This is a genomic window from Streptomyces brasiliensis (assembly GCF_014647875.1).
Lineage (GTDB): Bacteria > Actinomycetota > Actinomycetes > Streptomycetales > Streptomycetaceae > Streptomyces > Streptomyces brasiliensis.
Window position 1 is genome coordinate 1 of sequence record NZ_BMQA01000047.1, and the last position, 51288, is coordinate 51288.

General features: G+C 71.3%; 40 protein-coding genes and 3 pseudogenes. 34 read left to right on the top strand and 9 right to left on the bottom strand.

The genetic code is table 11. The annotated features are described in order from the left end of the window. Window positions 1-350: 350 nt before the first annotated feature. From IEZ19_RS53190 to IEZ19_RS38015, 3 genes and pseudogenes are all read left to right on the top strand, one after another. Window positions 351-481: pseudogene (locus IEZ19_RS53190) on the top strand (dihydrofolate reductase family protein); the annotation flags it as partial. Window positions 482-917: 436 nt separating this feature from the next. Next, window positions 918-1922: a permease gene (locus IEZ19_RS38010; RefSeq protein ID WP_189315988.1), complete on the top strand. Its 1005-nt coding sequence runs from the start codon at window positions 918-920 to the stop codon at window positions 1920-1922. Next, window positions 1919-2647 (top strand): TIGR03943 family putative permease subunit, encoded by a 729-nt coding sequence (locus tag IEZ19_RS38015; protein ID WP_189315952.1) that lies wholly within the window; start codon window positions 1919-1921, stop codon window positions 2645-2647. The genes IEZ19_RS38010 and IEZ19_RS38015 overlap by 4 nt, the downstream gene beginning before the upstream one ends. Window positions 2648-2753: 106 nt before the next feature. On the opposite strand, the gene IEZ19_RS38020 is transcribed toward IEZ19_RS38015, so the two are convergent. Then, on the bottom strand, window positions 2754-3776 hold the full coding sequence (locus IEZ19_RS38020) for a Gfo/Idh/MocA family protein (RefSeq protein ID WP_189315953.1): 1023 nt from the start codon (window positions 3774-3776) through the stop codon (window positions 2754-2756). 129 nt (window positions 3777-3905) lie between these two features. Between IEZ19_RS38020 and IEZ19_RS38025 the strand changes: the two genes are divergently transcribed. The 14 genes and pseudogenes from IEZ19_RS38025 to IEZ19_RS38090 all read left to right on the top strand — a co-directional run. Next, complete coding sequence (locus IEZ19_RS38025; RefSeq protein WP_189315989.1) at window positions 3906-4643, top strand: GntR family transcriptional regulator; 738 nt, start codon at window positions 3906-3908, stop codon at window positions 4641-4643. Between the two features lie 186 nt (window positions 4644-4829). Next, window positions 4830-5834, top strand: a complete 1005-nt coding sequence (locus IEZ19_RS38030) for a sugar ABC transporter substrate-binding protein (protein ID WP_189315954.1) — start codon at window positions 4830-4832, stop codon at window positions 5832-5834. Beyond that, window positions 5831-6856, top strand: a complete 1026-nt coding sequence (locus tag IEZ19_RS38035) for an ABC transporter permease (RefSeq protein ID WP_189315955.1) — start codon at window positions 5831-5833, stop codon at window positions 6854-6856. Before IEZ19_RS38030 ends, IEZ19_RS38035 begins: the two co-directional genes overlap by 4 nt. Beyond that, window positions 6853-7644: an ATP-binding cassette domain-containing protein gene (locus tag IEZ19_RS38040; RefSeq protein ID WP_189315956.1), complete on the top strand. Its 792-nt coding sequence runs from the start codon at window positions 6853-6855 to the stop codon at window positions 7642-7644. Before IEZ19_RS38035 ends, IEZ19_RS38040 begins: the two co-directional genes overlap by 4 nt. A 194-nt stretch (window positions 7645-7838) precedes the next feature. Further along, entirely contained in the window at window positions 7839-8984 is a 1146-nt protein-coding gene (locus IEZ19_RS38045) for an ROK family glucokinase (RefSeq protein ID WP_189315957.1), read from the top strand. Next, a complete protein-coding gene (locus IEZ19_RS38050) occupies window positions 8981-9565 on the top strand; it encodes a sugar kinase (RefSeq protein WP_189315958.1) in 585 nt (194 codons plus the stop codon). Before IEZ19_RS38045 ends, IEZ19_RS38050 begins: the two co-directional genes overlap by 4 nt. Before the next feature lie 76 nt (window positions 9566-9641). Further along, window positions 9642-12464 carry an SCO1167/SCO6262 family helicase gene (locus tag IEZ19_RS38055; protein ID WP_189315959.1) on the top strand — a complete coding sequence of 941 codons (2823 nt, stop codon included), beginning with the start codon at window positions 9642-9644 and terminating at the stop codon, window positions 12462-12464. After that, complete coding sequence (locus tag IEZ19_RS38060; protein ID WP_189315960.1) at window positions 12461-14572, top strand: SWIM zinc finger family protein; 2112 nt, start codon at window positions 12461-12463, stop codon at window positions 14570-14572. Before IEZ19_RS38055 ends, IEZ19_RS38060 begins: the two co-directional genes overlap by 4 nt. A gap of 510 nt (window positions 14573-15082) precedes the next feature. Next, a complete protein-coding gene (gene pcaDC / locus IEZ19_RS38065) occupies window positions 15083-16393 on the top strand; it encodes a bifunctional 3-oxoadipate enol-lactonase/4-carboxymuconolactone decarboxylase PcaDC (RefSeq protein WP_189315961.1) in 1311 nt (436 codons plus the stop codon). A 165-nt stretch (window positions 16394-16558) separates the two neighbouring features. Then, a complete protein-coding gene (locus IEZ19_RS38070) occupies window positions 16559-17194 on the top strand; it encodes an MBL fold metallo-hydrolase (RefSeq protein ID WP_189315962.1) in 636 nt (211 codons plus the stop codon). A 42-nt stretch (window positions 17195-17236) separates the two neighbouring features. Further along, a complete protein-coding gene (locus IEZ19_RS38075) occupies window positions 17237-18019 on the top strand; it encodes an exodeoxyribonuclease III (protein ID WP_189315963.1) in 783 nt (260 codons plus the stop codon). Between the two features lie 79 nt (window positions 18020-18098). After that, window positions 18099-18518, top strand: a complete 420-nt coding sequence (locus IEZ19_RS38080) for a DUF6278 family protein (protein ID WP_189315964.1) — start codon at window positions 18099-18101, stop codon at window positions 18516-18518. Window positions 18519-18642: 124 nt separating this feature from the next. Then, window positions 18643-19155: pseudogene (locus IEZ19_RS38085) on the top strand (amino acid ABC transporter ATP-binding protein); the annotation flags it as partial. Continuing rightward, window positions 19155-19604, top strand: a pseudogene (locus IEZ19_RS38090) (ABC transporter permease subunit); the annotation flags it as partial. The pseudogenes IEZ19_RS38085 and IEZ19_RS38090, both read left to right, overlap by 1 nt. A 51-nt stretch (window positions 19605-19655) precedes the next feature. On the opposite strand, the gene IEZ19_RS38095 reads toward IEZ19_RS38090, so the two are convergent. Further along, window positions 19656-21224 (bottom strand): CocE/NonD family hydrolase, encoded by a 1569-nt coding sequence (locus tag IEZ19_RS38095; RefSeq protein ID WP_189315965.1) that lies wholly within the window; start codon window positions 21222-21224, stop codon window positions 19656-19658. Between the two features lie 117 nt (window positions 21225-21341). Further along, window positions 21342-22100, bottom strand: a complete 759-nt coding sequence (locus tag IEZ19_RS38100; protein WP_189315966.1) for a hypothetical protein — start codon at window positions 22098-22100, stop codon at window positions 21342-21344. A 105-nt stretch (window positions 22101-22205) separates the two neighbouring features. Between IEZ19_RS38100 and ggt the strand changes: the two genes are divergently transcribed. Further along, the gene (gene ggt, locus IEZ19_RS38105) at window positions 22206-24005 is read left to right on the top strand and encodes a gamma-glutamyltransferase (protein ID WP_189315967.1); all 1800 of its coding nucleotides are present in this window, start codon (window positions 22206-22208) and stop codon (window positions 24003-24005) included. Between the two features lie 46 nt (window positions 24006-24051). On the opposite strand, the gene IEZ19_RS38110 is transcribed toward ggt, so the two are convergent. After that, window positions 24052-26664 (bottom strand): ATP-dependent Clp protease ATP-binding subunit, encoded by a 2613-nt coding sequence (locus IEZ19_RS38110; protein ID WP_189315968.1) that lies wholly within the window; start codon window positions 26662-26664, stop codon window positions 24052-24054. 169 nt (window positions 26665-26833) lie between these two features. Next, a complete protein-coding gene (map, locus tag IEZ19_RS38115) occupies window positions 26834-27574 on the bottom strand; it encodes a type I methionyl aminopeptidase (protein WP_189315990.1) in 741 nt (246 codons plus the stop codon). 64 nt (window positions 27575-27638) lie between these two features. Between map and IEZ19_RS38120 the strand changes: the two genes are divergently transcribed. The 8 genes from IEZ19_RS38120 to IEZ19_RS38155 all read left to right on the top strand — a co-directional run bounded on the left by IEZ19_RS38120 (window position 27639) and on the right by IEZ19_RS38155 (window position 37007). After that, complete coding sequence (locus IEZ19_RS38120; RefSeq protein ID WP_308429056.1) at window positions 27639-27887, top strand: hypothetical protein; 249 nt, start codon at window positions 27639-27641, stop codon at window positions 27885-27887. A 120-nt stretch (window positions 27888-28007) separates the two neighbouring features. Continuing rightward, window positions 28008-28850, top strand: a complete 843-nt coding sequence (locus tag IEZ19_RS38125) for a nitrilase-related carbon-nitrogen hydrolase (protein ID WP_189315969.1) — start codon at window positions 28008-28010, stop codon at window positions 28848-28850. Next, the gene (locus tag IEZ19_RS38130; protein ID WP_189315970.1) at window positions 28847-30130 is read left to right on the top strand and encodes an aspartate aminotransferase family protein; all 1284 of its coding nucleotides are present in this window, start codon (window positions 28847-28849) and stop codon (window positions 30128-30130) included. The genes IEZ19_RS38125 and IEZ19_RS38130 overlap by 4 nt, the downstream gene beginning before the upstream one ends. Window positions 30131-30150: 20 nt before the next feature. Beyond that, entirely contained in the window at window positions 30151-31725 is a 1575-nt protein-coding gene (locus IEZ19_RS38135) for a PucR family transcriptional regulator (protein ID WP_189315971.1), read from the top strand. A 155-nt stretch (window positions 31726-31880) separates the two neighbouring features. Continuing rightward, a complete protein-coding gene (locus IEZ19_RS38140; protein ID WP_189315972.1) occupies window positions 31881-32723 on the top strand; it encodes a nitrilase-related carbon-nitrogen hydrolase in 843 nt (280 codons plus the stop codon). Window positions 32724-32866: 143 nt separating this feature from the next. Next, window positions 32867-34270 (top strand): dihydropyrimidinase, encoded by a 1404-nt coding sequence (gene hydA, locus IEZ19_RS38145; RefSeq protein ID WP_189315973.1) that lies wholly within the window; start codon window positions 32867-32869, stop codon window positions 34268-34270. An 11-nt stretch (window positions 34271-34281) separates the two neighbouring features. After that, window positions 34282-35301, top strand: a complete 1020-nt coding sequence (locus IEZ19_RS38150; RefSeq protein ID WP_189315974.1) for a TIGR03842 family LLM class F420-dependent oxidoreductase — start codon at window positions 34282-34284, stop codon at window positions 35299-35301. Window positions 35302-35477: 176 nt separating this feature from the next. Beyond that, entirely contained in the window at window positions 35478-37007 is a 1530-nt protein-coding gene (locus tag IEZ19_RS38155; RefSeq protein ID WP_189315975.1) for an NCS1 family nucleobase:cation symporter-1, read from the top strand. 28 nt (window positions 37008-37035) lie between these two features. On the opposite strand, the gene IEZ19_RS38160 is transcribed toward IEZ19_RS38155, so the two are convergent. The 3 genes from IEZ19_RS38160 to IEZ19_RS38170 form a co-directional block, all read right to left on the bottom strand. Continuing rightward, window positions 37036-37704, bottom strand: coding sequence for a hypothetical protein (locus IEZ19_RS38160; RefSeq protein WP_189315976.1), 669 nt, complete (start codon window positions 37702-37704; stop codon window positions 37036-37038). A 167-nt stretch (window positions 37705-37871) separates the two neighbouring features. After that, entirely contained in the window at window positions 37872-38702 is an 831-nt protein-coding gene (locus tag IEZ19_RS38165) for a class I SAM-dependent methyltransferase (RefSeq protein WP_189315977.1), read from the bottom strand. Then, on the bottom strand, window positions 38699-39700 hold the full coding sequence (locus IEZ19_RS38170) for a carboxymuconolactone decarboxylase family protein (RefSeq protein WP_189315978.1): 1002 nt from the start codon (window positions 39698-39700) through the stop codon (window positions 38699-38701). Before IEZ19_RS38170 ends, IEZ19_RS38165 begins: the two co-directional genes overlap by 4 nt. Window positions 39701-39867: 167 nt before the next feature. Here IEZ19_RS38170 and IEZ19_RS38175 point away from each other — a divergent pair, with 167 nt between their 5' ends. The 7 genes from IEZ19_RS38175 (at window position 39868) to IEZ19_RS38205 (ending at window position 48158) form a co-directional block, all read left to right on the top strand. Next, entirely contained in the window at window positions 39868-40971 is a 1104-nt protein-coding gene (locus tag IEZ19_RS38175) for a sensor histidine kinase (protein ID WP_189315979.1), read from the top strand. Next, on the top strand, window positions 40968-41639 hold the full coding sequence (locus tag IEZ19_RS38180) for a response regulator (RefSeq protein ID WP_189315980.1): 672 nt from the start codon (window positions 40968-40970) through the stop codon (window positions 41637-41639). Before IEZ19_RS38175 ends, IEZ19_RS38180 begins: the two co-directional genes overlap by 4 nt. Before the next feature lie 53 nt (window positions 41640-41692). After that, window positions 41693-43504, top strand: a complete 1812-nt coding sequence (locus IEZ19_RS38185; RefSeq protein WP_189315981.1) for a gamma-glutamyltransferase family protein — start codon at window positions 41693-41695, stop codon at window positions 43502-43504. An 87-nt stretch (window positions 43505-43591) separates the two neighbouring features. After that, entirely contained in the window at window positions 43592-44443 is an 852-nt protein-coding gene (locus tag IEZ19_RS38190; protein ID WP_189315982.1) for an inositol monophosphatase family protein, read from the top strand. 242 nt (window positions 44444-44685) lie between these two features. Then, on the top strand, window positions 44686-46095 hold the full coding sequence (locus IEZ19_RS38195) for a phytoene desaturase family protein (RefSeq protein WP_189315983.1): 1410 nt from the start codon (window positions 44686-44688) through the stop codon (window positions 46093-46095). Beyond that, a complete protein-coding gene (locus IEZ19_RS38200; protein WP_189315984.1) occupies window positions 46092-46601 on the top strand; it encodes an O-acetyl-ADP-ribose deacetylase in 510 nt (169 codons plus the stop codon). The genes IEZ19_RS38195 and IEZ19_RS38200 overlap by 4 nt, the downstream gene beginning before the upstream one ends. A gap of 543 nt (window positions 46602-47144) precedes the next feature. Beyond that, window positions 47145-48158: a LacI family DNA-binding transcriptional regulator gene (locus tag IEZ19_RS38205; protein WP_189315985.1), complete on the top strand. Its 1014-nt coding sequence runs from the start codon at window positions 47145-47147 to the stop codon at window positions 48156-48158. Between the two features lie 106 nt (window positions 48159-48264). Here IEZ19_RS38205 and yicI read toward each other — a convergent pair whose 3' ends face one another. Beyond that, window positions 48265-50535, bottom strand: coding sequence for an alpha-xylosidase (yicI, locus tag IEZ19_RS38210; protein WP_189315986.1), 2271 nt, complete (start codon window positions 50533-50535; stop codon window positions 48265-48267). 282 nt (window positions 50536-50817) lie between these two features. On the opposite strand from yicI, the gene IEZ19_RS38215 reads away from it, so the two are divergent. Continuing rightward, a partial coding sequence (locus IEZ19_RS38215) for a TIM barrel protein (protein WP_189315987.1) occupies window positions 50818-51288 on the top strand: 471 nt, incomplete at its 3' end.

Consider the following 51288-nt stretch of genomic DNA (forward strand, 5'->3'; position numbering starts at 1 on the left):
CCCAACACCCCCAACACGACCACTGATTGATCGGCTACACCACAAGAAGGGACATGACCTGCAGGGGCAGGCCCGCCTGTCCCCGTGACGGGTCTGTCCCTGCATGTGAGCCGGCCCGGGTGCCTACGCCGATGGGTGCCCGGGCCTATCCGTCGGGCGAGGGTGACAGGGGCCGCTCTTCAGGCTTCCGGCAACCACGCGGGCCGACGCCGCCGGTCCGATCCCCCTCCCGTCGCGGCTCTCACGGGCAATTCCCAGTCGAAGGGTCCAGTTGTACGCGTCGATCCGCCGGGATCACATGCTTCATGTGTGAGTGATGAGTTCGGGCGGTGGATCGGGTCTGCCCTGGTATGACTCGAATCATCGCGGACATCTCGGTCTCCCTCGACGGCTTCGTCACCCCGGCCCGGACAACGGTCTGGGAATCGGAGGCGAGGCTCTGCACACCTGGGCGTTTTCCGGCGACCCCGACGACCGCCGGGCCCCTTCGACGACCCTGTCGCTGAACTCCCGCCCAGGCCGCCTGCTATGTCGAAGAACGTGCGCCTCAGGCTCAGCGACGCCGCGGAGGTGGGCCACGGGGACGAGGTCTCGCTCGGCGTCACTCGCCGGTGGACGCCACGGTTGGTGCTTGCGGCGAAGGGGCGGGTGCGGCAGGGGCTTGCCGCATGCGGCTCACGGCGCGTGCGTTTTCAGCTGCCTTCCGCAGGTCCATCGCGGACAGATGTGCCGCGCACTGCGCGCCTTGGGAGCCGGTTGCTGAGGCCGTCGCACCTTGCTCCCGGTCGGAAGGGTGACTCGTCCGGAATTGCGTCCCCTGACGGCGTGTGGACGCGGCCATCGCCGGGTCTTCGCTTATCTTCAACCAGATGCCAACATCCGGAGTGAAAATGCAAGAAACGGATGAACTGGTTGATATGGCGGAAGGGGTGGCGGTCGTAACCGCCCGGTCGCCCTTGCGGCGCGTCGGCTCGTGGCCGCTCGTCACCACGATCGCGACCGCAGCCGGTGGGGCGACCGTGCTCCTCCTCGCGGGCACCGAGTGGCTCGCCCACCCGGCCCTCCAAGCCTGGCGCACCGTTTGCCTGGCCATCACTGTTCAGGCGTTCCCTTTCCTCCTGTTGGGCACGCTCCTGTCCGGCGCGATCAATGCCTTCGTGCCGGCCGACCTGCTCACCAGAGCGCTGCCGAAACGGCCCGCCCTCGCCGTACCTGTGGCCGGAGCGGCCGGAGCGATCCTGCCCGGATGCGAGTGCGCGTCCGTGCCGGTCGCGAACAGCCTGATCCGCCGGGGCGTCACCCCGGCCGCAGCCTTCGCCTTCCTGCTCTCGGCGCCCGCCGTCAATCCGATCGTCCTGACCGCCACCGCGGTTGCCTTCCCGGGAAACCCCGCAATGGTGGCCGCCCGACTGCTCGCCTCGCTCGCCACCGCCGCGGTGATGGGCTGGCTGTGGCTCTGGAGGGGCAGGGAGGAGTGGTTGCGCCCTGCCGTCCGGCACACCGGTCACCGGCACGGCCACGGCCGCTGGACCGAATTCCGCCTCGGTTTCCAGCACGACTTCCTGCACGCCGGCGGGTTTCTGGTGCTGGGAGCGATGGCCGCGGCCACCTTCAACGTGGCTATGCCGCGCTCCGTCCTGGACACCTTCTCCAACTCGTCATGGCTGTCTGTTCTCTTCCTCGCCGCCCTCGCCGTCCTGCTGGCGGTCTGTTCCGAAGCCGACGCCTTCGTCGCGGCCTCGCTCACGGGCTTCTCGGCCACCGCCCGGCTCGCGTTCATGGTGGTCGGCCCGATGGTGGATCTCAAGCTGATCGCCCTTCAAGCGGGCACATTCGGGCGGGCCTTCGCCTGGCGTTTCTCCACGGCGACCGTCGCCTTGGCGGTCGCCTCGAGCGTCGTGATCGGAGGTGCGCTGCTGTGAAACGCCCCGTACAGGTCCTGCTCCTGGCCATCACCGGCATCGGCCTGCTGCACGCCGCCCTCTTCACGGACCTCTACCTGCGCTACGTCAAGGAAGGTCTGCGCCCGCTGTTGATCGTCTCCGGGGTGCTGCTGGTACTGCTCGGCTTGACGGGGGCGGCTCGGGACCGGGGTCGTACGGAGGAGTCTGGCAGCGCGCAACACCACGACCACTCGACGGCACCCCGCATCGCTTGGCTGCTCTTCCTTCCCGCGCTGAGTCTGCTCTGCTACGCCCCGCCTGCCCTGGGCGCGTACACCGCAGCGCGCTCGAACGACAAGGCGGTCAAGGAGCGGAAGGCTTTCGACCCACTGCCTGCGACCTCGCCGTTGCCGATAACGCTCACGGACTTCACCACCCGCGTCCAGCGGGACCGCGGGCTGGCCGTCAAGGGCCGCACCGTCCAGATGACCGGCTTCGCCACCCCGGCCGGACAGGGCGGCGGCTGGTACCTGACCCGAATCATCTTCACGTGCTGCGCGGCGGACTCCCAGTCCGTCAAGGTCCGCATGTACGGCGGCGAGCCACCACCCGCCAACACATGGCTGACGGTGACCGGTACCTGGCACCCCAAGGGCACTCTCGGCACACCGACGGCGGAAGCCGCCCTCGACGTCGGCAGCACCAAGCGCATCTCTCCACCGGTCAACGCCTACACCGACGACCTGCCCCTCCTCCCCTCCTGACCCCCCACTCCACTCACCGGACCGCGGCCAACCCGATGATGGCTGCGCTGCGTCCACTGCGAGTCCGTCCTCGCCACGGACGGAACCACCCCGGCGATACGGCTGCTCACCTGAACGCCGGCTCGCCCCGGCCCGGGATCTCCACCAGGCGCACCGGCCTTCGCTCCCGTCTCGACACCTCGCACGCCTCGGCGACCCTCAGCGCCTGCAACGCCTCGAACCCGTCGCAGGGGTTGGCCCGCTCGCCGTTCAACACCTCGACGAACGCGCGCAGTTCGGCCTCGTACGCCGGTCCGAACCGCTCCAGGAAGCCGGCCCACGGCTTGTCCGCCGGGGGCGGTCCCGTCGGCTCCGTGGACGCGATCGGCGTACGGTCGTCCAGGCCCACCACGACCGTGTCCAGCTCTCCGGCGAGTTCCATCCGGACGTCGTAGCCCGCCCCGTTGAGCCGCGTCGCCGTCGCCGTGGCCAGCGTGCCGTCGTCCAGGGTGAGCAGGGCCGCGCCGGTGTCGACGTCACCGGCCTCCCGGAACATGGCGGGCCCGGCGTCCGACCCGGTCGCGTACACGTCGACGACCTCACGTCCCGTCACCCAGCGCAGCACGTCGAAGTCGTGGATCAGCGTGTCCCGGAACAGCCCGCCCGACAGCGCCAGCCACTCCGGCGGGGGCGGGGACTGGTCGGCCGTCATCGCCCGCACCGTGTGCAGCCGCCCGAGCCGCCGTGAGCGCACGGCCTCGCGCGCCCCGGCGTACCCCGCGTCGAAGCGCCGCTGGAAGCCCATCTGCAGCACCGTCCCCGCCGCCTCGACCTCGGCGAGTGCCTGCAGCGTGCCCGGCAGGTCGAGTGCGACCGGCTTCTCGCAGAAGACCGGCAGGCCCGAGCGCGCCGCCCGGCCGATCAGATCGGCGTGGGCCGAGGTGGTCGCGGTGATCACCACCGCGTCCACGCCCCACTTGAAGATCTCGTCCACCCCCGGTGCCGCCGTCTCGCCCAGCCGGTGCGCCAGCTCCTGCGCCCGTGCCGGATTCACGTCCGTGAGGATCAGGGATCCGACCTCACGATGACGGCTGAGCGTGTTCGCATGGATGGTGCCGATGCGGCCCGTACCAATGACCCCGATGCGCATGGAAACAAAGTGGAGGCCGACCCCACGCGCTGTCAATGCGTATGTCCGGACAATCGGACTACACGACTTCCCGTCATCCGGCCACGGAGCTACGCTCGCCCCGTGCCGAAACCAGAAGTGGACCCGACCGTGTCACTCGACCTCAGCGTGGACCGGAGTTCGCCGGTGCCCTTGTATTTCCAGCTCTCCCAGCAGCTGGAGGCCGCGATCGAGCACGGCGCGCTCACCCCGGGCAGCCTCCTGGGCAACGAGATCGAACTGGCCGCGCGTCTCGGTCTGTCCCGGCCCACCGTCCGCCAGGCCATCCAGTCCCTCGTCGACAAGGGACTGCTCGTGCGCCGCCGGGGCGTCGGCACCCAGGTCGTGCACAGCCAGGTCAAGCGCCCGCTGGAGCTGAGCAGCCTCTACGACGACCTGGAGGCGGCCGGCCAGCGCCCCGCCACCACCGTCCTGGTCAACACGGTCGTCCCGGCGTCCACCGAGGTCGCGGCCGCGCTCGGCCTCCCCGAGGGCAGCGACGTGCACCGTGTCGAGCGGCTGCGGCTGGCTCACGGCGAGCCGATGGCGTACCTGACGAACTTCCTGCCGCCGGGCCTGCTCGACCTGGACACCGCGCAGCTCGAGGCGACCGGCCTGTACCGGCTGATGCGCTCCGCCGGGATCACGCTGCACAGCGCCCGCCAGTCCATCGGCGCCCGAGGAGCCACGGCCGCCGAGGCCGAGCGCCTCGCCGAGACCGAGGGCGCCCCGCTGCTCACGATGCAGCGCACCACGTTCGACGACACCGGCCGCGCGGTCGAGTTCGGCGACCACATCTACCGCCCGACCCGCTACTCCTTCGAGTTCCAGCTGCTCGTACGGCCCTGAGCACCGTCGCAGTGCGTACCCGGGCGCCCCGGATTCGTAGCATTGTCCGGACAATGTGACCGAAACCTCGTCCCCGGTCGCGTCATGCGCGTTCCCCGTGTTCGATACTGAGTCGTTTGAGGCCGGTGAGGTCACCGACCGACGGGTCTCGCGTACGACAGAACACAGCAAGAAGGGCACGGCCTCGTGGCACGGTTTCGGACCTGGGTAGGCATCGCACTGGCAGGAGCACTCTCCGTGTCCCTGGCCGGCTGCAGCAGCACCGGCGGCAAACGGGCCGAGGACGCCCGCAAGGCCGCGGCGGCCCAGGGGAGGGCGGCGGTGAACACACCCCGCTGGACCTTCGCGATGATCACCCACTCGGGAGACGGCGACACCTTCTGGGACATCGTGCAGAGCGGCGCCGAGCAGGCCGCCGTCAAGGACAACATCAACTTCTTCTACTCGCACGACGACGAGGCCCAGCAGCAGGCGCAGCTCGTGGACGCGGCCGTGGACAAGAAGGTGGACGGCATCATCGTCAGCCTCGCCAAGCCCGACGCCCTGAAGGCGGCCGTGGCCCGCGCCGAGAAGGCCGGCATCCCGGTGATCACGGTGAACTCCGGCTCCGAGGAGTCCAAGGCCTTCGGCGCCCTCGCGCACATCGGCCAGGACGAGACCATCGCCGGCGAGGCAGTCGGTGACGAGCTGAACAAGCGCGGCAAGAAGAAGGCCCTGTGCGTTCTGCACGAGCAGGGCAACGTCGGCCACGAGCAGCGCTGCGCGGGCGTGGCCAAGACCTTCCACGGCACGGTCGAGAACCTCTACGTCAACGGCACCAACATGCCCGACGTCCAGTCCGCGATCGGAGCCAAGCTCCAGGCCGACAAGTCCGTCGACACCGTCGTCACGCTGGGCGCCCCCTACGCCGACACCGCCGTCAAGGCCAAGGCGGACGCGGGCAGCAACGCCGAGGTCGACACCTTCGACCTCAACGCCAAGGTCGCCGCCGAGCTGACCGACGGCACGCTCGGCTTCGCCGTCGACCAGCAGCCGTACCTCCAGGGCTACCAGGCGGTCGACCTGCTGTGGCTGTACAGGTACAACGGCGACGTCCTCGGCGGCGGCCGGCCCGTGCTGACCGGACCGCAGATCATCACCAAGGACCAGGCGTCCGCGCTGGCCGGGTACACGCAGCGGGGCACCCGATGAGCGCGGTCGACGAGAGGCTGCTGCCGGCGTCCCCGCTGCGCAGGCTGCTGTCCCGCCCGGAACTGGGCTCGGTCGTCGGCGCGATCGCCGTCTTCCTCTTCTTCGCGATCGCCGCCGACAGCTTCCTGCGGGCCGCCAGCCTCAGCACCGTCCTGTACGCGTCCTCGACCATCGGCATCATGGCGGTCCCGGTCGCGCTGCTGATGATCGGCGGCGAGTTCGACCTGTCGGCAGGCGTCATGGTCACGTCGTCCGCGCTGATCTCGTCGATGTTCAGCTACCAGATGACGGCGAACGTCTGGGTGGGAGTAGGCGTCTCGCTCCTGGCCACCCTGGCGATCGGCGCGTTCAACGGTTTCATGCTCACCCGCACCAAGCTGCCCAGCTTCATCATCACGCTGGGCACCTTCCTGATGCTGACCGGTCTGAACCTCGGCTTCACCAAGCTGATCGACAGCACCGTGTCCACGAAGACGATCGCCGACATGGAGGGCTTCCCGACGGCCCACGACGTCTTCGCCTCCACCCTCACCATCGGCGGAGTCGACTTCAAGATCACGATCCTGTGGTGGTTCGCCCTGGTCGCCCTCGCCTCCTGGATCCTGCTGCGCACCCGCGCCGGCAACTGGATCTTCGCCGTCGGCGGCAACCAGGACGCGGCCCGCGCGGTCGGCGTCCCCGTCGCGAAGACCAAGATCGGCCTCTACATGGGCGTGGCGCTCGGCGCCTGGATCTCCGGCCAGCACCTGCTCTTCTCGTACGACGTCGTCCAGTCCGGCGAGGGCGTCGGCAACGAGCTGATCTACATCATCGCGGCCGTCATCGGCGGCTGTCTGATCACCGGCGGCTACGGCAGCGCCATCGGCTCGGCGGTCGGCGCGTTCATCTTCGGCATGACCAGCAAGGGCATCGTCTTCGCCGAGTGGAACCCCGACTGGTTCAAGTTCTTCCTCGGAGCGATGCTGCTCCTCGCGACCCTGCTGAACGCCTGGGTCCGCAAGCGCGCGGAGGCGACGAAGTGAATCGGACCACGGAGCGTACGGCGCTCGTCGACCTGTCGGACGTCAGCAAGCGCTACGGCAACGTCCGTGCCCTGGAAGGGGTCTCACTGGAGGTCCGCTCCGGCGAGATCACCTGCGTCCTGGGCGACAACGGCGCGGGCAAGTCCACCCTGATCAAGATCATCTCCGGCCTCCACCAGCACGACGGCGGCACCCTGCGCATCGAGGGCGAGGAGACCCGCCTCACCTCCCCGCGCGAGGCGCTCGACCGCGGCATCGCCACCGTCTACCAGGACCTGGCCGTCGTACCGCTCATGCCGGTGTGGCGGAACTTCTTCCTCGGCTCCGAACCCCGCAAGGGCGCGGGCCCCTTCAAGCGCATGGACGTCGACTTCATGCGCCGCACCACCCACGCCGAACTCCTGCGCATGGGCATCGACCTCCGCGACGTCGACCAGCCGATCGGCACGTTGTCGGGCGGCGAACGCCAGTGCGTGGCGATCGCCCGCGCCGTGTACTTCGGCGCGAAGGTCCTCGTCCTGGACGAGCCGACGGCGGCGCTGGGGGTGAAGCAGTCGGGGGTCGTGCTGAAGTACGTGGCGGCGGCGCGGGACGAGGGCCTGGGTGTCGTTCTCATCACGCACAACCCGCATCACGCGTACCTGGTGGGGAACAGGTTCGTCCTGCTGCGGAGGGGGACGATGGTGGGGAATCACACACGGGACGAGATCACCCTGGACGAGCTGACCAAGCAGATGGCAGGCGGCTCCGACCTGGACGCTCTGGTCCACGAACTGCAAGACAGCTAGTGCTGTGACCGGAAGGGTTCACCGGCTCGCGACCGGCAAACCTTCCCGGCCACAGCACCAGGGGCGCGAGGCGGTGTCGATGTGCGGCTCCGCCGCGAGCAACCACAGCGCACCCGCACGCGGCAACGCTCGCGCACTCCCCTTGTCCCACCCGCACAGCACCCACCCCCCGTGGTGAGGCAGAATCGGCCGTGATGAGCACCTACCGCGACCTGACCGCCCCCATCGGCTCCCGCAGAGCAACCGTCCTGCGAACTGTCGGTACAAGGGAGCGCCGTTCACACCTCACGGCGCCCCGCGTACCGACCGTCGGCATCGACATCGGCGGCACCAAGGTGATGGCGGGCGTCGTGGACGCCGACGGCAACATCCTGGAGAAGGTCCGCACGGAGACCCCGGACAAGTCCAAGAGTCCGAAGGTCGTCGAGGACACCATCGTCGAGCTGGTCCTGGACCTGTCCGACCGGCACGACGTGCACGCCGTCGGCATCGGCGCAGCCGGCTGGGTCGACGCCGAGCGCAACCGCGTCCTGTTCGCCCCGCACCTGTCCTGGCGCAACGAACCGCTGCGCGACCGCCTGAGCGGCCGTCTCTCCGTGCCCGTCCTCGTCGACAACGACGCCAACACCGCCGCGTGGGCCGAGTGGCGCTTCGGCGCCGGCCGCGGCGAGGACCACCTCGTCATGATCACGCTGGGCACCGGCATCGGCGGCGCGATCCTTGAGGACGGCCAGGTCAAGCGCGGCAAGTACGGCGTCGCGGGCGAGTTCGGCCATATGCAGGTCGTGCCCGGCGGCCACCGCTGCCCGTGCGGCAACCGCGGCTGCTGGGAGCAGTACAGCTCCGGCAACGCCCTGGTCCGCGAGGCCAGGGAGCTGGCCGCCGCCGACTCCCCGGTGGCGTACGGGATCATCGAGCACGTCAAGGGCAACATCGGCGACATCAGCGGCCCGATGATCACCGAGCTGGCCCGCGAGGGCGACGCGATGTGCATCGAGCTGCTGCAGGACATCGGACAGTGGCTCGGCGTCGGCATCGCCAACCTCGCCGCGGCCCTCGACCCCTCCTGCTTCGTGATCGGCGGAGGCGTCAGCGCCGCCGACGACCTGCTGATCGGCCCCGCGCGGGACGCCTTCAAACGCCACCTCACCGGCCGCGGCTACCGCCCCGAGGCCCGTATCACCCGCGCCCAGCTCGGCCCCGAGGCCGGCATGGTCGGCGCGGCCGATCTCGCCCGGCTGGTCGCCCGGCGCTTCCGGCGCGCCAAGCGGCGCCGTGTGGAGCGGTGGGAGCGCTACGAGAGGTACGCCGAGGCCCGTCGCACCCGGGACACCGCATGACCGCGGCGCTGCCCCGCCAGGCCCTGTCCCCGGACGAGCACCCGGACCGGCCGGTCGAGAACCCGCGCCACAAGGCACGCCGCCGCGCGCTGACCCTGCTGATCATCGTGCTGCTCATCGGCGTCCCGGCCGGCTATCTGATGATCTCCGCGAACCAGAGCCGTGACAGCGGCAAGGACAAGGAGGCGAAGTACTCGTCGAGGGGCCTGGCCCCGGGCTGGCCGTCGAAGGTGCAGCGCCGTCTCTACCAGGTGAACGTCCCGCATCCGGCCGACTACATCGCCTACTACGAGACCAACAACTGGAAGACCAGCCGCCTCTACGTCGAGTTCCGCACCAACAGCGCGGGCCTGGACAGCTTCCTGGAGGCCATGGGCGTCCGGCGCGACGACCTGAAGAAGAACCACATCACGGTCGGCGCCCGCGACCGGAAGGTCAGCGGCTGGGACTTCACGGGTCCAGGCGCCTGGTCCGGTCTGGCGCACCCGCAGAAGAACCCGGCTCCCACCCAGGACGTCGTCGTGAACATGGCCGACCCGAACTATCCGATGGTGTACGTCGTCTCGCGCACGGTTCCCTGACGCGGCCGGTTGTCAGACCCCGCCCGTACAGTCGAAGACGTCTGATCCGAGGCACGGGCGGGAGGTGGCAGGACGTATGAGCGGCACGGCTGCGGCGGTCGAGAGCACGGGAGCACTCGGGGACTCCGTCCCGGCGCGCCTGGCCGCCGTGTACCTGCCCGCGCCTCTCCCGCGCGACGGGCGGATCGTCTTCTGGGACCCCGAGGGGGGAGCGCCGCCGGGAGAAGGCGAAGAGCTGACGGTCGTAGGGCGGCACGGCGCGGGTGTGCGCCGCAGGACCGTACCCGCGCTGTCCCTGCCGGTCGGTGCGGCCCTCCCGTTGCTCGTCCGGGCCCGGCACGACCCGGCCGCCCACCCGGCCACCGCCTGCTGGGGTGCCGCCGCGCTGCACGCGCTGCGGCTCACCGCCCGCGGCCGTCTGCTGCCCGGGCTGACCCCGACCGGACACGACGCCTGGCGCGCCGGGCCCCTGGAGCCGGACGACATCGCCCATCTGCGCGCGATCGCGGCGGCCCTGCCCGCCGAGGGCCACGCCGTGCCCCTGCCGGGCCCCGGTCCGCTGCGGCTGCCCGAGCCGGAGGCGCTGGTGCGCTCCTTCCTGGACGCGGTCGCGGACACCCTGCCCCGCACCCCGGCCGCGGCGTACACCGCCGGGAAGCCCTTCGCCGCCCGCGAGCCCCAGCGTCTGCCCGCCGCCCACGACTGGGCGGCCGAGGTCGCCGCGGGCATGGACGCGGGCGTACGGATCTCGCTCCGGCTCGATCTGTCGGCGTACGACCTGTTCGACGGCGGCGGCGTGCAGACGGTCGGCGCGGCGATCGTCCAGGTGCACAGCCTCGCCGACCCCACCCTGGTCGCCGATGCGGCCGCGCTCTGGGCGGGAGAGGCCGACGCGGCGTTCGGGCCACGCGCGCGTGTGGACGCGGCGCTCGCCGTGCGGCGGGCCGCCCGTGTGTGGCCGCCCCTGGACCGGCTCTCCGAGCAGGACGTGCCCGACGTCCTAGCCCTGTCCGAGGACGAGCTGGGCGAACTGCTGGGCGTGGCGGCGACCCGGCTCGCGACGGCCGGAGTCGCCGTGCACTGGCCCCGGGACCTGGCGCAGGACCTGAGCGCGGCCGCGGTCGTACGGCCGGCACCGGGCTCCGCGACCGACGGCACGGGCTTCTTCGAGAGCGAGGAACTGCTGCAGTTCCGCTGGCAGTTGGCCCTCGGCGGCGACCCGTTGTCCGAGGCCGAGATGGACGCGCTGGCCGAGGCGCACCGCCCGGTCGTGCGGCTGCGGGACCGCTGGGTGCTGGTCGATCCGGCGCTCGTACGAAAGGCCCGCAAGCGCGAACTGGGGCTGCTCGACCCGGTCGACGCGTTGTCCGTGGCGCTCACCGGTACCGCGGAGGTCGACGGCGAGAGCGTCGAGGCCGTACCGGTCGGAGCTCTGGCCGCCCTGCGCGACCGCCTCACCACGGGCCTGCGCCCCGCCGCGCCGCCCGCCGGTCTGCAGGCCACCCTCCGGGACTACCAACTCCGGGGTCTGGCCTGGCTCGACCTCATGACCTCCCTCGGCCTCGGCGGCTGCCTCGCCGACGACATGGGCCTCGGCAAGACGATCACCGTCATCGCCCTGCATCTGAAGCGGGCGCGCACCGAACCGACCCTGGTGGTCTGCCCGGCGTCGCTGCTCGGCAACTGGCAGCGGGAGATCGTCCGGTTCGCGCCCGGCGTCCCCGTCCGGCGCTTCCACGGCCCCGACCGCACGCTGGAAGGACTGACCGGCGGATTCGTCCTCACGACGTACGGCACCATGCGCTCCACGGCGGCCGCGCTGGCCGAGCAGCCTTGGGGCATGGTCGTCGCGGACGAGGCCCAGCACGTCAAGAACCCCTACTCGGCGACGGCCAAGGCGCTGCGCACGATCCCGTCCCCCGCACGCGTGGCACTGACGGGTACGCCCGTGGAGAACAACCTCTCCGAACTGTGGGCCCTGCTCGACTGGACGACGCCCGGGCTGCTCGGCCCGCTGAAGTCCTTCCGCGCCCGGCACGCGCGCGCGGTGGAGAACGGCGAGGACGAGGAGGCGGTGGCGCGCCTGGGCCGCCTGGTACGCCCCTTCCTCCTGCGCCGCAAGAAGTCCGACCCCGGCATCGTCCCCGAGCTGCCGCCCAAGACCGAGACCGACCACCCGGTCCCGCTCACCCGCGAACAGGCCGCGCTGTACGAGGCGGTGGTGCGGGAGTCGATGCTGGCCATCGAGACGGCGGACGGCATCGCGCGGCGCGGTCTCGTGCTGAAGCTGCTGGGCGCGCTCAAGCAGATCTGCGACCACCCCGCGCTGTACCTCAAGGAGGCGGCCGCCGCGGGCGACGGTCTCGCCGCCCGCTCCGGCAAACTGGCGCTTCTGGACGAGCTGTTGGACACGCTGCTGTCCGAGGACGGCTCGGCGCTGGTCTTCACGCAGTACGTGGGGATGGCCCGCCTCATCACGTCCCACCTCACCGCCCGCGCGATCCCGGTGGATCTGCTGCACGGAGGCACGCCGGTGCCGGAGCGGGAGCGCATGGTGGACCGCTTCCAGAGCGGCCGCACCCCGGTCCTGGTCCTGTCCCTGAAGGCGGCGGGCACCGGCCTCAACCTCACCCGCGCGGGCCATGTCGTCCACTTCGACCGCTGGTGGAACCCGGCGGTCGAGGAACAGGCCACCGACCGCGCGTACCGCATCGGCCAGACCCAGCCGGTCCAGGTCCACCGCCTGGTCACCGAGGGCACGGTAGAGGACCGCATCGCCGAGATGCTCGAAGCCAAGCGCGCCCTGGCCGACGCGATCCTCGGCTCGGGCGAGTCGGCCCTCACGGAACTCACGGACCGCGAACTGTCCGATCTGGTGACCCTGAGGAGGCAGCCGTGACCGCCCACGACCAACGCGCCGGCGACGCCGCGCGCCGGGCACTTCGGGCTGCGCGGGAGGCGGCGGAGGAAAAGGGGCCCGGGTCCGAGCCGGAGCCGAAGGAGGCTGCCGCCGACTCGCCGCGGCCGGGTGACGCCGCGCGCGCGGCGTTGCGGTCGGCTGTCTCCGCCCGGCGGGGCTCGGCAGCGGGAGAGGAGCGGGGTGGTGACGACACCGGTTCGGTGAAACCGGGTGAACACGCCGGGTCGGTGCAAGGGAAACCGGTCCACGAGACCGGTGGCCGAGAAGCGCCGGATGCCTCACGGGTGCGCGGCGCCGGCGGGGGGCCGGGGCGCCCGGGTGACGTGGCCCGCGAAGCGCTGCGAGCCGCCCGCCGTGAGGCCCGGGCGGTGGCGGAGGCGGAGACACCGGGACGGGAGCCGCGAGGCGGACAACAGAGCCCGGCACCTCCTGCTCAGCCCTCGTCCGACGTCACGCCGCCCAACCGTGCACGGCGCGGCGCCGCCACCTCCGGGCTCCGACCGGCCCTCGTCCACGCACGACGGGGTGGCGACCCTGCCGCTTCGACTGCCGGTGCCGGGGCTGCCGGATCGACAGCCGGGGCCGCCGTCCCTGCTTCCACCACCGCTGCCGCGGCAGCACAGGCTCCCCATGGCCAGTCGGCCCGTGGCATACGGGCGTTGCCGGCAGACGCGTTTCGGATGCCGGTCGCCATGGACGGACCGGCGGAAGCCGACGGCGTCAACCCTCCAGCGGATCAGTCCACTTCAGGTGCCCGACCCGGTGAAGCACAGGGGGATGACACCGTGCCCGCCACCGCCCCTCCCCACCTCCCCCGCACCATGGCCAGCCCCCACCGCGACAGCGAACTCCGCCGTACCTTCCAGCCCTTCCCGCCCCGTACGGCGGCGGAGGAGACCGGGTTCGCCGAGACCTGGTGGGGGAACGCCTGGGTCGACGCGCTGGAGCAGGGCGCGTTGGACGTCAAGCGGCTGGCGCGGGGACGGGGTTACGCCGAGCGGGGGCATGTCGACGCGATCACCGTGACGCCGGGGCTCGTGCTGGCCTATGTGCAGGGGAGCCGCCCGCGGCCCTACCGGGTGCAGGTCCGGCTGCGCACGTTGGGCGAGGACGACTGGGCGCGATTCCTGGACGCCGCCGCCGAGCGCACCGGACACATCGCCGCGCTGCTCGACAAGGAACTGCCGCAGTCCCTCGCCGTCTGCGGAGTGCCTCTCCTGCCCGGCCCCGGTGATCTCGAACCCCGGTGCAGCTGCCCCGACTCCGGTCACCCCTGCAAGCACGCCGCGGCCCTCTGCTACCAGACCGCCCGCCTTCTCGACGCCGACCCCTTCGTCCTGCTCCTGCTGCGCGGCCGCGGCGAACGCGAGCTGCTCGACGCCCTGTCCCGCCGCAACGCGACGGCAGCGGCCCGCGCGGCCCAGGAACGGCAGCCGGCCCCGCTCGCCGGCGTACGCGCCACCGAGGCCCTCGCCGACCGCCGACTCCCGCCCCTCCCCTCACCGTTGCCCCACCCCCCGCACCCCGAGCAGCCCCCCGTGTACCCGGCGGCGCCCGGCGGCCCGGATCCCTTCGCGCTGGACCAGCTCGCCACGGACGCCGCCGTCCGCGCCCACGCCCTGCTCGCCACCGGGCGCGACCCGGTCGGCGGCCTGACCCTGTGGCAGGACGCCGTACGTCTCGCCGCTGCCAGACCCGGTTCCGGACTCACCGCCGGGACCCGCGCGCTCTACTCCTCGCTCGCCTCCGCCGCCGACCGCACCCCGGCCGACCTGGCCCGCGCGGTCGCCGCCTGGCGGCAGGGCGGGCTGGAGGGGCTCGCCGTCCTGGAAGAGCCCTGGGACCCGCCGGCAGGCCGATTCGACCGCGCCCGCCCGCTGCTCCTCGCCGCCGACCTCCCGGCGTTCCGCCCCTGGCGCAACCGACTCACCCACCCCCAGGGTCATGTCCAACTCCGCCTGGGCCAGGACGGGTTGTGGTACGCATATGAGTCGGAACCGGGCCGCGACGACTGGTGGCCGCGCGGCACCCCGGACCTGGACCCGGTCGGCGCCCTGACGGGCCTCGGCACACTGGACGAACCGTGAGGCCCGGGGACGAGCGTCGCCGCCAGCCCCGCCCCCACCCCGTGAGACTCCCTGCCGACGGGGCCCGTCCCCTCGTCCGATGTCACCAGTGATCCGCAGCCCACGCCGCCCCGCGGTCCCGCGCGCTCGCGTCCCGCTGCTGCCGTTGTTGATCGTCACCCCCTGACGGCGGCTTCACGTCGGCCGGTTCAGCGCCGTGCGCGCGCTCACCGCACATGCCCGCATACCGCCGTACGTCTCCGGCCGCGGCCGGCCCTCCTCCAGTCCACGGCCCCCGTGCCACGCTCGCCTCCTACGCCACGGGTCTGCCCGGCTGTTCCTGTGCGCGGCCGTCACCCCACCCGGCCCGCCGCCCACGCACTGTGCGGCGCCGGAGCGGCGGCCTCCGCACTTCGCCACCCCGGCATCACACCACCGGAATCTTCGCGGATTCATCACAACGTGGGACGGCTTGCACGGGGCTGCGACCCGATCACGTGAGAATCTGCGAGATGTGAGAGCGTGCAGGGCGTGAGTGAGACACCGATGAACACCCTGCAATACCGCTTTGACGGGCCAGAAGACGCACCTGTCCTGATCCTGGGTCCCTCACTCGGTACCACCTGGCACATGTGGGACCGGCAGGTGCCGGAGCTGGCCAAGCAGTGGCGCGTCTTCCGCTTCGACCTGCCGGGGCACGGCGGCGCGCCCGCACACCCGGCCGGTTCCGTCACCGAGCTGGCCGCCCGGCTGCTGGCCACGCTCGACGGACTCGGCGTACAGCGCTTCGGATACGCGGGCTGTGCGCTCGGCGGCGCGATCGGCGTCGAACTGGCACTGCGCCGCCCCGACCGGGTCGCCTCGCTGGCACTGGTCGCCACCTCGCCGCGGTTCGGCACAGCCGACGAGTTCCGCCAGCGCGGCGTGATCGTGCGCACGAACGGCCTCGACCCGATCGCCCGGACCTCGCCGGAACGCTGGTTCACCGCAGGATTCGCGGCCGCGCAGCCCGCGATCACCAAGTGGGCCGTGCAGATGGTCCGCACCACCGACCCCGGCTGCTACATCGCCGCGTGCGAGGCGCTCGCCGGCTTCGACGTGCGGCCCGAACTGGGCCGCATCGGCGTGCCCACCCTGGTCCTGGTCGGCTCGGACGACCAGGTCACCGGCCCGGCCGAGGCCCGCACTCTGGTCGCCGGGATACCGGACGCCCGGCTCGCGGTCGTCCCCGGCGCCTCCCATCTGGTGCCGGTCGAGCAGCCCGCGGCCGTCAGTGACCTGCTGGTGCGGCACTTCTCCACGGCCTGGCAGCCCGCCTACGACTCGACCACCGGCCAGATGGCGATCCCGGCGCCCCCCGTCAAGCCGGTCCTGGCCGCCGCGCCGCATATCGCTCCGCAGGCCTCGCCCATCGCCGAGATCGCCCCGGCCGTCGTCGTACCGCCGCAGGCATTCGGCCGGCCCGACCCCTACGACGCGGGGCTCAAGGTCCGCCGGGAGGTGCTCGGCGACGCGCACGTGGACCGGGCGCTGGCGCAGGCCGACGGCTTCTCGGGGGACTTCCAGGAGTTCATCACCCGGTACGCGTGGGGCGAGATCTGGGACCGGCCCGGCCTCGACCGGCGCTCACGCAGCTGCGTCACGCTCACTGCGCTGGTCGCCGGCGGTCATCTGGAGGAGCTGGCTTTCCACACGCGGGCGGCCCTGCGCAACGGTCTGACCCCGGTGGAGATCAAGGAAGTGCTGCTGCAGGCGGCCGTGTACTGCGGGGTGCCGGCGGCGAACAGCGCGTTCAGGGTGGCCCAGCAGGTCATCCGCGAGGAGACCACACCGGAGGACTGAGCGCGGCGAGGGCGGGGACCACGGTCCGGCCGGCGCGGGTCCTGCGCCGCGATGCCGGGGCAAGGGTGATGGCTGCGCGCGGCCGGGTGCGGATCTTGGTCCGGGTAGGACGAGCACCTGTCTGCGCCGTGCCGACGCCCGGCCGGCGGGGGCAGGATGGTGACCATGAAGCTCACGAAGATGTCCCACGCCTGCGTCCGTCTCGAGAAGGACGGGCGGACCCTTGTTCTCGACCCCGGCGGCTTCAGCGAGCAGGACGCCGCGGTCGGCGCCGACGCGATCCTGGTCACGCACGAGCACCCGGACCACTTCGACGAAGGCCGGCTGCGGGCCGCGATGGAGGCCGACCGGGCGGCCGAGATCTGGACCCTGAAGTCGGTCGCCGACAAGATCGCGGCGGCCTTCCCGGGCCGCGTGCACACCGTCGGCCACGGCGACACCTTCACCGCCGCGGGTTTCGACGTGCAGGTCCACGGCGAACTGCACGCCGTGATCCACCCGGACATCCCCCGGGTCACCAACGTCGGCTACCTGATCGACGGCGGCCGCGTCTTCCACCCCGGCGACGCCCTGACCGTCCCTGACCGGGCGGTCGAGACGCTGATGCTCCCGGTGATGGCCCCCTGGAACAAGATCGCCGAGGTCATCGAGTACGTACGTGAGGTCAAGCCGCAGCGCGCCTACGACGTGCACGACGCCCTGCTCACCGACCTCGCCCGCCCCATCTACGACCGCCAGATCGGCGCGCTCGGCGGCGCGGAACACCTGCGGCTCGCGCCGGGCACATCGGCCGACGTCTGACGCGGGACGGCGTTGTCAGTGCGGCCGGGTAGGTTGTGAGGCATGCGCATCGCGACCTGGAACGTGAACTCGATCACCGCCCGCCTGCCGAGGCTGCTTGCCTGGCTGGAGAGCAGCCGCACGGACGTGCTGTGCCTCCAGGAGGCCAAGATCGCCGAGGACCAGTTCCCGTTCGCCGAACTGCGCGAGCTGGGGTACGAGGCGGCGGTGCACGCGACCGGCCGGTGGAACGGGGTGGCGGTGCTCTCCCGCGTCGGCCTGGAGGACGTGGTCAAGGGCCTGCCCGGCGACCCCGGCTACGAGGGCGTCCAGGAGCCCAGAGCGATCTCGGCGACCTGCGGCCCGGTCCGCGTCTGGTCGGTGTACGTGCCGAACGGCCGCGAGGTGGACCACCCCCACTACGCGTACAAGCTCCAGTGGTTCGAGGCGCTCAAGGCGGCCGTCGCCGGTGACGCGGGAGGCAGCCGCCCCTTCGCGGTCCTCGGCGACTACAACGTGGCACCGACGGACGACGACGTCTACGACCGGGCCGCCTTCGAGGGCCTGACCCACGTCACCCCCGCCGAGCGGGCCGCCCTGACCGCCCTGCGCGAGACGGGCCTGTCGGACGTCGTGCCGCGGCCCCTCAAGTACGACCACCCGTTCACGTACTGGGACTACCGCCAGCTCGGCTTCCCCAAGAACCGCGGCATGCGCATCGACCTGGTGTACGGCAACGCGCCGTTCGCCAAGGCGGTCAAGGACGCGTACGTCGACCGTGAGGAGCGCAAGGGCAAGGGCGCCTCGGACCACGCGCCGGTGGTGGTCGACCTGGAGGTCCAGTAGGCGAACGCCGCAAGTACGGCCCGCGACACCCCTGTGCGGGCTGTGGTGCGTATGGCGGTGTGAATGACACGCTGGGCGTATGAACATCCCCTTCCTGGGCAACCGGCACAAGAAGAGCGATGAAGCGGCGTTCACGACCGACCCGGACGGCGTCGCCGAGCTGCTGTCCGAGTGCGAGCTGCTGCGCTCCCAGGCGTCCCGGGAGGGCGTCCTCCTCGACGACTCGGTGGCCTCGTTGGAGGCGATCGACCAGCTGCTGCCGCGCTGGCGCGACGACGAGGAGGTCCTGCCCTGGCTGGGCAGCGACGCGGGACTCTATCTGGGCACGGTGATCGTGCGGACGGTGCCCGGCGCGTGCTGGCACATCTGGCCCGGTGAGCGTCCCGTCGTACGCCTGGAGTCCGGGCGTGAGTTCGACGTCGTCTCGTCCGGCCAGGAGTGGGCCGTGAGCGGCGTTCCCGAGCTCTCCCAGCTGTACGCGGAGGTCGCCGAGTTCTGAGACGCGACGGAGACGCAAGGTGAATACGGCTGATACCCGAAAAGTTTGCGTCGTGCATCAACTCCACGCTTGTCTGGATAGTTTGCGGCAACCACGACACAGCTGAGACCGGGTAGGGCTGCGTATGGCCGTCGATCCTCTGGTCGAGCTGGGGGACGTCAACAAGTACTTCGGCGAGCTGCATGTCCTGCGGGACGTCAACCTCACCGTCGGCAAGGGGGAGGTGGTCGTGGTCATCGGCCCGTCGGAGTCGGGGAAGTCGACGCTGTGCAGGACGATCAACCGGCTCGAGACCATCCAGTCGGGGACGATCGAACTCGACGGCCGGCCGCTGTCCCAGGAGGGCAGGGCGCTCGCGAAACTCCGCACCGAGGTCCGCATGGTCCTCCAGTCGTTCAACCTCTTCGCCCACAAGACGGTCCTGCAGAACATCTCGCTGGCCCGGGTCGAGGTCCGGAGGCGCAAGAAGGACGAGGCCGACCGGCGCTCCCGCCAACTCCTCGACCGCGTGGGCCTGTCGAGCCAGGCCGACAGGTATCCGGCCCAGCTCTCCGGCGGTCGGCAGCAGCGGGTGGCCATCGCCCGCGCCCTCGCCATGGAACCCAAGGCCCTGCTGTTCGACGAGCCGACCTCCGCGGCTCGGTGCTCGCCGAGGTGTTCCGCTCCGGTGTGAACGCCGTCGAACGCGGCCGGAAGGAGGCCGCGTTCGCGCTCGGCATGCACAAGACCCAGGTCATGGCGCACGTCCTGGTGCCCCAGGCGGTCCGGGCCATGCTGCCCGCCATCGTCAGCCAGTCGGTGGTCGCGCTGAAGGACACCTCGCTCGGCTACCTCATCACCTACGAGGAGTTCCTCCACGCCGGCAAACTCATCGCCTCGAATCTCGACTACGATTTGCCCTTCATCTCAGTGGTGATGGTGATCTCACCGATCTGCATCGGGATGTGCATGCTGCTCTCCTGGTTCGCAGGATGGGTGTCCCGGTGGGAGCGGCGCAGTCCCAAGACCGAGGCCGTGGACGTCGCCGCGGCCGATCCAGGGACGCTGCTGCCGGGCGGAGGTACCCCCACCGTCCCCAAGCCCTAGGAGGCGGGGCAGCGGCTCACGGGGCCAGGCCCGGCCGGCGGCAGCCGGAGATCACTGCTCGCGCAGCGGAACGGACACGTACGACGGGTCGTCCGCCGGCGAGGAGAAGGTCAGCTGCGCGCCGGACGGGTTGTGCTCGATGTACAAGGGGTCGACCGTGTCGACCACCAGCGCGAGCCGGTGCCCGGCCGGGACGTCGTAGGCCGTGGAGAACAGGTCCAGGTCCACGGCGAACGGCCGGCCGGGCGTCCGGCCGTGCCAGGTGTACGGAGCGTTGCTGACCAGCTTGCCGAGGCCGAGCGGGCCCACGTCGTAGAGGTACGCGACGAGGGTGCCGCTCTCGTTGGTCGGGGTGAGCGTCGTGTGCAGCGTCGCGGTGCCGCGCACCTGCTGGGCGCTGCCGTACCGCTCCGACTGCCAGACCGCGGCCCGGCGCCGGGGGAGCAGCGGGATCGAGGCGACCGGCGGGAGCTGGGCGATCTGGTCCAGGATGCTGGAGAGGAAGACGATGCCGCCGTCCGCGCCCGAGTCGACGTTCGCTTGGATGGTGGCCCGGTCGGCCAGGGCGATCTTCTTCCGGGTGGCCGCGATCGACTTCCAGTCCGGATAGCCCTCGTAGCCACCTCCCGTGCGGGACTCGATCTGGACCGGCCGCTCCCGGTCGATGCCGTTGTCGACGCCCCGGAGGCAGTGGTCGAACCAGCGCCGGGTGTCCGTCCACACGTCGTTGGGCAGCCCGAACAGGCCGGTCGCCTCGGCCGTCGCGTGGTCGCCCGGGCGCAGTTCTAGCCGCTTGGGCACGGTCAGCTTCTGGTAGAAGTCGGCGTACTGGTTCGCCGGGAAGATCGTGTCGCCCCAGGCGTTGGCGAGCAGGACGGCGGCGCCGTTCTTGTTCAGCTGGTCGAGGTAGGTCGCAGCGGAACGTTTCTTTCCCCAGGCGATCATCTCCTGTTCCTTCGACAGGTCGGAGGCGTAGAACTCGTCGAAGATCCGCCGGAGTTCGTCGCTCTCCCGGCCGGTGACGGTGCCCGCGACGTCCAGCAGGGCAGCCGCCTGGACGTGCTGGGTGCGGCCGGAGTAGATGGAGTCGATCAGGTCGGCCCAGCCGCTGAGGGAGGCGACCGCCTTGATCCGCTTGTCGTGCGCGGCGGCGAGCAGGCTGATCCCGGCGCCGTACGAGACGCCCGCCATGCCGATGTGGTCCGGGTCGGCCGGGGTGTGCGCGAGCGCCCAGTCGACGACCTTGGAGGCGTCGGCCACGTCGGGCGGGCCCGCCACTTCTATCCGGCCCTCCGACTGGTAGAAGCCGCGCACGTTGTACGTGAGCACGATGTAGCCGGCGTCGGCGAGCTGCTGGGCCTGGGCGAGGTACTCGGCCTGCGGCAGGCCCCAGCTCGTGGGCAGCACGATGAGCGGGTGGGTGTGCGAACCGTCGGCGCCCGCGGGGGTGACGACGTTCGCCCTGAGCACCGTGCCGCCGTCGCCGGTGATGTCGACGAAGCGGACGGACGGTGTGGCGGCCTCGGCGGCGGGAGCCAGGCCGACGACCGTACCGGCGATCAGGGCCGCCGACACGATACCTACGGCCGATGTGCGCAAGGTGGTGCGAACGGTCCCCATGGGGTCACTCCTGACTCGTGTCCGTGCAAAGTGACCCGACGGTAACCGTGACCTCTTACCCGAAGTAACCCGTCGGTAAGTTACGTGCCGGTAAAGATTGTTGACATGTACGCGAAACTAGGAGGCGCGGTGAGAGATGCGTGGAGCCTCCGTCTTCGGCAGGGGCGCCTGAGCGGCCCGCGTCACGTCCGCGACCACCTCGACGACGTCCGGGCCGTACGCCTTGGAGTTGACCACCTTCAGCAGCAGCACGAACGAGTTGTTGCCGTGCTTGCGGGCCAGCCGCTCGTGGTTGCGGGCGAGATAGCGGGTCGCGGCCTGGTTGGTGATCGCGCGCTGCCCGCAGAACAGGAAGACCGGGCGCGTCTCGCCCCGCTGTCCCGCGGTGAGCCGGGCGAGCAGGACGTGCTCCGTGACGCCGGGCTCCAGTCGGTAGCGCTCGCTGCCGATCTGGAACGCGCCGCGGTCCGGACCCGGTTCGGCCTCGATGTTGACGCGCACACCGGGCAGCATCGCCGACATGTGGGCCAGCATCCGCCGGTTCGAACCGGGGCCGCCGACACAGAACTCGGTGCGTTCGCCGAAGCTTTGCTGAACGTTGTCCTGTGTCACCATCTGCAGGTTCGCCCCGCAGTCCTTGATCAGCGCGGCCAGTTCCAGGAGCGCGAACACGTCGAACCGGTGGACCGCCGGCTCGGACGTGGCCGGGTCGCGGTTGACGACGAGCAGCGACTCCGAGTTCTGCGGCAATCCGAAGAACGCCTGCCTGCGGCGGAGCTTCCGCTTCCAGAGATAGGTACGGGCGAGCCAGCCCAGGCCGGCACTGATGCCGGCCGCCAGCACGCCCAGAACGATGTTGCGCACGTCGTCACTCATGGGCGCGCATGCTAGCGGGTGAAGGCAAACTCGTGTTCGAGATGGTCCTGACGGGGACATGCCGATGGATTAAGCTGCCGGGACGGTCCCTCACTGGAGGTGCGGATGCGTCGCCCTGTCGTGCGGAAACTGTCGGTCCTCGCGGTCTCTGCCGCCGTCGTGTCGGTGGGGGCGGCGGCCCCACCCGCGGCGACGAGCGAGGCGGTGCCCAAGGCCCCCGTGGCCGTCGGCTACGGCGGCGCCGTGGCCAGCGTCGACCCGGACGCCTCCGCTGCCGGCATCGAGGTTCTCAGGAAGGGCGGCAACGCCGTCGACGCCGCCGTGGCCACGGCCGCCGCCCTCGGCGTCACCGAGCCCTACTCCGCCGGCATCGGCGGGGGCGGCTACTTCGTCTACTACGACGCCAGGTCCCGTACGGTGCACACCATCGACGGCCGAGAGACCGCGCCGCTCACCGCCGGCTCCGGTCTCTTCCTCGAGGACGGCAAGCCGCTCGCCTTCGCCGACGCCGTCAGCAGCGGCCTCAGCGTGGGCACACCGGGCACGCCCGCCACCTGGCAGACGGCCCTGGACGAGTGGGGCAGCGAGAGGCTCGGCACGGTCCTGCAGCCCGCCGAGCGGATCGCCCGCGACGGCTTCACCGTCGACGACACCTTCCGCTCGCAGACCGCGTCCAACGAGACCCGGTTCCGCTACTTCCCGGACACCGCGAAGCTGTTCCTGCCCGGCGGGCAGCTCCCGGTCGTCGGCTCCTCCTTCAAGAATCCCGAACTCGCCCGCACCTACGAGGAGCTGGGCAGGAAAGGCGTCGGCGAGATATACCGAGGCGACCTCGGCAAGGACATCGTCGACACCGTCAACCAACCGCCGGTGGACCCGGGTTCGGGCTGGAACGCCCGCCCGGGCAAGCTGTCCACGAAGGATCTCGCCGCCTACGGCGCCAAGCTCCAGGCGCCCACGAAGACGTCGTACCGCGGCCTCAAGGTCTACTCGATCGCCCCCTCCTCCTCGGGCGGCACCACGGTCGGCGAGGCGCTCAACATCCTGGAGAAGACCGACCTGTCGAAGGCCTCCGAGGCGCAGTATCTGCACCACTTCGTCGAGGCGAGCCGGATCGCGTTCGCGGACCGGGGACGCTGGGTCGGCGACCCCGCCTTCGAGGACGTACCGACCAGGCAGCTGCTGTCGCAGCGGTACGCCGACTCGCGCGCCTGCCTGATCAAGGACGACGCCGTCCTCACCAGCCCGCTCGCACCCGGTGACCCGCGGCATCCGGCGGCGTGCGGTGTGGGGGGCACGGCGGCGCCGACGACGTACGAGGGCGAGAACACCACGCACCTCACGGTCGCCGACAAGTGGGGCAACGTCGTGTCCTACACGCTGACCATCGAGCAGACCGGCGGCAGCGCGATGACCGTGCCCGGCCGGGGCTTCCTCCTCAACAACGAGCTGACGGACTTCTCCTTCGCCCCCGCCAACCCGGCCGTCCACGACCCGAACCTGCCCGGCCCCGGCAAGCGTCCGCGCTCCTCCATCTCCCCGACGATCGTGCTCGACCGCCACAACAAGCCGGTGGTGGCGCTCGGTTCGCCCGGTGGCGCGACCATCATCACCACCGTGCTGCAGACCCTGACCGAGTTCGTCGACCGCGGGCTGCCGCTCGTCGACGCCATCGCCGCGCCGCGCGCCAGCCAGCGCAACGCGGCCAAGACGGAACTCGAACCCGCCCTCTACAACGGTGACTTGAGGACGCAGCTGGAAGCCATCGGCCACTCCTTCACCCTCAACCCCGAGATCGGCGCGGCGACGGGCGTCCAGCGCCTGCCGAACGGCAAGTGGCTGGCGGCGGCGGAGACGGTACGGCGCGGTGGCGGCTCGGCGCTGGTGGTGGATCCGGCGCCGTAGGAGCAGCGGCGGGCCCGGCGGCCAGGTTGCCGGGCCCGCCGCCGGGCTAGGCCGACGGGTCCGATGGTGGCGGCGGTGACTCGGGCGCCGCGCCTTCGGGTGCGGGCGGCGGCCCGTTCGTGGCGGCCGGCGCTTCGGTCTTGGTGCGGAACGCCAGGTGGCCGTCCTCGACGCCCACCGTCACCTCGTTGCCCTCCGCGATGCGGCCGTCCAGCAGCAGGCGTGAGAGCTGGTTGTCGACCTCGCGCTGGATGGTGCGGCGCAGGGGGCGGGCACCGTACTCGGGCTGGTGGCCGCGCTCGGCGAGCCAGTCGACCGCGGCGTCGGTGAAGTCGACCGCGATGCCCTGGGCTTGCAGCAGCTTGCGTGTGCGGTCGAGGAGCAGGTTCGTGATCCGGCGCAGTTGCTCCGCCGTGAGCTGCCGGAAGACCACGACCTCGTCGATGCGGTTGAGGAACTCCGGCCGGAAGTGCTCGCGCAGCGGCCGCAGGATCCGCTCCCGCCGCGCCTCCTCGTCGGCCTCCGCGCCACCCGACCCGAAGCCGATGCCCGCGCCGCGCCGGGTGATCGCCTCAGAACCCAGGTTGCTCGTCATCACGATGACCGTGTTGGTGAAGTCCACCGTGCGGCCCTGCGAGTCCGTGAGCCGCCCGTCGTCGAGGACCTGGAGCAGGATGTTGAAGACGTCCGGGTGCGCCTTCTCCACCTCGTCGAGCAGCAGCAGCGAGTACGGGTGCCGCCGCACCACCTCGGTGAGCTGACCGGCCTCCTCGTGGCCGACGTACCCCGGCGGGGCGCCCACCAGCCGGGACACCGTGTGCCGCTCCTGGTACTCGCTCATGTCCAGCCGCACCATCCGGTCCTCGCTGCCGAACAGCGCCTCCGCGAGCGCACGGGCCAGCTCCGTCTTGCCGACGCCGGTCGGGCCGAGGAACAGGAAGCTGCCGATCGGCCGGTCCGGGCTGGCGAGCCCGGCACGCGAGCGCAGCACCGCCTCCGCCACCGCGGCGACCGCCTCGTCCTGGCCGACGACGCGCTGGTGCAGATGCTCCTCGAGGCCGAGCAGCCGTTCCTTCTCCTCCTGGGTCAGCCGGCTGACCGGGATGTGCGTCAGCCGCGACACCACTTCGGCGATGGCCTCGGCCGTCACCTCCAGATGCTGCCCCTCGTCGGCCTCCTCACCGCCGGTGCTCTCCGCGATCCGGCCCTTCAGCTCGGTGATCCGGTCGCGCAGCTGCGTGGCCTGCTCGTACTGCTCGTCCGCGACCGCCTGGTCCTTGTCCCGGATCAGCTGCTCGACCTCGCGCTCCATGGCGCGTACGTCCGTGCCCTTCGTGCGGGCGCCGAGACGCACTCGCGCTCCCGCCTGGTCGATCAGGTCGATCGCCTTGTCGGGCAGGCGGCGGTCGGTGAGATAGCGGTCGGACAGCTCGACGGCGGCGACCAGCGCCTCGTCGGTGTAGCGGACCTGGTGGTGCGCCTCGTAGCGGTCGCGCAGCCCGCGCAGGATCTCGATCGTGTCGGTGACGGTCGGCTCCGGGACCAGGATCGGCTGGAACCGGCGGGCCAGCGCCGCGTCCTTCTCGATCCGGCGGAACTCCTCCAGCGTGGTCGCGCCCACGATGTGCAGCTCGCCGCGGGCCAGGGCGGGCTTGAGGATGTTGGCCGCGTCCATCGCCCCACCCTCGCCGCCGCCACCGGCGCCGACGACCGTGTGCAGCTCGTCGATGAAGATGATCAACTGGTCCGAGTGCGCGCGGATCTCCCCGACGATGTTGTTCAGCCGCTCCTCGAAGTCGCCACGGAAACGGGTGCCCGCCACCACGCCGGTCAGGTCCAGCGCCACAACCCGGCGCCCGATCAGCACGTCGGGCACGTCCCCGTCCGCGATCCGCTGGGCCAGCCCCTCCACGATCGCCGTCTTGCCGACGCCGGCGTCGCCGATCAGCACGGGGTTGTTCTTGCCGCGCCGGGAGAGCACCTCGATGGTCTGCTCGATCTCCTCGTCCCGCCCGATCACGGGGTCGATGCGGCCCTGCTGGGCCATGTCGGTCAGATCGCGGCTGTACTTGTCGAGGGTCGGGGTGGCCGTCGGCCGCTGCCGCTCGGTGCCGGTACGCGTCCGCTCCGCCTCGGGGGCCTCCGGCGGCAGACCACGGGCCGCGAAACGGGCCGCGTTGAGGATGTGCCCGGCCGCCGAGTCGGGGTTCGCCGCGAGCGCGCTGAGGACGTGTTCCGGGCCGATGTACCCGGCGCCGCTGGAACGGGCCATGTCGTGCGCGTCCAGCAGGGCGCGTTTGACCGCGGGGGTCAGGGACAGCGACGTCGGCGGCGGTGCCTCGCCCGCCGGGTGCTGGACCGGCCCGGACCGCTCGTCGATCTCCGTCGCCAGGGAGTCCGGGTCCGCCCCGGCCCGGCTGAGCAGGCTCCGGGTGGGCTCGGCGGAGAGGGCCGCGCGCAGCAGATGCTGGGTGTCCAGGTCCCGGCTGCCGTGCTCGGCGGCGTACTGGGCAGCGCCCCGCACGAGTTCCCTGGCCGGTTGGCTCAGCAGGCGGCCGATGTCGATGTGCCGGGGTCCGGGGGGCGGCTCGCCTCCGGCGCCGCCGAAGAAGCGGGCCAGGAAATCACCGAAGGGGTCGGGAGGGTAGCCGTTGGTCATGGCGTTCCGTTCCTTTGGTGCGGGTTGATAACACCTTGTCACGGTTATGTGCGACTGGCATTTCGCCGGGCTCCTATACAAGGGAGGCGCGGGGTGCGGCGGCGACGGCGGGTGCGTTGTGCCTGGTCGCCCCGCGGCGGAGCCGCATATCGACACAGCCTCGCGCCCCTCAGGTCGGCTGCCTGGCCGTGAGGATTCGGGGACCCATCTCCGTGATCGCGACTGTGTGTTCCGTGTGGGCTGCTCGGGAGCCGTCGTTCGTCCTGAGGGTCCAGCCGTCCGGGGCCGCGTGGTAGCCGTCCCTGCCGCTTGCGATCAGCATCGGCTCTATGGCCAGGACCATGCCGTGGCGCAGGGGGAGTCCTCGGCCGGGGCGGCCCTCGTTGGGGACCGCCGGGTCCTCGTGCATGTGGCGGCCCACTCCGTGGCCGCCGAAGCCGTCCGGGATCCCGTAGCCCGCCGTTCCGCACACCGTGCCGACGGCGTGGGCGATGTCGCCGATGCGGTTGCCGACCACCGCCGCCTCGATGCCGGCTGTCAGCGCGCGCTCGGCCGTCTCGATCAGGCGCACGTCCGCCGGGCGCGGCCTGCCCACGGTGAAGCTGATCGCCGAGTCGCCCACCCAGCCGTCCGGGTCGGCGCCGCAGTCGATGGAGACCAGGTCGCCGTCGCGCAGGCGGTAACGGGTGGGGATGCCGTGCACGATCGCGTCGTTCACCGAGGCGCAGACGACCGCCGGGACGGGGGTGGGCGCGAAGGAAGGGCGGTAGCCCAGGAACGGGGACTTCGCGCCCGCCTCGCGCAGCACCTCGCGCGCCACCTCGTCCAGCTCCAGCAGGGCCACGCCGACGCACGCAGCCTCCCGTACGGCCGTCAGGGCCCGGCCGACGACCTGGCCCGCCGCGTGCATCGCGTCGATCGACACATCTCCTGCGGCCGGGCGTCGCCCGCCCGCCGGGAAGATCGGCGGGGCCGTGCCGGCGCTGGATGCCGAGGGGCGCCGGCGCGAGGTGCGGGCGCTGCTGGACGCGTATGTCCGGGTCCGCACCCCGGAGGAGGCGGCCCGCAGCGTCGCCGCCGGTCCGCAGCACCTCGTGCCGCTGCTGCTGGAGGCCGCGCAGAGCGTCTCCCAGGAGCGGCACTGGGACCTGGTGCACGCTGAGGGTGGCCGGATTCGCCGCCTGACCGGAGCAGCGACTCACCCACTGGAGTGTGAAACATGATCGACTCCGCGGGTTGACGACGATGGTCTTGGCAAGCCCGTCCCCGAGGCTTACGTTCGTCCCTCTACGGCCTGTGTCTACGGGCGTAGAGGCTCTGACGTCCCGTCGAAGGAGCAGCTCATGGCCAACGTCGTACGCGCCGCTCTGGTCCAGGCCACCTGGACCGGCGACACCGAGTCCATGGTGGCGAAACACGAGGAGCACGCCCGCGAGGCGGCGAGGCAAGGGGCTCGCGTCATCGGGTTCCAGGAAGTGTTCAACGCGCCCTACTTCTGCCAGGTCCAGGAGCCGGAGCACTACCGTTGGGCCGAGCCGGTGCCCGACGGGCCGACCGTGCGCCGGATGCGAGCCCTGGCCCGCGAGACCGGCATGGTGCTCGTCGTCCCGGTCTTCGAGGTCGAGCAGTCCGGCTTCTACTACAACACTGCGGTCGTGATCGACGCCGACGGAGCCGTCCTCGGCAAGTACCGCAAGCATCACATCCCGCAGGTCAAGGGCTTCTGGGAGAAGTACTACTTCAAGCCCGGGAACGCCGGCTGGCCCGTCTTCGACACCGCCGTCGGCAGGATCGGCGTCTACATCTGCTACGACCGGCACTTCCCGGAGGGCTGGCGGCAACTCGGGCTCAACGGCGCCCAGCTGGTGTACAACCCGTCGGCCACCTCGCGCGGTCTGTCCGCCTACCTGTGGCAGCTGGAGCAGCCCGCGGCGGCCGTCGCCAACGAGTACTTCGTCGCCGCCATCAACCGGGTGGGGCAGGAGGAGTACGGGGACAACGACTTCTACGGAACGAGCTATTTCGTCGACCCGCGCGGGCAGTTCGTGGGTGAGGTCGCGAGCGACAAGAGCGAGGAACTCGTCGTCCGTGACCTGGATTTCGACCTCATCGACGAGGTGCGGCAGCAGTGGGCCTTCTACCGCGACCGCCGCCCCGACGCCTACGAAGGGCTGGTGCAGCCGTGAACGACCTGTACTCCCGCCACCGCGGTGTCCTCCCCGACTGGCTCGCCCTCTACTACGAGGACCCCCTCGAGATCACCCACGGCGAGGGCCGCCACGTCTGGGACTCCAGCGGCAACCGGTATCTGGACTTCTTCGGCGGCATCCTGACCACGATGACCGCGCACGCGCTGCCCGAGGTGACCAAGGCGGTCGCCGAGCAGGCCGGACGGATCATCCACTCGTCCACGCTCTATCTCAACCGGCCGATGGTCGAACTCGCCGAGCGCGTCGCCCAGGTGAGCGGCATCCCGGACGCCCGCGTCTTCTTCACCACCTCCGGCACCGAGGCCAACGACACCGCCCTGCTGCTCGCCACCACCCACCGGAGCAGCAACACGGTCCTGGCGATGCGCAACAGCTACCACGGCCGCTCCTTCAGCGCGGTCGGCGTCACCGGCAACCGCGGCTGGTCCCCGACGTCGCTGTCCCCGCTCCAGACGCTGTACGTCCACGGCGGCGTCCGCACCCGCGGCCCGTTCGCCGGGCTGAGCGACGGCGAGTTCATCGCGGCCTGCGTCGCGGACCTCAAGGACCTGCTCGGCCACACCCGCCCGCCCGCGGCCCTGATCGCCGAGCCCATCCAGGGCGTCGGCGGCTTCACCTCCCCGCCCGACGGCCTGTACGCCGCCTTCCGCGAGGTGCTCCAGGAGTACGGCATCCTGTGGATCGCCGACGAGGTGCAGACCGGCTGGGGCCGCACCGGCGACAACTTCTGGGGCTGGCAGGCGCACGGGCAGAACGGACCGCCGGACATCGTCACCTTCGCCAAGGGCATCGGCAACGGCATGTCCATCGGCGGTGTCGTGGCCCGCGCGGAGATCATGAACTGCCTGGACAGCAACAGCATTTCGACGTTCGGCGGCACCCAGGTCACCATGGCGGCGGGCCTGGCCAACCTGAACTACCTGCTGGAACACGACCTCCAGGGCAACGCCCGGCGCGTCGGCGGACTCCTCATCGAGCGGCTGCGCGCCGGCACCGCGAAACTCCCGGGCGTACGGGAGGTGCGCGGGCGCGGGCTGATGATCGGTGTCGAGCTGGTGAAACCGGGGACCGACGAGGCCGATCCGCAGGCCGCGTCCGCCGTCCTCGAGGCGGCCCGGGAGGGTGGGCTGCTCATCGGCAAGGGCGGCGGGCACAACACCAGCGCGCTGCGCATCGCCCCGCCGCTGTCGCTGACCGTCGCGGAGGCCGAGGAGGGCGCCGCGATCCTTGAGAACGCCCTGAGGAGCGTCCACTAGCACCCACGCGAGGGGCCGTCATGACCACCATCTTGGAAACCCCGGACACCCTGGAATCCGCCCTGTCGGTCCGTCAGGTCCTCGGTCTGGAACGGGTGCTGGCCGGGGAGCCCGAGGTGGTGGCCGGCGCCGGGCACCTCGACCGGCCGGTGCGCTGGGTGCACGTCGCCGAGGCGGCCGACGTCGGGGTGATGCTCAGCGGCGGCGAGATGGTGCTCACCACCGGGGTGCTGCTCGCCGGCGACGAGGGCAAGCAGGCCGAGTACATCCAGTCCCTGTACCGCGCCGAGGCCGCGGCCGTCGTCCTGGGCCTCGGCCGGGCCTTTCCCGCGCCGCCGGACGTGATGCGGCGGGCCGCCGAGCGGTGCGGGCTGCCCATGGTCGTCCTCCACCGTCCCTTCCCCTTCGCTGAGTTGACCGAGGAGGTGCAGTCCCGGCTCGTGCGGCGGAAGTTCGCCGCCGTCAGCCTGTCGGAGTCGGTACGCACCGCGCTCACCGCCCTCATCACCGCGGGCGCGCCGCTGCAGAGCCTCCTCGACGAGGTCGCCTCGCACAGCGCATGCCCGGTCGTCGTCACCAACCTCGCCCACCGCGTGCTGGCCACGGCGGGGGAGCGGCCGGCCGTCGACGACGTGCTGCGCGACTGGGAGCGCATCGCCCGGCAGGCCGGCGGCAACGAGGGCGACGGCTGGATCCGCGCCGAGCTCGGCGGGCGGGGTGAGCGGTGGGGGCAGATCGTGCTGTGCGGCCACCGGGGTGACATCGCGGCCGGACGGCTGCTCGCCGACCGGGCCGCCGAGGCGCTCGTCCTGCACCGCATGCTCGGCGGCGGCTCAGCCCACACCTGGGAGGAGCAGTCCGCACAGAGCCTGCTGACGGACCTGGTCTCCGGCGTCGTACCGGCACGGCAGTTGCTGCCGCGGGCACGGGCGGCCGGGCTTCCGGTCAACCGGCGCACCTTCGTACCGCTCGTCGTACGGGATGCCGACCCCACCCAACTCGACCGCGTCCTGCGCATGCTGGGCCTGCCCGGACTCGTCGCCGAGCTCGCCGACGGAGCCACCGCCGTGCTGCTCAGCCTCGCCCGCGACCAGGACGCCGAAGCGCTGGCCGCGCACTTCGCGGCACGGCTGCGGACGGCGTCAGGACAGGCCCGTACCGTCGTCGCGGCGGCCGGCCCGCGCACCGGCTGGGACGACGTGCCCACGGCCCTGCGCGAGGCCCAGCACGTCGCGGACGCCGTCGCCGACTCCTCGGCCGCCCTCGACCTCCCGGCAGTCGTCCGGCTCAAGGACGTCCATCTGCGCGGCCTGATCCGGCTGTTGCGCGACGATCCGCACGTACAGGCCTTCGCCGAGCGGGAGTTGGACGGCCTGCTGTGCGCGCCCGGCGAGGACCTGCTCTCCGTGCTGCGCACCTACCTCGCCACCGGCCGAAACAAGTCCCGCACCGCCCAGCTCCACCACGTCTCACGCCCCGCGCTCTACCGCCGGCTCGAGGCGATACAGGCGCGGCTCGGCGTGGACCTCGACGACTTCGAACAGGCGGCCTCGGTGCACATCGCGCTCCTCGCGCATGACGCGCAACAGGGGTGAAACATGCGACGACCTGGGAAAACGGCGGTGAAACATGGGCCGACGACAGCGTGACACGGTGGCACGCCCCGTGCCCGCAGACGTGACACGATGCAACTCAAAGCGGGCTTCCGGGCTTTCTAGGCTCCTCGCACACCGAGCGACCGGAGGTCCCGATGAGCAGAGTGATCCGTGCCGCCCTCTTCCAGACCGCCTGGACCGGCGACAAGGAGTCCATGATCCAGGTCCACGAGCAGGCGGCCCGCGACGCGGCCGCGCAGGGCGCCCAGGTGCTGTGCTTCCAGGAGCTGTTCTACGGGCCGTACTTCTGCCAGGTCCAGGACAAGGCGTTCTACGAGTACGCCGAGCAGATCCCCGAGGGCCCAACCGTCCAGCGCTTCCAGGCGCTCGCGAAAGAACTGGGCATCGTCCTCGTCCTGCCGATGTACGAGGAGGAACAGCCCGGCGTCCTCTACAACACCGCGGCCGTGATCGACGCGGACGGCTCCTACCTCGGCAAGTACCGCAAGACCCACATCCCGCAGGTGCAGGGCTTCTGGGAGAAGTTCTACTTCCGTCCCGGGAACAGCGGCTGGCCCGTCTTCGACACAGCGGTGGGCAGGATCGGCGTCTACATCTGCTACGACCGCCACTTCCCCGAGGGCTGGCGCGCCCTCGGCCTCGCGGGCGCCGAGATCGTCTTCAACCCGTCGGCCACCTCCCGCGGCCTCTCCGCCTACCTCTGGCAGCTGGAACAGCCGGCGGCGGCCGTGGCCAACGAGTACTTCGTCGGCGCGATCAACCGGGTGGGCGTCGAGGAGTTGGGCGACAACGACTTCTACGGGACGACGTACTTCGTCGACCCGGAGGCCCAGTTCGTCGGCGAGGTGGCGAGCGACAAGGAAACGGAACTGGTGGTCCGCGACCTGGACATGGCGAAACTGCGGGAAGTGCGGGACCGCTGGCAGTTCTACCGCGACCGCACGCCCGGAACGTATGGGCCGCTGACGGCGCCGTAAAAACCCCGGCCAACCCCCGCGCCCCGTCAGGGGCGCGGGGCTGACTCGATTTGCGGCTACCGCCGCGCGGGCGCGACAGCCACAACGAACCGCCACTCAGACCACGCACCCAGCGGAGCGCAAGCGCAGGAAAGGGGAACAAAATGACCACCAGTACCGTGATTCGCAACGGTCTGGTCATCACCGCCGCCGATGAGATCCACGCCGACGTCTTGATCGAGGACGGCCGGATCGCCGCCCTCGCGGCGACCGGCACCCCCGCCGCCGAGGCCTTCACCGCCGAGCGGGTCATCGACGCCACCGGGAAGTACGTGATCCCGGGGGGAGTCGACGCCCACACCCACATGGAGATGCCCTTCGGCGGCACCTACGCCGCCGACACCTTCGAGACCGGCACGAGGGCCGCCGCCTGGGGCGGGACGACCACGATCGTCGACTTCGCCATCCAGACGGTCGGCCACACCCTGCGCGAGGGTCTGGACGCGTGGCACGCCAAGGCCGAGGGCAACTGCGCCATCGACTACGGCTTCCACATGATCGTCTCCGACGTGAACCAGGAGACGCTCAAGGAGATGGACCTGCTGGTGGAGGAGGGCGTGACCTCCTTCAAGCAGTTCATGGCCTACCCGGGCGTCTTCTACAGCGACGACGGCCAGATCCTGCGCGCCATGCAGCGGGCCGGTGAGAACGGTGGCCTGATCATGATGCACGCCGAGAACGGCATCGCGATCGACGTACTCGTGGAGCAGGCGCTGGCGCGGGGAGAGACCGATCCCCGGTATCACGGCGAGGTCCGCAAGGCACTCCTGGAGGCCGAGGCGACCCACCGCGCCATCAAGCTCGCGCAGGTCGCGGGCGCCCCGCTGTACGTCGTCCACGTCTCGGCGACCGAGGCCGTCGCCGAACTGACCCGGGCGCGCGACGAGGGGCTGAACGTCTTCGGCGAGACCTGTCCGCAGTATCTGTTCCTGTCGACTGACAACCTCGCCGAACCCGACTTCGAGGGCGCCAAGTACGTGTGCTCGACGCCGCTGCGGCCCAAGGAGCACCAGGCCCAGCTGTGGAAGGGCCTGCGGACCAACGACCTCCAGGTCGTCTCCACCGATCACTGCCCCTTCTGCTTCGTGGGCCAGAAGGAGCTGGGCCGGGGCGACTTCTCCAAGATCCCCAACGGAATGCCCGGAGTCGAGAACCGGATGGACCTGCTCCACCAGGCCGTCGTCGACGGGCACATCTCCCGCCGCCGCTGGATCGAGATCGCCTGCGCCACCCCGGCGCGGATGTTCGGCCTGTACCCGAAGAAGGGCACCATTGCGCCGGGCGCCGACGCCGACGTCGTCATCTACGACCCGCACGCCGAGCAGGTCATGTCCGCCGAGACGCACCACATGAACGTCGACTACTCGGCGTACGAGGGCAAGCGGACCACCGGCCGGGTCGAGACGGTCCTCTCGCGCGGCGAACTCGTCATCACCGAGCGGGAGTACACCGGACACGCCGGGCACGGCGTCTACACCCCGCGCTCCACCTGCCAGTACCTCAACTAGGAGTCGCGCCAATGGACTTCGGACTCGTCCTGCAGACCGACCCGCCGGCCTCGCGTGTCATCAGCCTGATGAAGCGGGCCGAGCGCAACGGCTTCCGCTACGGCTGGACCTTCGACTCCGCCGTACTGTGGCAGGAGCCGTTCGTGATCTACAGTCAGATTCTCGCGAACACCAGCAAGCTGACGGTCGGCCCCATGGTCACCAACCCGGGCACCCGCACCTGGGAGGTGACCGCCTCCACCTTCGCCACCCTCAACGACATGTTCGGCAACCGCACCGTCTGCGGTATCGGACGCGGCGACTCTGCGATGCGTGTCGCAGGCCGCAAGCCCAACACCCTGGCCCGGATCAGCGAGGCCATGAAGGTGATCCGGGCGCTCGCGCGAGGCGAGGAGGCCGACCTCGGCGGCACGGTGATCCGTTTTCCATGGATCAGTCCCGGAGCCGAACTCCCCGTCTGGATGGCCGCGTACGGCCCCAAGGCGTTGAAGATGACCGGCGAGGAGGCCGACGGATTCATCCTCCAGCTGTCGGACCTGTACCTCACCGAGTACATGGTCAAGGCCGTGAAGGACGCGGCGGCCGCCGCCGGGCGCGACCCGTCCGAGGTCAGGGTCTGTGTCGCCGCCCCGGCGTACGTCACCGAGGACGACTCGCCCGAGTCGCTCGCCCACGCGCGCGATCAGTGTCGTTGGTTCGGCGGGATGGTCGGCAACCACGTCGCCGACCTCGTCGCCAAGTACGGCGAGCACTCCGCCGCCGTACCCGACGAACTCACCGACTACATCAAGGCCCGCGAGGGGTACGACTACTCCCACCACGGGCGCAGCGGCAACCCGGACACCCAGTTCGTGCCCGACGAGATCGTGGACCGGTTCTGCGTCATCGGGCCCGTCGAACGGCACATCGAGAAGCTGAACGCCCTGCGCGAGCTGGGCGTCGACCAGTTCGCGGTGTACGACATGCACGACGCCCAGGAAGCGGTCATCGACGCGTACGGCGCGCAGGTGATCCCCGCGGTCAACAGCTGATCCGTCCGGTCGAACGGTTGATCATTCCGTCAACGGTCGACCCCCTCGTGAACTCCCCCTTCCCGCCGCCCCGGGGAGGGGGCCCAGGTCGCTCCCACGGTCCGCCCAGGGGCGCACCCCTCATTCGGCGCCGCCCGCACGGCAACTCCCGTCCGTCCCAGTCGATTGGCCCGCCCATGACCGACACCGCTCCCACGGCCATACCGCCGACCTCCCAAGTCACCCTCGCCGACGGCCGGGTGGAGATCGCCCCGGGCTCACCGCAGCCCAGTGGCCCGTACGCCAACCAGGACCTGCTGCCGGTCCCCGTCGAGAAGCGCACCTGGACCACGTACAACTTCTCCGCGCTGTGGGTCGGCATGGCCCACAACACGGCCACCTGGACGCTGGCCTCCGGGCTCATCGCGGTAGGCATGGACTGGAAACAGGCCGTGTTCACCATCGCCCTGGCCAACCTGATCGTGCTCGTCCCGATGCTGCTCACCGGCCACGCGGGGCCGAAGTACGGCATCCCCTTCCCGGTCTTCGCCCGAGCCTCCTTCGGCGTCCGCGGCGCCAACCTCCCCGCCGTCGTCCGGGCGTTGGTGGCGTGCGGCTGGTTCGGCATCCAGACCTGGATCGGCGGCGAGGCGATCTACTTCCTCGCCGGGAAGCTGATCGGCGACGACTGGGCGAACGCGTCGAAGATCGGCGGCTACGCCTGGACGATGTGGCTGTCCTTCGCGATCTTCTGGGCGATCCAGATCGCCATCATCTACCGGGGCATGGAGACCATCCGCCGCTTCGAGAACTGGGCGGCGCCCTTCGTCCTCGTCGGCGCCTTCGTGATGCTGTGGTGGATGAGCAGCAAGGCCGGCGGCGTCGGCCCGCTGTTCGACCAGCCGTCCAAGCTGGGCTGGGGCGGCGACTTCTGGAAGCTGTTCTGGCCTTCCCTCATGGGCATGATCGGCTTCTGGTCGACGCTGTCGCTGAACATCCCCGACTTCACCCGGTACGGAAAGAGCCAGAAGGCGCAGACGTGGGGCCAGGCGCTCGGTCTGCCGACCACCATGACCCTGTTCGCGTTCCTGTCCGTGCTGGTGACGTCCGGTTCGCAGGCGGTGTACGGCGAGCCGGTCTGGGACCCGGTCCAGCTGGCCGCCAAGACCGACAACGTGGCGGGCCTGCTGTACGCGCTGGTGACCGTCCTGGTGGCGACCCTGTCCGTGAACATCGCCGCGAACCTGGTCTCGCCCGCGTTCGACTTCTCCAACGTCGCGCCCCGGAAGGTCAGTTTCCGCGCCGGTGCCCTGATCACCGCCGTCCTCGCGGTGCTGATCTTCCCGTGGAAGCTGTACTCCGACCCGCAGGGCTACATCTTCACCTGGCTCGGCCTGGTCGGCGGACTGCTCGGCACGGTCGCCGGCATCCTCATCGCCGACTACTGGCTGCTGCGCCGCACCCGCCTCGACCTCACCGACCTGTACCGCAGCGGCGGACGCTACTGGTACGAGGGCGGCTGGAACTGGCGGGCGGTCGTGGCCTTCCTCGTCGGCGGTGTGCTGGCGATCGGCGGCGCGAGCTTCAAGCCGCTGTTCGACGGCACCCCGATCCCGGCGCTGTCCTCGCTGGCGGACTACGGCTGGGCGGTGGGCCTCGGCACCTCGCTGGTGCTGTACCTGGCCCTGATGCTGCTGACCGGCAAGAAGCCGGCGGCCACCGCGTGACTGAGGGTCAACCCCGCTGGAAGGGCGGTCAGTTCGACTGATCGCCCGCCAGCACGGCCACCGCGCTCTTCGCGGCCCTGATGGCGCCCTTGTTGATCTCGTCGGCGCCTGGCGCCTTCTTCGTCTCGAAGTCGCTGCCGTTGTAGGTGACGATCACCAGGGCGTTGGACGCCCGGACGATCACCACGCCCTCACGCGTGTCCTGCTTGTCCTCGGAGGTCAGGTTCACCACCGAATACCCGGCGTCGCCGACGCCCGGAACATCCCCTCCGCCGCTCTTGGCCTTGACGCGCTCCTTGTACTCCTTCTGTGCGGCCTGGTCCGACTCCGTGATCTCGTACGACACGTCGAGCCAGCGGTAGTCGTACCCCTTGAGCGCGTTCCAGGAGCAGGTGCGGCGCAGCTTCGTGTCCGTCGACGGGATCTCCTTGCCCGCCGTCTTGGCGCCCGGTACAAGGGATTTGACGGTCGTCGTACTCACACCCGCGCACGGTGAGGGCGCGTCGGAGTACGTCTTGGACACGGCCGTCGACGACGGCGCCGAGGACGACTGGCTGGCCGTCTTCGGCTCCGGCTGGTGTCCGCCGACGGGAGCCGCGGAGAACGGGCCGGTGGTCAGCGCCCAGCCGGCCGCGGCGAGCACGGCGACCGGCGAGAGACGCGCGGTGAGGGCGAGCGGCAGAGGAAGGGGAGACACGGCGCACTTCTCGTGGGGGAGGGTGTGCGGAGGTGGTCCGCACCGCGGACGGGACGCCAGTGTCACACGAGTAACTGTGGGGGCGGAAGTGCCAACTCGCTCCGTACCCGCGCCGTGACGGTGAAGTGCCCCCGCCGTCCCGTGCATCGCGGGACGAACCGTACGCTTCAGGGGCGTACGGCCGACACGAGCCAGACCCCGGCCCGCATGCGGACACCGTTCGGCCGCGTGTAGGGGCGCAGGGCGTCCTCCAGTTCCGCGCGCTTCTGCGGACCCACCACGGTGTCCGGAGAGCGCGAGAGCAGGAAGTCGACCGCGTCGCGGGCATCGCGGCCCCACTCGGTCTCGATGGTGACCGGCGTCACGGTCACGTCGTCGTATCCGTCCAGGACCTCACGGATGCGGTCCGGGTCGGACAGTGACGCCATCGCCGTCGTCGCGACGACCGTGTCCGAATCGCCCGACTCGTCGGGTCCGTTCACGAGTTGGGAGAAGAGATACAGGGCCCGCGACTCCTCCCACTGCGGCCCCGACGGCTGCGGGCAGATGAACGTGAGCCGCCCGCCCGGCCGCAGTGCGCGCCACAGATTGCGGAACGCCTCCGCGTGATCCGCGAAGAACATCACCCCGCCCCGGCTGATCACGTTGTCGTACCCGGCGTCCGGGAACGGATGCAGCTGTGCTTCGGCCAGTTCGTAGGCTGCGTTCGCGATGCCTTCGGCGACGGTGCTTTCGCGGGCACGCTCGAGGAGCGGCGCGGAGATGTCCACGCCGACCACGTGGCCGTCCTTGGCGAGCCGGGCCGCGCTGCGCGTGGTGGCGCCGGCGCCGCAGCCGACGTCCAGCACACGGTCGCCGGCCGCGATGTCGGCCGCGCCGAACAGGGCTTCGTCGACGCCCGAGATCAGCCGGTCGTAGCGCGCGGTGTGGGCGGCCCAGTGCAGGCCGACGGAGCCGTTCCAGGCCTGCGCCTGACGGGGGTTGGCGATCGCGGTCACTTGGCCTCCAGGGTGCTGCGCAGGGTCAGGGAACTCTCGATGCGGTCCACTGCGGCGAACGCGCCGTACGCCACCAGGTGCACCAGGCAGTGGTCTTGGTGCTCGGGCCGACGCCAGGCCGTCACGTCCTCGTCCGTGATCCGGTACGGCGCCAGAGCCGCCAGCAGGGCGAGCCGGGCGCCGGGACGCGTGGCGCGGTCCGGGAGGCAGCTTCCGGTCAGGGACGGATGGGAGCCGTCCCAGGTGCGCAGGGTCGCGCGGACCAGGGCCTGGTCGTCGGCGTCGAGGAGGGCCGCGCCCGCCAGGGCCGCCGTGCGCAGTGCCGCGTAGGCCGGCCCGACGTCCGTGCCGGTCGCCCAGTCGGGGCCCGGGGCGCGCTCGTCGAGCAGTGTGAGGGCCGCGCCGGGTGCGGCGGTGCGGCGGACGGTCCGGGCGAGCGCGCGGCCCGCGATGCTGCGCACCGGACGCAGGCGCTGGGCGCCCGCGGGCAGCAGGTTCTCGGTCAGCAGGGCAGACACGATCCGGTTGATGAAGTGGAAGGCCAGGGCCGTTCCGAGGTACGCGGGCGCGTGTTCGCGCGGGAACGGGAACGGCTCCAGTTCGGTGCCCGGCACGCGCGTGCGCTGTCCCCAGTCCAGCACACGCGCGTGCTCCGTGTTCTCGGGCCGCTCCCCGCGGGCCAGCCGCTCGGCGAGGGCGTGGTCGCCCGTGGCGTGCAGCAGCATGGTGTGGGCGTCCACGCAGAACGGGCATCGGTTGGCGAGCGACACCCCGAGGGCGGCCAGCTCCTTGCCGGTGCGGCTGCCGGGCCCGGCGATCAGCGACTCGCGCAACAACGCCCAGCCGGCGACGAGGAGTTCGGGTGCCGAGGACAGGACCACGAAGGTGGGCGGGCGCTCCAGGCCGAAGTCACGGCGCAGCTGCTCGTACACCTCGGCGACACGGCCGGTGGCCGCCCCGGGCGACGGTGGGTCGGTGAATCGGAAGATCGAAGACATGGACAGCAGCGTGCGCCGCCGGGGCGGCCCGGGTCGTCGTACGGCCGGACCCAGTCCCCGGTGCGCCGGCCGGGCCCGTCGACGCCGGGGACTACTTCACGGGGAGTAGTCCCCGATCCGTCCACAGGGCTGACGCCGGTGACGGTGCGGCCGTCTAGGGTGCGGACATGGAGGTGAACCCGGGCATGCGCAGGCGTCTCGTCGACGCGGCCCTCGCGGCCGTCGTCGGTGCCCTCGTCATGGTCCCGGCCGCCTTCGACCCCGGCACGACGGTCTTCGACCACGCCCTGATCGTCCTCGCCTGCGCCGCCCTCGCCTTCTACCGCGCGGCCCCGCGCGCGGTGCTGGCAGCGACCACGGCGACCGGCACGGCGTATGTGCTGCACGCCCACCCCGGACCCCTGTCCGCGCTCCCTGTCCTGGGCGCCGTCCACACGGCCGCGCGCTCGGGCCACCGCGCTCTCGCGGCCGCGGCTAGCGCCCTGTTCCTGGCGGGATACGTCGCCACCGACCCGTCGGCCCGCGAGGTGGCCGAACGGGCCGCGCTGCTCGCCGGCTGGTTCCTGTGCGCCGTCGTGACGGGCCTGGCCGACCGCAACTGGCAGGCCTATCTGCGCCAGACCGAACAGCGCGCCCTGGAGGCCGAGCGCACCCGCGAGGAGGCCGCCCTGCGCCGGGCCGGCGAGGAACGCCTGCGCATCGCACGGGAGTTGCACGACTCGCTCACCCACAGTATCTCCATCGTCAAGCTCCAGGCGGGCGTCGCCGTGCACCTGGCCCGCAAACGCGGCGAGGAGGTGCCGCCCGCGCTGCTCGCCATCCAGGAGGCGAGCGGCGAGGCGATGCGGGAGCTGCGCGCCACCCTGGAGGTGCTGCGCACGGACGAGCCCACCGGCACACCGGCGCAGCTCGTGGACCGGGCCCGCGCGGCCGGCCTCGCCGTCGAACTGACCGCGACCGGCGACGCGTGCGCCGCGCCCACCGCCGTCGAGCGGACCGTCTACCGCATCGTCCAGGAGGCCCTCACCAACGCCGCCCGGCACGCGGGCCCGGCCAGGATTCGCGTCGGACTCGACTACGGTGAACGGGAGTTGACGGTCCGTGTGGACGACGACGGCACCGCCGACCCGGCCCGCCCACCGGCCCACGGCACCGGCCTGACCGGCATGCGCGAGCGCGTCACCGCCCTGGGCGGCACCCTGCACGCAGCCCCGCGCGCGGAGGGCGGCTTCTCGGTGCACGCGCGGCTGCCGCTGGAGGAGACGGGATGATCCGCGTGGCGCTCGTCGACGACCAGGCGCTGATGCGCGCCGGGTTCCGCGCCCTCCTGGACGCCGAGGACGGCATCGAGGTGGTGGGCGAGGCCGCCGACGGCGCCCAGGGCCTCGACCTGGTCCGCCGGGAGGTTCCCGACATCGCTCTCGTCGACGTACAGATGCCGGTGATGTCGGGCATCGAGGCGACCCGGCACATCGCCGCCGACCCCGCCCTGTCCGGCGTCCGCGTCGTCATCCTCACCAACTACGGTCTCGACGCCTATGTCTTCGAGGCCCTGCGCGCGGGCGCGAGCGGTTTCCTGCTCAAGGACACCGAACCGGCCGACCTCCTCCAGGCCATCGAGGTGGTGGCCCGCGGCGAGGCCCTGCTCTCCCCGTCGGTCACCCGCACCCTGATCGGCGAGTTCGCCTCCTTGCCCCCGGACCGTGCCACACCGCCCGCCCTGGACCACCTCACCCGCCGCGAACGCGAGGTCACCGCCCTCGCCGCCCGCGGCCTGACCAACGAGGAGATCGCCGCCCACATGGTCATCAGCCCCTTCACGGTCAAGACCCACATCAGCCGCGCGATGACCAAACTGGGCGCCCGCGACCGGGCCCAGCTGGTGGTGTTCGCCTACGAGTCGGGACTGGTCGCACCCCGAGGGGGCACACGGGGCTGAGCACGGCTGCGTACGATCACCTGACCGGCAGCCGCGCAGTGAGGAGTCGCCCCGTGTTCACCACCCGGCCCACTCTCCAGGGCACCTTCGGCATGGTGTCGTCCACCCACTGGCTCGCCTCGCAGTCCGCGATGGCCGTCCTCGAGGACGGCGGCAACGCCTATGACGCCGCCGTCGCGGGCGCGTTCGTGCTGCACGTCGTCGAGCCGCACCTCAACGGACCCGCGGGCGAGGTGCCCATCCTGCTCGCCCCGGCGGGCGGCGAGGCGCGCGTGCTGTGCGGGCAGGGCGTGGCCCCGGCGGGCGCGACGGTCGCGCACTACAGGGCGCTCGGTCTGAACCTCGTTCCCGGCACGGGACCACTGGCCGCCGCCGTACCGGGCGCCTTCGACGCCTGGATGCTGCTCCTGCGCGACCACGGCACGAAGTCCCTCGACGACGTCCTCACGTACGCCATCGGCTACGCCGAGCACGGGCACGCGCCCGTGGAGAACGTCGGCGCCACCGTCGAGAGTGTCCGCGAGCTGTTCGAGACCGAGTGGACCTCGTCGGCGGAGCTGTATCTGCCCGGTGGACAGGCACCCCGGCCCGGCCGGCTGCTGCGCAACCCCGCCCTCGCCGCCACCTGGAAGCGGCTGCTCGCCGAGACCGCGGGCGCCGGCGACCGGGAGGCGCGCATCGAGGCCGCACGCGAGGTGTGGCGCTCCGGCTTCGTCGCCGAGGCGCTGGTACGGCAGTCCGGACGGCCCACCATGGACACCAGCGGCGAGCGGCACACCGGCACGCTCACGGCGGCCGACCTGGCGGGCTGGTCGGCGACCTACGAGACCCCCGCGACGTACGACTGGAACGGCTGGACCGTGTGCAAGGCCGGCCCCTGGAGCCAGGGCCCGGCCTTCCTCCAGCAACTCGCCCTGCTCCCAACCGAGTTGCCCGCCTACGGCTCCGCCGAGTACGTGCACCTGCTGATCGAGGGCTGCAAGCTCGCCATGGCCGACCGCGAGGCCTGGTACGGGGACGCGGCCGAGGTGCCGCTCGCCGACCTCCTCTCGGACGCCTACAACGCCGAGCGGCGGGTCCTCGTCGACGACAAGGCCTCGTACGACCTGCGTCCCGGCAGCCCCGCCGGCCGCACCCCGCGGCTGCCCGTGCACGCGCGCGTGACGGCCCCGCTCGACACGGGTTTCGACCCGATGGGGGCGGGCGAACCGACCGTCGCGAAGTACTCGCACGACCCCGAGGTCGCCGCCGACGGCAGCACGCGCGGGGACACCTGCCATCTCGACGTCGTCGACCGGTGGGGCAACATGATCGCTGCCACGCCCAGCGGCGGCTGGCTCCAGTCCAACCCCGTGGTGCGCGAACTCGGCTTCCCGCTGGGCACGCGGCTCCAGATGACCTGGCTGGAGGAGGGGCTGCCCAACTCCCTCACCCCCGGGCGCCGTCCGCGCACCACCCTCACCCCGTCGATCGCGCTGCGCAACGGGGTGCCGGTGCTGGCGTTCGGCACGCCCGGAGGTGACCAGCAGGACCAGTGGCAGCTGCACTTCTTCCTCGCCGTCGCCCTGCGCGGCCCGGTCCGGGGCGGACTCGACCTCCAGGGCGCGATCGACGCCCCGAACTGGCACAACGACAGCTTCCCCAGCTCCTTCTACCCGCGCGGCAGGCGCCCCGGCAGCGTCACCGTGGAATCCCGCACGGACCCGGGGACAGTCGAGGAGTTGCGGCGGCGCGGCCACGACGTGACGGTCGCCGACGGCTGGTCCGAGGGCCGGCTCTGCGCGGTGGCCCGCGATCCGGAGTCCGGCATCCTGTCGGCGGCGGCCAATCCGCGCGGGATGCAGGGGTACGCAGTCGGCCGCTGAGCGACGGCACCGCCTGTTCGTCCGGATTCCATCCGTCGTACACCGAACGGGTGGGGATTGTCAGTGCAGCGTGTTCTCATGGGGGGCATGATCGAAGCAACAACGGAAACCATCGAAGAGTTTCTCGCGCACCACTCGGCCCTCGTCGAAGATGCCGTCCGCAAGGCGGCCGCGGCCGAGATCCTGCCCCGCTTCCGCCGGCTCGCCGACCACGAGATCGACCAGAAGAGCGGACCGCACGACCTGGTGACCGACGCCGACCGCCTCGCCGAGCGGTATCTCACCGAGGTGCTCGGCGCCCTCCTGCCGGGCTCCGTGGTCGTCGGGGAGGAGGCGGTCCACGCCGATCCGGCGACGTACGACGCGATCCAGGGCGACGCCCCGGTCTGGATCGTCGATCCGGTCGACGGCACACGGCAGTTCGTGCACGGCGACCCGGGCTTCTGCACGCTCGTCGCGCTCGCCCACCACGGCGTCGTCCTCGCCTCCTGGACGTACGCGGCGGCGCGCGGCCAACTCGCCACGGCCGTACGGGGCCGGGGCGCGTACCTCGACGGCGTACGGCTCCTCGCGGGCGCGCCCGAGCCCGGTCGCGAGCTGCGTATAGCCACGTCCCACCCGGACTACACGACGGACGAGCAGAAGCGCGCCCTGCTCGGCCTGTGGACCGACGGCACCGCGCCGCGCGCGTGCGGCTCGGCCGGGCTGGAGTATCTCGCCGTCGCGCGCGGTGAGTTGGACGCGACCGCCTTCTCCTGGGAGGCGGCCTGGGACCATGCGGCGGGCCTGCTCCTCGTCGAGGAGGCGGGCGGCGCCCACCTCACGCTCACGGGCGAACCGTTCCGCATCACGGGCGGCAACACCCTCCCGTTCACGGCGGCCCGCGACACGGCGACGGCGGAACGGGTACGAGAGCTGCTGCGCGGCAGCGCGGGCTGACGGCCACCGGCACCGCACCGGCTGCCGAGCCGTACCTCTGCCGTCGATTCCGCTTCCGCGGGCAGTAGTCCGTGGGCCGTGCAGGGTCGTCGGTCGCCGTGCGTTCCGGTTGTGCAGATCCCGGCTCGCCGGCCGCGCCCGCCGGCAGGCGACCGTCCCCGCGCCGCCTGGGCTGTCGGTGCCCCGGCATATGCTGATCCTCAGTGGCCATCGGTTGACGAAGGGGTCCAAAGGTGCCGTCGATGCTCGATGCGGTCGTGGTGGGAGCGGGGCCGAACGGACTGACGGCTGCCGTGGAGCTGGCCCGCCGCGGCTTCTCCGTCGCCCTCTTCGAGGCCCGTGACACCGTCGGCGGGGGAGCCCGCACCGAAGAGCTCACCCTGCCCGGCTTCCGTCACGACCCCTGCTCCGCGGCCCACCCCCTCGGCATCAACTCGCCCGCGTTCCGCGCGATGCCCCTGGAGCGCTACGGCCTGGAGTGGGTGCACCCCCGCCTCCCCATGGCCCACCCGTTCCCGGACGGCACGGCCGCCGTGCTGGCGCGGTCCGTGGCCGAGACGGCCGCCTCGCTCGGCCCGCGCGACGCGGGGACGTACCGCCGACTGGTCGAGCCGTTCCTGCCCCGCTGGGACACCCTGGCGCACGACTTCATGTCCCTGCCGCTCACCACGCTCCCGCGCGACCCGGTCACCCTCGCCCGCTTCGGCCTGACCGGACTGCCGCCCGCCACCCTGCTGCTGCGCCGCTTCCGCGACGAGCGCGCCCGGACCCTGTTCGCCGGACTCGTCGCCCACGTCATGGCTCCGCTCGGGGGCTTCGCCACCGGCGCCGTCGGCCTGGTCTTCGCGCTGGCGGCGCACGCGCGCGGCTGGCCCGTGGCGCGCGGCGGCTCCCAGTCGATCTCGGACGCCCTCGCCGCCTACCTGACGGACCTCGGTGGCGCGATCCACACCGACTACGAGGTCAAGCGGCTCGACGACCTGCCGCCCGCCCGCGCGTACGTCTTCGACACCTCGCCCACCGCCCTGGCGCGCATTGCGGGCTTCGGCAACTACTACGAGAACTATCGCTACGGTCCCGGCGTGTTCAAGATCGACTACGCCCTCGACGGCCCCGTGCCCTGGACCGCGCCCGAGGCGCGCACCGCCGGCACCGTGCAGATCGGCGCGGACAGCGCGGAGATCGGCGCCGCCCTGCGTGCGGCCTCGCGTGAGGGCCGTACCCCACAACCACCCTTCCTCATCACCGTGCAGCCCGGCGTCGCCGACCCCACCCGCGCCCCCGAGGGCAAGCATGTGTTCTGGGCCTACGGCCATGTGCCCAACGGCTGGACCGGTGACCTCACGGACGTCATGGAGCGCCAGCTGGAGCGCTTCGCGCCCGGCTTCCGCGACCGCGTCCTCGCCCGCGCCACGGCGGGCCCGCCCGAGCTCGCGGCCCGCAACGCCAACTACGTCGGCGGCGACATCGGCACCGGCGCGGTCTCGGGCCTGCAGATCCTGCTGCGCCCGAAGCTGTCCCTGTTCCCTTACAACACCCCGCACCCCGCGGTGTTCATCTGCTCGGCGGCCACCCCGCCCGGCCCCGGCGTGCACGGCATGTCGGGCCACAACGCGGCGAAGGCCGTCTGGAGGAGGCTGAGACACCCATGACCACCATCACACTCGTCCAGGGCGACATCACCCGCCAGAGCGCCGATGCGATCGTCAACGCGGCGAACTCCTCCCTCCTCGGCGGCGGAGGCGTGGACGGCGCCATCCACCGGCGCGGCGGCCCCGCGATCCTCGAGGAGTGCCGCAAGCTACGCGCCTCCTCCTACGGCAAGGGCCTGCCCACCGGCCAGGCGGTCGCCACAACGGCCGGCGACCTGGACGCCCGCTGGGTGATCCACACGGTCGGCCCGGTCTGGTCGGCCTCCGACGACCGCTCCGAGCTGCTTGCCTCCTGCTACCGACGGTCACTGGAGATCGCCGACGATCTCGGCGCGCGCACCGTCGCGTTCCCGGCCATCTCCACCGGCATCTACGGCTGGCCGATGGACGACGGCGCCCGCATCGCAGTGGAGACGGTGCGCGGGACGGTCACGGCGGTCGAGGAGGTCAGATTCGTCCTCTTCGACGCGCAGGCCTACGAGGCGTTCGCGGCGCAGGTCGGCTGACCGTCGGCTGGTGTGGAGTGTTTGCCCGGCCCGAGTCCCCGTCTTGCATGCCAGTTGTGGTTCAGCCATGGCTGGTCCTGGCGAGATCACACATGGCAAGTCGGTAACCAGCGCCGTTCCGCTGGGGCGCCGCCTTCGCCCACCGGGGAGTCGGCTCCCCAGGCAGGTCCCTGGCGTCGAGCCAGGGAAGAGCAACTCGGAGGTCCCGTTGTCGGGGGAGGCGCTCGACAACCGCGAGAAACGGGTGAGCGCCAAGACCGACTGGTGCGCCGTCAAGGAGACCACGATGCCCGTGCGGGTCGGCGCGCGCCTCGCACACGTGGTCCGGCAGGCGCCGCCGGACCGGGGGACCGGAGGCCGGGGGCCAGGGACAGACGCACCGCCCCGGCAGGACGGACCTGGCGTTCCGCGGGAGACGGAGCGGTCGAAGCGATTCGACCGCCTGTGGACACCCAACCGTGGCCGGCTCATGTCGACGTATTCTGGCTTGCTATATTCGGCACAAGGCGCTGTTGAAGCGCTTCGCAAGTCTTGGAGAGCTGGATGGTCACCCTCACCGAGGTTGCCCGGCACGCCGGAGTCTCGGCCAGCACGGTGAGCTATGTCCTCAGCGGCAAGCGGTCCATTTCGGCCACCACCCGGCAGCGTGTCGAGCAGAGCATCCGTGAACTCGGCTACCACCCGAACGCCGGCGCCCGCGCACTGGCCAGCAGCAGGTCCAACATCATCGCGCTGGTGATCCCGTTGCGTACCGACATGTACGTGCCGGTCATGATGGAGATCGCCATCGCGGTGGCCACCACGGCCCGCATGCACGGGTACGACATCCTGCTGCTCACCGGTGAGGAGGGGCCCGACGCGGTGCGCCGGGTGGCCGGCAGCGGGCTGGCGGACGCCATGATCCTCATGGATGTCGAACTCGACGACGAGCGGCTCCCGTTGCTGCGTGAAACCGACCAGCCGTCCGTGCTCATCGGCCTGCCTTCCGACACGACGGGGATGACCTGCGTCGACCTCGACTTCACGGCGACCGGGGCGTTGTGCGTGGAGCATCTGGCGAATCTCGGACACCGCGACATCGCCGTCATCGGTGCGGCCCCGGCCGTCTACGAGCGGCACACCGGCTTCGCAGAGCGCACCCTCGACGGACTCCGGTCCCGGGCGCGGGAGCTGGGCGTCCGTGTCCTGCACCGCCCCTGCGAGGGCGGGTACGACGCACTGGCCCTGATCCTTGCCCGCATCTTCGACGAACGCCCCGGCACCACGGGCTTCGTCCTGCAGAACGAGTCCGCGGTGGAGCCCCTGCTCGGCCTGCTGCGCCAGCAGGGCAGGGCCGTGCCCGAGGACGTGTCGGTCGTTGCGATCTGTCCCGACCAGGTCGCCGTCCAGGCATCGGTGCGGCTCACATCGGTCGCCATCCCGGCACAGGAAATGGGCCGGTTCGCCGTGGAGCACCTCATCACCAAGCTCGACGGCCGCGGCAGCGACGAAATCGTGCTGCTTGCCCCGGAGCTGGTGGTTCGCGGGAGTACGGGTCCGGCGCCCGTGACGCCCTGACGTCGCCGCCGACCGCACGTCGGACACCGGGGACGAATGAGGGGCGGGACGCGCACACATGCGTCCCGCCCCTCACCCCCGGTTGGACCGGGGTCGCCGTGCCGGCTCAGGCCAGCGGCACGGTCACCCCGCCGCTCCCGGTGGCGTTCGCGCCGCCCGCGACCCGCACGGTGAACGGCTTGTCGCTGCCCTCCGCGGTGACGCGCAGCGTGTCGCCGTCCCGCAGGACGCGGAAGGTGGCAGCGGTGAGGCCGGCCCGGTCCGGGACGGTCACGGTGCGCTCGTAGCCGCCCTCGGTGGTCGGGTGGACCAGCAGCGTGATGCCGTCCAGCCAGTCGCCGTCGGGGCGCTGGTCGTCGGCGGCCAGCGGCAGGACGGCTCCCTCGCGGACGTACAGCGGAAGGCTGTCGTAGCCGTGGCGCTCGGTGCGCCAGGCCGGGCCGGTGACCGTCTCGCCGGTGAGCAGTTGCGTCCAGGCGCCCTCAGGCAGATAGACCTCGACCTCGCCGTCCTCGGCGAAGACCGGGGCGACCAGCAGGTCGGCGCCGAGCATGTACTGGCGGTCCAGCGGGCGGCAGGCCGGGTCGCCGGGGAACTCAAGCAGCATCGGGCGCATCGAGGGCACACCGGTGCGGTGGGCCTCGACGCCGACGCCGTACAGGTACGGCATCAGACGGTGCTTGAGCAGGGTGAAACGGCGGGCGACGTCGACGGCCTCGTCGCCGAACGCCCACGGCACGCGGTAGGAGGAGGAGCCGTGCAGACGACTGTGCGAGGAGAGCAGGCCGAAGGCCAGCCAGCGCTTGAACACCGAGGCGTCCGGCGTGCCCTCGAAGCCGCCGATGTCGTGACTCCAGAAGCCGAAGCCGCTCAGCGACAGTGACAGCCCGCCGCGCAGCGACTCGGCCATGGCCTCGAAGGAGGACCAGCAGTCACCGCCCCAGTGCACGGGGTACTGCTGGCCGCCCGCAGTTGCGGAGCGGGCGAACAGCACGGCCTCGCCCTGTCCGCGCTCCTTCTCGAGCAGCTCGAAGACGGTCTTGTTGTACAGCTCGGTGTAGTAGTTGTGCATCCGCTCGGGGTCCGAGCCGTCGTGCCAGACGACGTCGGTGGGGATGCGCTCGCCGAAGTCGGTCTTGAAGCAGTCGACGCCCTGGTCCAGCAGCGGCTTGAGCTTCGACTGGAACCAGGCGCAGGCCTCGGGGCTGGTGAAGTCCACCAGACCCATGCCCGCCTGCCACAGGTCCCACTGCCACACGTCGCCGTTGGCCCGGCGCACCAGGTGCCCGAGCTCGGCGGCCTCGTCGAACAGGGGGGACTTCTGCGCGATGTAGGGGTTGATCCAGGCGCTGATCCGCAGGCCCTTGGCCTTCAGCCGGGCCAGCATGCCCTCGGGGTCGGGGAAGACGTCCGGGTCCCACTGGAAGTCGCACCACTGGTACTCGCGCATCCAGAAGCAGTCGAAATGGAACACCGACAGCGGGATGCCGCGCTCGGCCATGCCGTCGACGAACGACATCACCGTCGCCTCGTCGTACGAGGTGGTGAACGAGGTGGTCAGCCACAGCCCGAAGGACCAGGCAGGTGGCAGGGCCGGGCGCCCGGTGAGGCCCGTGTAGCGAGTGAGGACGTCCTTCGGGGTGGGTCCCGCGACGACGTAGAACTCCAGGGTCTGGTCCTCCACGCTGAACTGGACCTGGCCGACGGACTCCGATCCGACCTCGAAGGAGACCTTGCCGGGGTGGTTGACGAAGACGCCGTAGCCGCGCGAGGAGAGGTAGAACGGGATGTTCTTGTACGCCTGCTCGCTGCTGGTGCCGCCGTCCGCCTGCCACATGTCGACGACCTGGCCGTTCTTGACGAACGGGGTGAAGCGTTCGCCGAGGCCGTAGACCTGCTCGCCGACGCCGAGCGCGAGCTTGCCCACCATGTGATGCCCGCCCTGGTCGGTGGTGGCGAAGGCGGCGCCCTTGGCGCCCACCTGGGTCAGCTCGCGGCCGTCGGCGTCGCGGAAGCTCAGCGCGAAGGGGGCGGAGCTGTCCAGACGCACGCTGAGGGGGCCGCTGGTCAACTCAGTGATGCTGCCTTCGGCGCGGACCTCGCCGACACCGCCCTCGACACCGCCGACGGTGAACTCGGGCCCGGTCCGGCGCTTGCCGGAGTGGTGGGTGAGGCGGATGCCGATGACGCCCTCGGCCGGCGAGAAGCAGTCGACCGAGATGAGTGGCGCGTTGAGCGTGGCGCCCCTCCCCGTCACCCGTTGCACTGCGGCATACGTGTTGAAGCGCTTCGATTCAGTGCGGACATCACGCACCTCGGTGGCGTAGGCGATCTGTACGCCATCGCGAATGCGCCAGAAGCCATCGGTGAACTTCATGATCTTCCTCAGGGGGGTGAGCGGAGGCTGTCGGGTGGAGCACAGGCAGCGTCACGACGAGCTTGATCGTACACATAACCAATCCGCTCCAACGGGCTCCGCGCCAGCGGAGACGGCCCTGACCAGGTCCTTTTACATAAACAGAACCACTGTTTCACAGTAAGTAGTGAAGGGGATGTGCCACACAAGCTGGCGTGAGCGCAGCTTCTTGGCGTATTAGTCATCAGGTCAAACAAAACCGTCCGGCGACGTTGCCGGACCGCGCGACAGCAAGGGCCGTACATGTCGAAGCGCTTCAACGCAACCCTTGAGGACAGGTTCACCTTCGGTCTGTGGACTGTCGGCTGGCAGGGAAGGGACCCGTTCGGCGACGCCACCCGTCCGGCCCTCGACCCGGTCGAGACGGTGCACCGCCTGGCGGAACTGGGCGCCTACGGTGTGACGTTCCACGACGACGATCTGATCCCGTTCGGGTCCTCGGACGCCGAGCGGGAATCGCACATCAAGCGCTTCCGCCAGGCCCTGGACGCCACCGGCCTCACCGTGCCGATGGCCACCACCAACCTCTTCACCCACCCGGTCTTCAAGGACGGCGGGTTCACCGCCAACGACCGTGACGTGCGTCGCTACGCGCTGCGCAAGACGATCCGCAACATCGACCTGGCGGCCGAGCTGGGCGCGAAGACCTACGTGGCCTGGGGCGGCCGTGAGGGCGCCGAGTCCGGCGCCGCCAAGGACGTCCGCGTGGCCCTG

What these genes read in the sequence shown, in the direction of transcription:
- IEZ19_RS38010 (WP_189315988.1), top strand. Translation starts at nt 918, where the DNA reads ATGGCGGAAGGGGTGGCGGTCGTAACCGCCCGGTCGCCCTTGCGGCGC.
- IEZ19_RS38020 (WP_189315953.1), bottom strand. Translation starts at nt 3,776, where the DNA reads ATGCGCATCGGGGTCATTGGTACGGGCCGCATCGGCACCATCCATGCG.
- IEZ19_RS38035 (WP_189315955.1), top strand. Translation starts at nt 5,831, where the DNA reads ATGAGCGCGGTCGACGAGAGGCTGCTGCCGGCGTCCCCGCTGCGCAGG.
- IEZ19_RS38045 (WP_189315957.1), top strand. Translation starts at nt 7,839, where the DNA reads ATGAGCACCTACCGCGACCTGACCGCCCCCATCGGCTCCCGCAGAGCA.
- IEZ19_RS38050 (WP_189315958.1), top strand. Translation starts at nt 8,981, where the DNA reads ATGACCGCGGCGCTGCCCCGCCAGGCCCTGTCCCCGGACGAGCACCCG.
- IEZ19_RS38055 (WP_189315959.1), top strand. Translation starts at nt 9,642, where the DNA reads ATGAGCGGCACGGCTGCGGCGGTCGAGAGCACGGGAGCACTCGGGGAC.
- IEZ19_RS38070 (WP_189315962.1), top strand. Translation starts at nt 16,559, where the DNA reads ATGAAGCTCACGAAGATGTCCCACGCCTGCGTCCGTCTCGAGAAGGAC.
- IEZ19_RS38075 (WP_189315963.1), top strand. Translation starts at nt 17,237, where the DNA reads ATGCGCATCGCGACCTGGAACGTGAACTCGATCACCGCCCGCCTGCCG.
- IEZ19_RS38080 (WP_189315964.1), top strand. Translation starts at nt 18,099, where the DNA reads ATGAACATCCCCTTCCTGGGCAACCGGCACAAGAAGAGCGATGAAGCG.
- IEZ19_RS38095 (WP_189315965.1), bottom strand. Translation starts at nt 21,224, where the DNA reads ATGGGGACCGTTCGCACCACCTTGCGCACATCGGCCGTAGGTATCGTG.
- IEZ19_RS38100 (WP_189315966.1), bottom strand. Translation starts at nt 22,100, where the DNA reads ATGAGTGACGACGTGCGCAACATCGTTCTGGGCGTGCTGGCGGCCGGC.
- ggt (WP_189315967.1), top strand. Translation starts at nt 22,206, where the DNA reads ATGCGTCGCCCTGTCGTGCGGAAACTGTCGGTCCTCGCGGTCTCTGCC.
- IEZ19_RS38110 (WP_189315968.1), bottom strand. Translation starts at nt 26,664, where the DNA reads ATGACCAACGGCTACCCTCCCGACCCCTTCGGTGATTTCCTGGCCCGC.
- map (WP_189315990.1), bottom strand. Translation starts at nt 27,574, where the DNA reads ATGCACGCGGCGGGCCAGGTCGTCGGCCGGGCCCTGACGGCCGTACGG.
- IEZ19_RS38125 (WP_189315969.1), top strand. Translation starts at nt 28,008, where the DNA reads ATGGCCAACGTCGTACGCGCCGCTCTGGTCCAGGCCACCTGGACCGGC.
- IEZ19_RS38135 (WP_189315971.1), top strand. Translation starts at nt 30,151, where the DNA reads ATGACCACCATCTTGGAAACCCCGGACACCCTGGAATCCGCCCTGTCG.
- IEZ19_RS38140 (WP_189315972.1), top strand. Translation starts at nt 31,881, where the DNA reads ATGAGCAGAGTGATCCGTGCCGCCCTCTTCCAGACCGCCTGGACCGGC.
- hydA (WP_189315973.1), top strand. Translation starts at nt 32,867, where the DNA reads ATGACCACCAGTACCGTGATTCGCAACGGTCTGGTCATCACCGCCGCC.
- IEZ19_RS38150 (WP_189315974.1), top strand. Translation starts at nt 34,282, where the DNA reads ATGGACTTCGGACTCGTCCTGCAGACCGACCCGCCGGCCTCGCGTGTC.
- IEZ19_RS38155 (WP_189315975.1), top strand. Translation starts at nt 35,478, where the DNA reads ATGACCGACACCGCTCCCACGGCCATACCGCCGACCTCCCAAGTCACC.
- IEZ19_RS38170 (WP_189315978.1), bottom strand. Translation starts at nt 39,700, where the DNA reads ATGTCTTCGATCTTCCGATTCACCGACCCACCGTCGCCCGGGGCGGCC.
- IEZ19_RS38175 (WP_189315979.1), top strand. Translation starts at nt 39,868, where the DNA reads ATGGAGGTGAACCCGGGCATGCGCAGGCGTCTCGTCGACGCGGCCCTC.
- IEZ19_RS38180 (WP_189315980.1), top strand. Translation starts at nt 40,968, where the DNA reads ATGATCCGCGTGGCGCTCGTCGACGACCAGGCGCTGATGCGCGCCGGG.
- IEZ19_RS38190 (WP_189315982.1), top strand. Translation starts at nt 43,592, where the DNA reads ATGATCGAAGCAACAACGGAAACCATCGAAGAGTTTCTCGCGCACCAC.
- IEZ19_RS38195 (WP_189315983.1), top strand. Translation starts at nt 44,686, where the DNA reads ATGCTCGATGCGGTCGTGGTGGGAGCGGGGCCGAACGGACTGACGGCT.
- IEZ19_RS38200 (WP_189315984.1), top strand. Translation starts at nt 46,092, where the DNA reads ATGACCACCATCACACTCGTCCAGGGCGACATCACCCGCCAGAGCGCC.
- IEZ19_RS38205 (WP_189315985.1), top strand. Translation starts at nt 47,145, where the DNA reads ATGGTCACCCTCACCGAGGTTGCCCGGCACGCCGGAGTCTCGGCCAGC.
- yicI (WP_189315986.1), bottom strand. Translation starts at nt 50,535, where the DNA reads ATGAAGTTCACCGATGGCTTCTGGCGCATTCGCGATGGCGTACAGATC.